Origin of the sequence: Cohnella hongkongensis (assembly GCF_042654645.1) — a bacterium.
Taxonomy (GTDB): domain Bacteria; phylum Bacillota; class Bacilli; order Paenibacillales; family Paenibacillaceae; genus Cohnella; species Cohnella hongkongensis.
Map to the genome: position 1 here is coordinate 1 of NZ_JBHSEP010000006.1, position 57,671 is coordinate 57,671.

49 protein-coding genes and 1 pseudogene (1 of these 50 running past the window's edge) are annotated in these 57,671 nt (G+C 59.0%); 4 read left to right on the forward strand and 46 right to left on the reverse strand.

Annotated elements, in window-relative coordinates; all coding sequences use genetic code 11:
• Nucleotides 1-159 precede the first annotated feature (159 nt).
• The 31 genes and pseudogenes from ACFO3S_RS10215 to ACFO3S_RS10365 all read right to left on the reverse strand — a co-directional run.
• Nucleotides 160-699: pseudogene (locus ACFO3S_RS10215) on the reverse strand (group II intron maturase-specific domain-containing protein); the annotation flags it as partial.
• 364 nt (nt 700-1,063) lie between these two features.
• On the reverse strand, nt 1,064-3,196 hold the full coding sequence (locus ACFO3S_RS10220) for an ADP-ribosylglycohydrolase family protein (protein WP_378095045.1): 2,133 nt from the start codon (nt 3,194-3,196) through the stop codon (nt 1,064-1,066).
• A 22-nt stretch (nt 3,197-3,218) separates the two neighbouring features.
• Complete coding sequence (locus ACFO3S_RS10225; protein ID WP_378095047.1) at nt 3,219-4,058, reverse strand: carbohydrate ABC transporter permease; 840 nt, start codon at nt 4,056-4,058, stop codon at nt 3,219-3,221.
• A gap of 14 nt (nt 4,059-4,072) precedes the next feature.
• Nucleotides 4,073-4,942, reverse strand: a complete 870-nt coding sequence (locus ACFO3S_RS10230; protein ID WP_378095049.1) for a carbohydrate ABC transporter permease — start codon at nt 4,940-4,942, stop codon at nt 4,073-4,075.
• An 86-nt stretch (nt 4,943-5,028) separates the two neighbouring features.
• Entirely contained in the window at nt 5,029-6,306 is a 1,278-nt protein-coding gene (locus ACFO3S_RS10235) for an ABC transporter substrate-binding protein (RefSeq protein WP_378095051.1), read from the reverse strand.
• A gap of 184 nt (nt 6,307-6,490) precedes the next feature.
• Nucleotides 6,491-7,192 (reverse strand): response regulator transcription factor, encoded by a 702-nt coding sequence (locus tag ACFO3S_RS10240; protein ID WP_378095053.1) that lies wholly within the window; start codon nt 7,190-7,192, stop codon nt 6,491-6,493.
• Nucleotides 7,189-8,958 (reverse strand): sensor histidine kinase, encoded by a 1,770-nt coding sequence (locus ACFO3S_RS10245; RefSeq protein WP_378095055.1) that lies wholly within the window; start codon nt 8,956-8,958, stop codon nt 7,189-7,191. Before ACFO3S_RS10245 ends, ACFO3S_RS10240 begins: the two co-directional genes overlap by 4 nt.
• A 208-nt stretch (nt 8,959-9,166) precedes the next feature.
• Nucleotides 9,167-9,931: a PHP domain-containing protein gene (locus ACFO3S_RS10250; RefSeq protein WP_378095057.1), complete on the reverse strand. Its 765-nt coding sequence runs from the start codon at nt 9,929-9,931 to the stop codon at nt 9,167-9,169.
• A gap of 41 nt (nt 9,932-9,972) precedes the next feature.
• A complete protein-coding gene (locus ACFO3S_RS10255) occupies nt 9,973-10,854 on the reverse strand; it encodes a carbohydrate ABC transporter permease (protein WP_378095059.1) in 882 nt (293 codons plus the stop codon).
• 13 nt (nt 10,855-10,867) lie between these two features.
• A complete protein-coding gene (locus tag ACFO3S_RS10260) occupies nt 10,868-11,722 on the reverse strand; it encodes an ABC transporter permease (RefSeq protein WP_378095413.1) in 855 nt (284 codons plus the stop codon).
• A 140-nt stretch (nt 11,723-11,862) separates the two neighbouring features.
• Nucleotides 11,863-13,575 carry an extracellular solute-binding protein gene (locus ACFO3S_RS10265; RefSeq protein WP_378095060.1) on the reverse strand — a complete coding sequence of 571 codons (1,713 nt, stop codon included), beginning with the start codon at nt 13,573-13,575 and terminating at the stop codon, nt 11,863-11,865.
• Between the two features lie 44 nt (nt 13,576-13,619).
• A complete protein-coding gene (locus ACFO3S_RS10270) occupies nt 13,620-14,591 on the reverse strand; it encodes an MBL fold metallo-hydrolase (protein WP_378095062.1) in 972 nt (323 codons plus the stop codon).
• A 69-nt stretch (nt 14,592-14,660) separates the two neighbouring features.
• On the reverse strand, nt 14,661-15,722 hold the full coding sequence (locus ACFO3S_RS10275) for a response regulator (protein ID WP_378095064.1): 1,062 nt from the start codon (nt 15,720-15,722) through the stop codon (nt 14,661-14,663).
• Nucleotides 15,723-15,747: 25 nt separating this feature from the next.
• Nucleotides 15,748-17,541 (reverse strand): sensor histidine kinase, encoded by a 1,794-nt coding sequence (locus ACFO3S_RS10280; RefSeq protein WP_378095067.1) that lies wholly within the window; start codon nt 17,539-17,541, stop codon nt 15,748-15,750.
• Nucleotides 17,542-17,977: 436 nt separating this feature from the next.
• Entirely contained in the window at nt 17,978-19,063 is a 1,086-nt protein-coding gene (locus tag ACFO3S_RS10285; RefSeq protein WP_378095069.1) for a M24 family metallopeptidase, read from the reverse strand.
• 28 nt (nt 19,064-19,091) lie between these two features.
• A complete protein-coding gene (locus tag ACFO3S_RS10290; RefSeq protein ID WP_378095071.1) occupies nt 19,092-21,062 on the reverse strand; it encodes a glycoside hydrolase family 127 protein in 1,971 nt (656 codons plus the stop codon).
• Entirely contained in the window at nt 21,010-22,296 is a 1,287-nt protein-coding gene (locus tag ACFO3S_RS10295) for an NAD(P)/FAD-dependent oxidoreductase (RefSeq protein ID WP_378095073.1), read from the reverse strand. The genes ACFO3S_RS10290 and ACFO3S_RS10295 overlap by 53 nt, the downstream gene beginning before the upstream one ends.
• Nucleotides 22,293-22,622 carry a (2Fe-2S)-binding protein gene (locus ACFO3S_RS10300; protein WP_378095075.1) on the reverse strand — a complete coding sequence of 110 codons (330 nt, stop codon included), beginning with the start codon at nt 22,620-22,622 and terminating at the stop codon, nt 22,293-22,295. Before ACFO3S_RS10300 ends, ACFO3S_RS10295 begins: the two co-directional genes overlap by 4 nt.
• The gene (locus ACFO3S_RS10305; RefSeq protein WP_378095077.1) at nt 22,610-22,894 is read right to left on the reverse strand and encodes a (2Fe-2S)-binding protein; all 285 of its coding nucleotides are present in this window, start codon (nt 22,892-22,894) and stop codon (nt 22,610-22,612) included. Before ACFO3S_RS10305 ends, ACFO3S_RS10300 begins: the two co-directional genes overlap by 13 nt.
• 13 nt (nt 22,895-22,907) lie before the next feature.
• Nucleotides 22,908-24,347 (reverse strand): aldehyde dehydrogenase family protein, encoded by a 1,440-nt coding sequence (locus ACFO3S_RS10310; protein WP_378095079.1) that lies wholly within the window; start codon nt 24,345-24,347, stop codon nt 22,908-22,910.
• A 52-nt stretch (nt 24,348-24,399) separates the two neighbouring features.
• The gene (locus ACFO3S_RS10315; protein WP_378095081.1) at nt 24,400-25,272 is read right to left on the reverse strand and encodes a dihydrodipicolinate synthase family protein; all 873 of its coding nucleotides are present in this window, start codon (nt 25,270-25,272) and stop codon (nt 24,400-24,402) included.
• A 77-nt stretch (nt 25,273-25,349) separates the two neighbouring features.
• Nucleotides 25,350-26,360, reverse strand: coding sequence for a proline racemase family protein (locus ACFO3S_RS10320; protein ID WP_378095083.1), 1,011 nt, complete (start codon nt 26,358-26,360; stop codon nt 25,350-25,352).
• 43 nt (nt 26,361-26,403) lie between these two features.
• Complete coding sequence (locus ACFO3S_RS10325; RefSeq protein WP_378095085.1) at nt 26,404-27,405, reverse strand: proline racemase family protein; 1,002 nt, start codon at nt 27,403-27,405, stop codon at nt 26,404-26,406.
• The gene (locus ACFO3S_RS10330; RefSeq protein WP_378095087.1) at nt 27,402-28,619 is read right to left on the reverse strand and encodes an NAD(P)/FAD-dependent oxidoreductase; all 1,218 of its coding nucleotides are present in this window, start codon (nt 28,617-28,619) and stop codon (nt 27,402-27,404) included. Before ACFO3S_RS10330 ends, ACFO3S_RS10325 begins: the two co-directional genes overlap by 4 nt.
• A complete protein-coding gene (locus tag ACFO3S_RS10335; RefSeq protein WP_378095089.1) occupies nt 28,619-29,689 on the reverse strand; it encodes a M24 family metallopeptidase in 1,071 nt (356 codons plus the stop codon). Before ACFO3S_RS10335 ends, ACFO3S_RS10330 begins: the two co-directional genes overlap by 1 nt.
• A gap of 16 nt (nt 29,690-29,705) precedes the next feature.
• Nucleotides 29,706-30,545, reverse strand: a complete 840-nt coding sequence (locus ACFO3S_RS10340; RefSeq protein WP_378095091.1) for a carbohydrate ABC transporter permease — start codon at nt 30,543-30,545, stop codon at nt 29,706-29,708.
• Nucleotides 30,545-31,447, reverse strand: coding sequence for a carbohydrate ABC transporter permease (locus tag ACFO3S_RS10345; RefSeq protein ID WP_378095093.1), 903 nt, complete (start codon nt 31,445-31,447; stop codon nt 30,545-30,547). The genes ACFO3S_RS10340 and ACFO3S_RS10345 overlap by 1 nt, the downstream gene beginning before the upstream one ends.
• Nucleotides 31,448-31,568: 121 nt before the next feature.
• Entirely contained in the window at nt 31,569-32,945 is a 1,377-nt protein-coding gene (locus tag ACFO3S_RS10350; protein ID WP_378095095.1) for an ABC transporter substrate-binding protein, read from the reverse strand.
• A gap of 122 nt (nt 32,946-33,067) precedes the next feature.
• Nucleotides 33,068-34,651 (reverse strand): helix-turn-helix domain-containing protein, encoded by a 1,584-nt coding sequence (locus tag ACFO3S_RS10355; protein WP_378095097.1) that lies wholly within the window; start codon nt 34,649-34,651, stop codon nt 33,068-33,070.
• Nucleotides 34,648-36,516 carry a cache domain-containing sensor histidine kinase gene (locus ACFO3S_RS10360; protein WP_378095099.1) on the reverse strand — a complete coding sequence of 623 codons (1,869 nt, stop codon included), beginning with the start codon at nt 36,514-36,516 and terminating at the stop codon, nt 34,648-34,650. The genes ACFO3S_RS10355 and ACFO3S_RS10360 overlap by 4 nt, the downstream gene beginning before the upstream one ends.
• 77 nt (nt 36,517-36,593) lie before the next feature.
• The gene (locus ACFO3S_RS10365) at nt 36,594-38,543 is read right to left on the reverse strand and encodes a glycoside hydrolase family 127 protein (protein ID WP_378095101.1); all 1,950 of its coding nucleotides are present in this window, start codon (nt 38,541-38,543) and stop codon (nt 36,594-36,596) included.
• A 199-nt stretch (nt 38,544-38,742) separates the two neighbouring features.
• Between ACFO3S_RS10365 and ACFO3S_RS10370 the strand changes: the two genes are divergently transcribed.
• On the forward strand, nt 38,743-39,633 hold the full coding sequence (locus ACFO3S_RS10370) for an AraC family transcriptional regulator (RefSeq protein WP_378095103.1): 891 nt from the start codon (nt 38,743-38,745) through the stop codon (nt 39,631-39,633).
• 32 nt (nt 39,634-39,665) lie between these two features.
• Here ACFO3S_RS10370 and ACFO3S_RS10375 read toward each other — a convergent pair whose 3' ends face one another.
• The 8 genes from ACFO3S_RS10375 to ACFO3S_RS10410 form a co-directional block, all read right to left on the reverse strand.
• Nucleotides 39,666-41,810, reverse strand: a complete 2,145-nt coding sequence (locus tag ACFO3S_RS10375; protein ID WP_465251402.1) for a LamG-like jellyroll fold domain-containing protein — start codon at nt 41,808-41,810, stop codon at nt 39,666-39,668.
• Nucleotides 41,811-42,515: 705 nt separating this feature from the next.
• A complete protein-coding gene (locus ACFO3S_RS10380) occupies nt 42,516-43,397 on the reverse strand; it encodes a hypothetical protein (RefSeq protein WP_378095107.1) in 882 nt (293 codons plus the stop codon).
• Nucleotides 43,387-43,938, reverse strand: a complete 552-nt coding sequence (locus ACFO3S_RS10385; protein WP_378095109.1) for an RNA polymerase sigma factor — start codon at nt 43,936-43,938, stop codon at nt 43,387-43,389. The genes ACFO3S_RS10380 and ACFO3S_RS10385 overlap by 11 nt, the downstream gene beginning before the upstream one ends.
• 259 nt (nt 43,939-44,197) lie before the next feature.
• Nucleotides 44,198-45,490, reverse strand: coding sequence for a hypothetical protein (locus ACFO3S_RS10390; RefSeq protein WP_378095111.1), 1,293 nt, complete (start codon nt 45,488-45,490; stop codon nt 44,198-44,200).
• A gap of 14 nt (nt 45,491-45,504) precedes the next feature.
• A complete protein-coding gene (locus tag ACFO3S_RS10395) occupies nt 45,505-46,590 on the reverse strand; it encodes an ABC transporter substrate-binding protein (RefSeq protein ID WP_378095113.1) in 1,086 nt (361 codons plus the stop codon).
• 96 nt (nt 46,591-46,686) lie between these two features.
• Nucleotides 46,687-47,433 carry an ABC transporter permease gene (locus ACFO3S_RS10400; RefSeq protein ID WP_378095115.1) on the reverse strand — a complete coding sequence of 249 codons (747 nt, stop codon included), beginning with the start codon at nt 47,431-47,433 and terminating at the stop codon, nt 46,687-46,689.
• Nucleotides 47,434-47,445: 12 nt separating this feature from the next.
• Entirely contained in the window at nt 47,446-48,195 is a 750-nt protein-coding gene (locus ACFO3S_RS10405; protein WP_378095117.1) for an ABC transporter ATP-binding protein, read from the reverse strand.
• Nucleotides 48,196-48,217: 22 nt separating this feature from the next.
• Nucleotides 48,218-49,417 carry an ROK family transcriptional regulator gene (locus ACFO3S_RS10410; protein ID WP_378095119.1) on the reverse strand — a complete coding sequence of 400 codons (1,200 nt, stop codon included), beginning with the start codon at nt 49,415-49,417 and terminating at the stop codon, nt 48,218-48,220.
• Nucleotides 49,418-49,667: 250 nt separating this feature from the next.
• Here ACFO3S_RS10410 and ACFO3S_RS10415 point away from each other — a divergent pair, with 250 nt between their 5' ends.
• Together ACFO3S_RS10415 and ACFO3S_RS10420 are read left to right on the forward strand one after the other, a co-directional pair.
• Nucleotides 49,668-50,108, forward strand: a complete 441-nt coding sequence (locus ACFO3S_RS10415) for a hypothetical protein (RefSeq protein WP_378095121.1) — start codon at nt 49,668-49,670, stop codon at nt 50,106-50,108.
• Complete coding sequence (locus ACFO3S_RS10420; protein ID WP_378095123.1) at nt 50,105-51,181, forward strand: phosphodiester glycosidase family protein; 1,077 nt, start codon at nt 50,105-50,107, stop codon at nt 51,179-51,181. The genes ACFO3S_RS10415 and ACFO3S_RS10420 overlap by 4 nt, the downstream gene beginning before the upstream one ends.
• Nucleotides 51,182-51,307: 126 nt before the next feature.
• Here ACFO3S_RS10420 and ACFO3S_RS10425 read toward each other — a convergent pair whose 3' ends face one another.
• On the reverse strand, nt 51,308-52,264 hold the full coding sequence (locus tag ACFO3S_RS10425) for an ROK family protein (protein ID WP_378095125.1): 957 nt from the start codon (nt 52,262-52,264) through the stop codon (nt 51,308-51,310).
• Complete coding sequence (locus tag ACFO3S_RS10430) at nt 52,261-53,466, reverse strand: ROK family transcriptional regulator (protein WP_378095127.1); 1,206 nt, start codon at nt 53,464-53,466, stop codon at nt 52,261-52,263. Before ACFO3S_RS10430 ends, ACFO3S_RS10425 begins: the two co-directional genes overlap by 4 nt.
• Before the next feature lie 189 nt (nt 53,467-53,655).
• Between ACFO3S_RS10430 and ACFO3S_RS10435 the strand changes: the two genes are divergently transcribed.
• A complete protein-coding gene (locus ACFO3S_RS10435; protein ID WP_378095129.1) occupies nt 53,656-54,510 on the forward strand; it encodes an aldo/keto reductase in 855 nt (284 codons plus the stop codon).
• Between the two features lie 65 nt (nt 54,511-54,575).
• On the opposite strand, the gene speD is transcribed toward ACFO3S_RS10435, so the two are convergent.
• From speD to ACFO3S_RS10460, 5 genes are all read right to left on the reverse strand, one after another.
• Nucleotides 54,576-55,382, reverse strand: a complete 807-nt coding sequence (gene speD, locus ACFO3S_RS10440; protein ID WP_378095131.1) for an adenosylmethionine decarboxylase — start codon at nt 55,380-55,382, stop codon at nt 54,576-54,578.
• Nucleotides 55,383-55,421: 39 nt separating this feature from the next.
• The gene (locus ACFO3S_RS10445) at nt 55,422-56,027 is read right to left on the reverse strand and encodes a YqaA family protein (RefSeq protein ID WP_378095133.1); all 606 of its coding nucleotides are present in this window, start codon (nt 56,025-56,027) and stop codon (nt 55,422-55,424) included.
• Between the two features lie 108 nt (nt 56,028-56,135).
• The gene (locus tag ACFO3S_RS10450) at nt 56,136-56,744 is read right to left on the reverse strand and encodes a P-loop nucleotide/nucleoside kinase family protein (RefSeq protein WP_378095135.1); all 609 of its coding nucleotides are present in this window, start codon (nt 56,742-56,744) and stop codon (nt 56,136-56,138) included.
• A gap of 117 nt (nt 56,745-56,861) precedes the next feature.
• Entirely contained in the window at nt 56,862-57,311 is a 450-nt protein-coding gene (locus ACFO3S_RS10455; protein ID WP_378095137.1) for a signal peptidase II, read from the reverse strand.
• 73 nt (nt 57,312-57,384) lie between these two features.
• Nucleotides 57,385-57,671: the 3' portion of an SLOG family protein gene (locus ACFO3S_RS10460; protein ID WP_378095139.1), read on the reverse strand. 271 nt of this gene lie beyond the right edge of the window; the window shows 287 of its 558 coding nt (coding positions 272-558); its start codon lies off the right edge, out of view; it ends in the stop codon at nt 57,385-57,387.

A 57,671-nucleotide genomic window follows, 5' to 3' on the forward strand; every position in this document is an offset into this window, starting at 1 on the left:
TAGACGCTCACTACCACAACTCTTTATTGCAGCAGCTTAGGGCTGTTTGACGGGTTCGCCTGACTCGATCCCCGTCGAGGGGCCTTCCCTCATCTCTGATGCAGCTTTCACAGCACACCACCACCGTACATGCGGGTCCGCATACGGCGGTTCCAAAAGGTTTGTGTTCCGGGACATTTCCCATGCGCCACGGCGTAAGTTGGCCATCATGAAGCTCGCCCAGTTGGGGACTCCGAGCGCCCGGAGCTCGCGGATGCGGGTTCTCACCCGTTTCCACTGTTTCCAAAGACACATGCGGAGTCTCCTGCGAATCCACTGGTCAAAGCTCTGACAGTGCGTCTTCGCTGAGGCTAGGAGGAAATAACCTACCCATCCCATGAGGTAACGGTTCAGGCAAAGGATTCGCTCTTCCATGGAGATCGACGGTGTCCGGTTGGTCAGCTCCCGAATCTTCTCTTTAATGCGCGAGATGGTTTTCGGCGCCAGCCGAATCGTTGCCTGTTTGTTCGACAGGAAGCTAAATCCGAGGAACTTACGGTTCCATGGCCTGTCTACTGCACTCTTGTCCCGGTTCACTTTCAGTTTCAGCTTTCCTTCTACAAAGTGCGTTACCGACTCCATCACACGCTCTCCGGCCCGTTTGCTCGCAACAAAGATGTTGCAGTCGTCCGCCTAGCGGACGAACCGCAGGCCTCCCCAGATAAGAACGTCATCTTTCCGCCCGCGCCTGACCAAGTCTACGGCTGCAGCCCCTGGCAGCTTTGGATTTCGGCATGTCTGGGTGACTCATCCGGCTGCAACCGCCTCTATTTGGATTCGTGTACCTCAGGCCGTGCTTTTGCCTCCAGCTTCCTTCAGATTCCGCCTCGCGACGGATACCCTTGCTCTTGGCTAATGGTAGGCGCTTGCCGGCCCCCATTCCGGACTTTCACCGTATAGATGACGCCCATGCTGGGCGTACCAGTAAAAAAAACGCCAGGGGAGTTTACCCTGACGGTTTTTTCCGTACCTCTTCGTTCGCAGCTCGGTTTTCGCAAACCTTTCATCCCGGCCTGCCTCGCGTTCAAGGGCTCACCGAAAATCGTTTATAATGCGTGCGGCTGCCGTTAAAATTGGCGAACCCGATCTGCCCGTTCAGATACGGTCGCTCCTCGTCCGTGTATGCGAGCCGTTCTTTCCCGTCGATGTACACGCGATAACGGTTGCCCTTGGCGCTTACCCGGATCAGATAGCTTTCTCCGGGCAGCCAGGCGCACGGCGTTTCCGCCAGGACGCGGTAGCCGTTGTCATTTTTGTAGAGCGCCAGGCGTCCGTTCGCCGCGAAGCCGGCCGCATAGCTGCGTATCCCGCCCTGTACCCGAAACTGGATCAGATGATCCTCTCCCAGCTGTGGGATAACCTCCGCCTCATAGCTGTAGTCCGTCCAGGCCAGATCGCCCGTATAGCATTCGGCCGACTCCCCGCTGTAGCTCCCGCTTAGCATCCCGTTCTCAAGCTGCCAGTGCCCCCGTAAATAGGTGCATTGGCTGACCTCGAGATGGACGGAGTTCCAATACTCCATTCTTTCCTTGCCGAAATCGATGGAATAGTCGGCTTGACCGCTGTAGTTCATCGAATCCACGTAAGCTGCCAGATTGCTGTTCCAGCCCGCTTCGGGAATCCATTCGATGCCGGCTTGCATTATGCAGACGTTGTCCATGCGCGGAATCCGGTAGGAAAGCTCCGTCCATTCCCCTTTGCGCAGCTTTGTTTTCTCGCCGTAAAAATAGTGCCCCCCGTTGCCGTCCCGGATGTACATCCGGGCTTGAATATCGAACGACACGAACTCCGGCACCATCACCTTGGCGCTGATCGTCTGGCCCGGATACAGCAGCGGCGAGAAAGCCGGATCGTAACGGCTGTCGTCGAAATCGTCCGGGCGGTAGTACGTTTGGTGATAGACGCGATAGCCGTATCCTCCCTTTACCCGATCGAACAGCACCTTAAGCGACCGGGAGCCTGTGGCGCGGCAGGCGTCGGTATTCTCCACGACCGCCGTGACGTTCCGGGACGGATCGTCGCTGTCCGTGCGGAGCGCATGCGTCGAGCCCGGATATTCGAAGTGAAACCGCGCCGCTTGCCCCCGCACGATGTCCGCCCAACGGTCCGGGGGCTCCACGCCGGCGATCAGGTAGCCGAACCTGGCAATGTAGGAGGCGCACCACGGCAAGTCCAGAATATTCAACGTTCCGATTACGCTGGAGCAGCACAGGAAATCCCCGATCGGCTTGCGCCACGAATCGTCGATGCCCGCCAGTCCGCCCAGCACGCCGACAATCGTGCCCACGTTGGCCACGTTGCAATCCGTATCCCAGCCGCACATGTTGCAGATGTTGATGGAGCGAGAGAAATCTCCGTTTCCGTACAGCAAAGACAGGACGATAACCGCAGCATTGGGGATGATGTGACAGTTGCCCGGATACAGATGATAGCCGTAACGATCGCGCACAAATTGAAACGCCTCGCGCCAATCCTCCGGATGCCGGGCATGGAAATCCATCACGGACCGCGTCATCGCGGCGAATTCACAGTCGTCGGGGATGACGCTCAGACCCGCCTTCAGCACCGCCGCAATCTCCTTCTCCGTGAAAGCCGCGGCAATGCAGGCCGCGATGAACATCCCGCCGTACTTCCCGTTGCCGTCATGCGACACGCTGGCCGCCTTCCCGGCGTATTCCGCCGCCAGCTCCGGATTGCCGGGCGCGATCAGTCCCCATACATCGATGAAAATCTGACCTCCGATTTGCTCCGCGACCGCAGCGCCGTTCTGCGCGATCGAGCCGGAACGCGGAGCCGTAATTCCGTTTTTCAAATTCAGGTATGCCGTATGCTCCGTGGACACGCCATAGCCGCCCCACCAATAGAAGCCGTGCCCGTCCGGCGCATAGTTGAGCCAGGTCAGCCCCATCTGCTCGGCGCCGATCTCCCGCGTATGCGTATAATCCTCGAGCGCCCGCAGGAAAAACATCGGTCCGTTCGTATCGTCGTCGGCGGCGAAATTTTTGAACTGATGCAGATAGGTTGTGATCTCCCCGAACGTTCTGGCAATCTGCTCGTAGGTCCATTGCTCGATATTGCCGCCGTGGCGGACGCCGATCACCTTGCCCAGCCACCCCGCATAGACCCTTTCCGGATAATCGTCCGGTATTCCAGTCATCATCGTTCCTTCCTTTCGCGGATTATTCCTTCAGACCGCTCATCACGATGCCCTCCACAAAATAACGCTGGGCAAACGCATAGACGAGCAGGATCGGCAGGGACACGATAAGCGAGCCCGCCATCATGTAATTCCATTGATTCGTATACGTGCCTTGAAAGGTAGCCAGCCCCAGGGTCAACGTCTTCAAACGGTCGGAGTTCAAATAAATCAGCGGACCCAGAAAATCGTTCCACGTCGACATAAAGGTGAAGATGGCCAGCGTCGTCAAAGCCGGCTTCGCGTTCGGCATAATGACATGAATAAAGATTCGGAAGTAGCCGCAGCCGTCGATCATCGCGGCCTGCTCCAGCTCCTTCGGAATCGTCAGGAAAAACTGGCGAAGCAGGAAAACGCCGAATGCCGCGAACAGCGCCGGAACGATGAGGGCATAATGCGTATCGAGCCACCCGAGCTTCCGCAAAATCTGGAACGTCGGAATCATCGTGACATGGTACGGAATCATCATCGTTCCGAGCAGCAGCAGGAACAAGGCGTCGCGTCCGGGAAACTTCAGGCGGGCGAAGCCGTACGCCGCCATGGAGCAGACGACCACCTGCCCCAATACGACAAAGAACGTAACTTTCGCCGTATTGTAGAAATAAAGCAGCCAAGGCGCGGATTCCAGCATATAAACGTAATTGCTCCACATGATTTCCGCCGGAATCCAGCTTGGCGGGATCAGGTACATCTCGTTGACGCTCTTCAGCGACGTGGAAATCATCCACAGAAAAGGGACGACCATCAGCAGCGACAAGACCAGCATTGCCGCATGCAGCAAGACGGATTTGACCGTTTCCAGACTCCTTGCAGGCTTGATCATAAGGGCGCCTCCTTTCATCCGTTGACGTCCTTGCTTCGGGCCAGGCGCGTCTGAACCAAGGTCACCGCAAATATAATAGCGAACAGCACATAGGCCATTGCCGACGCATAGCCTTGATTGAAATATTTAAACGCATTCTGATAAATATAGTAGACGACAACGGTCGTCGATTTGGCCGGACCGCCGTCCGTCATGACGAATACCTGATCGAACACCTGGAAAGAACCGATCACCGCCATAATGACGACAAACACGGTCGTATGGCGCAGCATGGGAACCGTGATATAGACAAACCGCTTGAAGGCGCCCGCGCCGTCGATCTTGGCCGATTCATACAGCGAAGGCGAAATCCCTTGCAGGCCTGCGAGAAAAATAACCATATTGAAGCCGATGTTTTTCCAGACGCTCATGAGGATGACCGAGAACAGCGCCCATCTTTCGCTGGCCAGCCATGGCGGCTGATACCAGCCCAGATTGCCCAGAACGCTGTTGATCAAGCCGTAATCCGTGTTGTAAAGCCACTTCCAGACCGTAGCAATCGCGACCGTCGAAGTAATGACGGGCAAAAAGAAAGCTGTCCGGTACAAGGTCGTAAATCTCATCTTCCTGTTGAGCAGCAGCGCCGCCAGCAAAGACAGCAGCGCCCCGACCGGAACCGTGCCGAGCGTGAAATACACGGTGACGCGCAGCGAGCGAAGAAACGTTTCATCCTGAAGCAGGTTCCGGTAATTGTTCAGGCCGACAAAGTCCGGGACGACAATGCCGTCCGACGATGTCAGGCTCAAGTAGAAGGAATACGCAAACGGATACAGCATAAAAACCAAAAACCCTATCATGATCGGGGCAATGAAGATATAGCCCCAGGCGGCCTCTTTCCTGGCCATCGGTTCGCCTCCTTTCCCAACGGCTCCCGGAATTGCGGGCGGCCCGCGAACTATGAGCCGCCCGCAGCTCCGCTTGGTCTATTTCGTTACGAGGACTTCTCCTTGATCTTCACGATCAGTTCCTGCCGCGCCTCCTCCGGCGTCAGCCGGCCGAGCAGCAGCTTATCCATCACTTCGGAGATCGCGTCGTTGATTTCCGAGTATTTGCCGTTCATGAACTCGGTCATGCGAACGTCGGACGCGCTGTCTACAAATGCCTTGACATTAGCCGGGAAGCCGGAGTCGAGAATGATCTGGTTCGCCTCCTTGTTCGCGGATGCCGGCAGCGCCATGTTATAGGAGGCCACCACCTTCATGCCTTCCTCTCCCACGAAAAACTTCAAAACCTCCCACGCCTCTTCCGGGTGCTTCGTATCCTTGGAGATCGACCAGCTTAAAGCGCCAACCTTGGTTTGCTGGTTTTGCTTGTACGGCATGCGCACGACATCCCAATTGAACGGCAGCGGATCCTGCTTAAACGGCGGCAAATACCACATGCCCGCGGAGAACATCGCGACCTGACGGTTGCGAAATTGCTCGGAGCTGCCCTGACCGGCCGCTTGCTGCTCGGCCGGGTTGGGCGTGATTTTCTCGTCGACCAGCATGCGAATGTTTGTCAGCGTTTCCAACGCTTCCGCGGAGTCGAGCCTGCTCTCCGCCGGGTCGGCATAAATTTCGACATTGTTGCGGGTCAGCATGCCGTCGAGCGGAGCGCCGTAATTTTCATACAGGAAACCGTATTGCTTCTTGGAAGGGTCCGTCAATTTTCTGGCGATCTCGAAAAACTGCTCTTCCGTCCAGTCATCCTTCGGATACGGAAGATTGGCCTCGTCAAACAGATCCTTGTTGTAATAAATGACATAAGGCGATATTTCCTGCGGCATGCCGTACAGCTTGCCGTTCACCCTGTAGGCGTCGATTACCGAGGGATAGAACTCGCTCAAATCAAAATCCGGATCGCCTTCGATCATCTCGTCTAGCGGCATCAGCACGCCTCTTTCGGCCAAAGGCACCGTCCATTCGTTCATGTACAGAATATCCGGCGCATTGCCGCCGGAAATGAGCGTCAGCGTTTTCTGGTAGCGCTCCGAGCCCAGGTCGACCCATTCGATCTTGATATTCGGATGGGCTTTCATGAAAAGCTCCGCCGTATCGTAACGCACCTGCTTCTCCTGCTCGCTGCCGCTGATCGCGACGCGGACGACCGTCTGCTCCCCGCCGCTTGCTTCTTGTCCAGGCTGCTCCTTGTTGCCGTTGCTCCCGCAGCCTGCCAGCAGTCCGGTCAACAGCAATGCCGCTATCGTCGACACCGTCGTTTTTTTCATCTTATCCCCTTCTCTGTGCTGTAATGAATGATGCCCGAAGCTCCGGAATCCAAGCGCTTTCAATGCCGGACAGCGCGCCATTGCCGGCGTTGGGGCCGCTGCAGCAACCCTTTTGTATAGCGCTTACATCAAGCATAACAAAGCCAATAAAGGCCAGTAAGAGAGAAAGAATTGATGTTTTTGTTTACTTTTTTGCTTCCCGATACTGCAGCGGCGTTTGTCCGAAATGCTTTTTGAACAAATGATAGAAGTAGTGCTGATCGTGGTAGCCGACAGCCTGTCCCACCTCGTATACCTTGAGCGGACTATGCTCCAGCAGCAAAGCCGCCTCGTTCAGCCGAAGCTGCGTCAAATGCTGAATAAACGATACGCCCCGCTCCTGCTTGAAGGTTCGGCTGAAATGCGCCGCGCTTAAATTCACGTGCTCCGCTACCTCGCCAAGTGAAAGCGAACTGTTCCGGTAATTTTCTTCGATGTACAGCATCGCCCGTTCGAGTGTGCCAAGCGCGCGTTCCGGCGCCAGCTCGCGCTCCAGCCGGTCCAGCAAAGCAATGATGCTCTGGTACTCGATCGGCTTCAGCAAATATTCGATAACGCCATGCTTGATAGCCGTCCGGGCGTATTCAAATTCCGCGTACCCCGTCAGGATGACCGACTTGACTGCGGGATACAGCTCCGCCGTGTGCTTAATCAAGGCCAGACCGTCCATGTCCGGCATGCGAATATCGGTAATGACCACGTCAACGGGATGATCCCGCAAATACGCCAGCGCTTCGCCGCCGCTGGCGAACAAACCGCCGATTTCCCAATGCGGCCGATATTTCCGAAGCTGACTGGACAGCCCCGTCGTCACCAGACGCTCATCGTCCACCAAAATCAGTCTCAATTCCCAGTCTCCCCTTCGACGCGAACCGGATAAGGCAATCTTAACGTCACTTTCGTTCCTTCCCCATGCACGCTGTCAATTTGCATGCTCCCCTTGCCGCCGTAATACAATCTCATGCGCTGGTAGATATTTTCCAACGCCAGCCCGTCCTCGGATTGCACGGACAACGCCGGTTGGCTCTGCAGCGCGGCGCGAATTTCGTCCAGCCTGTTCGGCGGAATGCCCGCTCCGTTGTCCTGAACGGTCAACAGCACAGCATTGTCTTCGGCCAACTCGGCGCTAATGGTCACCTTGCCTCCGTCATGGCGCTTCTCCAGTCCGTGATAGATCGCATTCTCGACCAGCGGCTGAATCATCAGCTTCAGCACCGGCCTCGATTCTGTGCCTTCGGCAATGCGGAACTCCACGGCGATCTTGTCGAAGCGCACCTGCTGAACGTACATGTAGTTCTTAATGTGCTCCAGCTCCTCGCGAAGCGTGACGATATCTTGCCGGGTTCCAGTCGAATAGCGGAACAGCCGGGACAAAGCGACCACGATGCCGGCCGCCTCCTCCTGCTCCTTCAGGATCAGCAGCCAATAGACCGAATCCAGAGTGTTGAACAAAAAATGCGGATTGATCTGGGCTTGCAATTCCCGCAGCTCGGATTTCTGCCTGCGTATTTCAGCCGCGTACACTTGGTGAAACAACGTATGAATTTCTTTGGACATGCGGTTGAAGGAGCGGCTCAGCTCGTCGATTTCCTTCACCTTGGTTTCCCGCAGCAATGGCGGAAGATCGCCCCGCTTCACCTGCTCTACTTGCTCCATGGCCCGTTGCATCCGCCGGATTGGCAAGGTGATGCGCAAGGAGAGCAGCCAGGAGCTGGCGATAATGATCAGCACCGCCGCCACGGATACCCATAACCAGGCCGATTGGATATAACCGATCTTCTCCGTCAAGGCCGACACCGGAATGACGACTACCGTATGCCATTCGCCGTTATTCAACCGGTTATGCACGACCAGACTTTCCCCATGCGACGAATCGTCCACCAGATAATCGCCGGCTTCGAGCCGATGCGTCCGCTGGAAATAATAATCGGCCGCCTCGTCGTCCAACTTCTCGCTTCCCGCTATAACATTCCCCGAATTGTCGTAAAGCAGCAGCTCGCCTTGCAGCGCCATATCCGAGCGGCTGTAAGCCTCAAGCAGAAAATCGGCGTTCAGCAGCACGAGGGCATAGCCGAGCGGCTCCTGCCCGATAAAGTTGGTCATTCTCCGAATGCCGTAAATATAAGGCTGTTCCCGAAGCTTCTCCTCGGACACGAGCCACAGGATCCGCTCGAAAGGCGCTTCGCCGCCGGAGGTCATATCGAAGAGCAAATTTTTCATTTCGTAAGGCTGAAGCGGGCTGTTGTTAAAGCCGAGATATCCGTATTGAGGGGAGTAAATCTGTACGGCCGACAAATATTCGCTGGCGCTGGAGGCATCCCTGATCACCGACTTGATCTGCTCCCTCTGGCGGTAATAAAGCGCCGGGGATTGCTCGTTAAGAATCGATTGCAGGCTCCAGTTGCTGATGATCGTATTGACGCTTTTCTCTGCCATCCCCAAGCTCTCGTCCATGCTTTGGCTGACTTGTCGGGAGGTCAACTGCATAAATTCGATGGTCGTATCCTGGAGCGTCGATTTGGTTTTCTGGAACAGGTACCAACCTGCAAGACAAAGACAAACCAAGAACAGGATAGAGAATCGAATCGCCATTCGGGCTTTAATGGAATTCATCGGGGAAGCACTTCCTCGTCTGAAGTTGGATACTCATGCAGTAAAGCGTATTTTATATCAATGACAGACGAATTAACAGACTCTGTACAAGTCCATCCGAATTTCAAACGGCATGCAAATAAGAAAAGGCTGTCCCTCAGGTCCATTTTATGACCTTCCGGGACAGCCCCGCAGGCTGTCGTCTTCTTATCTCGTCATCCGGGTTGTATTATTCGCGATCAATAGCCGCCAGCAAGCTCAGCAGCTTGTCCTCCGTCTCGTTGGCGATCAGCTCGCGCGGAAAGCGAATGTCCTGCAGCATAGCCAGCGCATGGCCGAAATCACCAATGCCATACCCCGAATGGGCATCGCTGCTAACGGTAATATACACGCCGTGCTCCGCGCATTTCTTCGCCACTTGGCGGCAAGTATCCACAATCTCGCTGCCCAGCTTCAGGGAATGGCTGTTGATCTCGATCATCTTGCCCGTCTCCCGGGCGACCGCGCATAGGCGATCCAGATCGACAGGCCGTCGCGATCGGCCGATATGTCCGAGAATGTGCACTTTAGGATGACGGAGCACCCGGGTATACATCGCGGTATTTTGCTCCACGGTTCCCTTGTCCTCCCCGAACGACATATGCACGCTGGCGATGACGACTTCCCGGGATTGCAGCAGAAAATCGCAGGCGCTTTGCGACCGGTCGAACGGACTGACCTGATCGTGGAAAGCCAGGTGCCCGTCATAATCGACGATATCGATCTCCACTCCGCGCAGCACCGTCACTCCGTGCATAACGCGCGGGAGACAGGTGGTGGCATGAATCGCCTCAATCGATTTCTCGCGCTGGGAGAAATCCTCCGTGCAGTGATCCGTAATGGCAATACAGGTCAAGCCTTTGGCGCTCGCATGCCTGGCACATTCCTCGATCGTGCTGTAAGCATGGACGCTAGTTAACGAGTGCACATGAGTATCCGCCTTGATCTGATACATAACGTCCTCCCTCGCCGTTGTCCGACGAATCGCTTTTTTGACTATTCCTTGACCGCCCCGATGACGATCCCTTTGACAAAATAACGCTGCAAAAACGGATAAACCAGCAAAATGGGAATCATCGACACCATCACCTTCGCCGAATTGAAGGTCAGACTGGACATCTTCATCTGCTCCTCCAGCTGCTCCGGCGTCATGCTGGCCATCTGCTGCGGATTCAGATCGACCACAAGCGACTGGATATAGGTTTGCAGCGGCAGATTCTCCGGCGTATTGATATAAATCTTCCCGTCAAAGAAGGCGTTCCAATGCATCACCACCGCGAACAGCGCCACCGTGGCGATCGCCGCCTTGGACAGCGGAATGTAGACGCGCCACAGCAAATACCAGGGCGTCGCCCCGTCCACCATCGCGGCTTCCTCCAGCGATTCCGGCACGCTCTTGAAGAAGTTCATCAGCAGAATCACGCTGAACACCGGAACCGCCCCGGGCAGCACGAGCGCCCAGATGGTGTCCATCAATTGCAAATTTTTGACGACCAGAAAAGTAGGCACCAGACCGCCGTTAAACAGCATCGTGAACACGATGACCCATATATAGTAGCGTTTGGCCCTGAACACGGCCGGCGCCTTGCTGAGCGGATACGCCATCAGAACGATCAGAATCAGATTGATGGATACGCCTATCGCTACGCGCTTCGCCGAATTCATGAACGACACCAGAAACTGCTTCTCCTCGAGAATCGCCTGATAGGACGACAGAGTGAAATTGACCGGCCAGACGTACACCTTGCCCATGGCCGCGCTCGTCTTGTCGCTTAGCGAGATGGCGATCGTGTTCAGAATCGGGACAAGGCTCGTTAGCGCGACCAGCCCGAGGATCGCCGCCACGACCGCGTCGGTGGCCGTCCATCGCTTCAGCATAGTACCCCTCCCGTCAAAAAATTCGATAGCCCGCAAACCGGATGGCCAAACGATAGGAAACGACCAGCAGCGCAAAGCTGATCACAGATTTGAACAGGCCGACCGCCGTTCCGAAGCTGTACTGCATGTTGATCAGCCCGACCCGGTACACGTAGGTATCGATAATATCTCCGGTCTCGTAGACGAGCGGGCTGTACAGGTTGTAGATCTGATCGAAGCCGGCGTCCAGTACCTTGCCCATGTTCAAGGTCGTCATCAAAATAATGGTCGGCAGAATCGACGGAAGCGTAATGCTCACGATTTTATGCCAGCGGTTCGCCCCGTCCATGGAGGCCGCTTCGTACAAGTCCGGATTGATGGCGGTCATGGCCGCCACGTAGACGATGGCGCTGTACCCGAACTCCTTCCACACGTCACTCAGGATGACAATGGGCCTGAACCAGTCGTTGCTGACCAAGTACATGACCGGCTCTCCGCCCAGCGCCGCCACGATTTGATTGACCGGTCCCGAATAGGACAGCAGATTGCTGAACATGACCGCCAGAATGACCCAGGAAAGAAAATGCGGCAAATACACGATCGTCTGTACCGAACGCTTGAACCAAGTGGTTCTGCACTCGTTAAGCAGCACGGCGAACGCCACCGCGACGAGCATACCCAAAGCCAGCTTCGATACGGCGATCGCAACGGTATTGAACATAATCTGCCTGGAATCCGGCAGCAGCAGAATGCGCCTGAAGTTGTCGAGACCGATAAACTCGGAGCCCCATATCCCCTTAGGGGCCTGAAAATTTTGAAAGGCCATCACGATGCCGCCCATCGGGACAAGGCTGAAAATAATCAGCATGATCATGCCCGGCAGCAGCATCAAATGGTAATAGCGGTTGTTCGTCCTGTTAAACAAGCTTGTCCCTCCCGATTCCGGCGCTCGGACCGCATGGCAAAGGGATGGCATAGGCATGCATCCTTACGCCATCCCCGATTTCTTTCATCCGGTTGCCGCCGTCTTTACTGCGCCAAAATTTCCTGCACCTCGCGGGTCAGCACGTCGCCGCCCAGCTTGTTCCATTGGGAGGCGAATTCGTCAAAGTAATCCAGAGGCTTTTCCCCGATAATGATTTGCAAATACATCTGCTCCTCCAGCTTGTCCAAGGTAGGCTTCAGATTCACGCTGGATTCCGTCGTATAGCTGTAAGCCGCGCTAACCGGATTATTCTCCTCCGTGTCCAATATATTGGAGCCCACATAGCGGCCGTAGTAATCGCGAAAATCGTTGACGGCCGAAGTGGCCGAGCTATCCTGGCCTTTGGCATGTCGATGAGCCCCTTCCGCCTTCCATCGGTCATAATCGGTTGTCGTCTCGTCGCCGCCCATCACGCCCGTCTCGACCAACTGCTTGACCAGCTTGCCCAGCTTGGGAACGACATCGTAATAGTCCAGATTGAAGCCGCCTGTCGGGAACAGCGCTTCGCGGGAGACGCCCTGATCGAAGATCGGCTGGATGGCGGCCAGCCCCTCCTTATTGATGCCGCGGTACATGTCGTATTCCAGGTTGATGATTTTCAGCAGCGCTTCCGGATTTTTGAAATTTTTGTTGACCGCCACCAAGTCTCCGGTAGGCATCGGAGTCAGATGGTTGAACTTGCCGTTGTTGTCCAGAGGCGCGTTAACGGCTACGAATTTCACTTCGGGGTTGTTGATGAACACATCCGCGCTCACTCCCCACCAAGGGGCGAAGAAGGCTCCGCTCAAGCCGGAATCGACGACCGCATCCGTCTCGCCCGAGCCGATGCGCGCCAGAAACTGCGGATCGATCAGCTTCTCCTCGTACATCGAGCGCGCGATGGCCAGCGCTTCTTTCATCTCGGGCGCCGTAGAGCCGTAGAACACCTTGCCGCTTTCGTCCTTCATCCACTGGCCCGGATAGGCTCCGACGCTGTGGAAGATCGGCTCCAGTCCGAACTTGTTGCCGTATCCGCCTACCGGCTTGGTCGCATGCACGGTCAGGCCGACGGTATTGCCGGGGCCGTTGCCGCCCGGGTCCTTCTCTACGAACTCCTTAAGAACATGCTTCAGCTCGTCGATCGTCTTCGGGACCTTCAGGTTCAGCTTGTCCAGCCAGTCGCTGCGCAGCCACAGCACATTGTGTCCGTAGCCGATGTTGGCCGAAGACAGCGCGTACAGCTTGCCGTCCACCGTGACGGGCTCCAGGTTTTTGCCTTCGAAGGTGGCGTACGTCGCTTTGAGGTAGTTGCCCGCCGCCTTCTCATACGCTTCGCTCAGATCGGCCAGCATGCCGTTGTCGACCATCTGGCGGAAGGTCAAGTAGCTGCTGGAGGGGATATAGATGATATCCGGCAGCGCCTCGGATACGACATTCAGCGCGAGCTTGTTGCCGTATTCGCTGGAAAGCGCCTGCCAGGCGATCTTCACGTCGATGTTGAGCTGATCGCGAATCCAGTCCAGCATAATATTGTCCTCGGGCGTCTGCCCCTCGATCAGATGGGGATTGGTCTGCATGACCTTGGAAATGGTGACCGTCAGCGGCTCGGGATATTTGCCCAGAGGCGTCATCAGCGCCTCATTTGAATCGGCCGGTTTGGCTGTTCCTTCACCGGAAACGGAATTCTGATTATTCAAACTATTGTTTACAGGCGAACACGACGCCAGCAGCAGCATCGACGCCAGCGCGCAGGTCACGAGCTTCGCTTTGCCTTTCAAGTTGAAAGCCTCCTTGTGTGGTTGGAATTTGGCCGGGGCGGAGCTTATTCTAGGTCCAGCGCCTCTTCAAGCACCATCCCGTCGTATGCGACCCGGATCGGATAAGGCGTCCGGGAGCGGCTGTACAGGTCCTCCATCTGCTCGTGGGTATAGTTCTGCTCCTGATTGATGTGGCTCAAATAGACCCGCGTGCCGTCCCGAAGCGTCCCTTGCTCGTACAGCACATTCAGCATGTAGTTGACGCTGCGCGCGTCCAGATGCGAGTACGGCGTATCTCCCCGGTCCGCGCTTCCGAATGTCGCTTCGATAATCAGCAGGTTCAGGCGATGCCCCTTCAGAAAATCCAGCGTCTCCTGGCTGTAAAATCCGGTGTCCAGCGCATACAGCAGCTTGCGTCCGTCCGGCAGCTCCAGCAAATAGTTGGCGGAGTTTTGCTCGAAGTGCGCGCGATGCGAGCCTTTCACCGGCGTCACGCCGTACGCGCCCGCCTGCGTCCTTTCCCAGAAGGTCAACGTATGCACGACGGCATGCCGGCTCAGGTGCTCCGCAAAGAAACCCTCCTTGCCGTCATAGCCCATCTTGTCGGCCGCGCTCAGAATGCGCGCCGAGTCTCCCGTGAAGTACAAATGCAGCTTTTCGCCATTCGACCTCGTAATCATCGGCTTCAAGAACAGATTGGAGATGTCGAAATGATCGGAATGCGTGTGCGTGACCAAAATATGCTTGACCTCGTACAGATCCGTTCCCAGATGAGCGCAGGAAGCCAGTATGTCCGGTCCGAAGTCGATCAGCAGCTGCTCCGACAGCCTGAAGCAGGAACGCAGCCGAATTTCCTTGCCCTTCTTGCGCCTGGCATTCTCGCATACGGCGCAGCGGCAAAACGGCGTCGGTACGCCTTCGCCCGCTCCCGTACCCAGAAATTGCATCACCAGCTTGTCCATTTCCGTGTCCATCGCCTCCCGTTGCTTGTCGGCGCCCGCATCCTCCAGCGCTTGGCACGCGCGCCACACATTCATTATTGCGGAATCGGACGGCGGAAAGAAGCAACAAAAGAGACTCTTTTTGTGCACAAAGACGACTAACGCCTATCCTTTCAGATGCTTGTATTCCTTGGGCGTATAGCCGGTATGCTTCTTGAAAAGCTTGCTGAAGTAGCGGGGATTGTGGCCCAGACCGACCTGCTCCGCGACCGAATAGATTTTCTCCTCGCCCAGCCGGCTGATCAGAAACTTCGCCCGTTCCAGCCGCTTGTTGGTCAAATAAGCGTTAAAGGTTTCGCCGACCTGCCTGGCGAACGTGCGGGCAACGTAGTCCTCGTTCCGGAACACCAGCTCCTTCGCCACCCACTTCAGCCGCAGACGCTCGTCGTCCAGATGCTCGTCAATATAGCGCAAAATATCGTCCACGAAGCTCTCTTCCGTCCGCTGTCCGCCGCCCAGCTCCTCCAGACTGTCCGCAATGCGCGACACCAGCTCGGCGTTCCCTTTCGTCTCGTAGATGCCGTTGAACAGACGGGTCAGCTCCGATGTGCTCAGCGTTCCGCGATGGAGCCGCTTCAGCAGCAGCTGGGAAGCGGCGAAGATGACGAAGCCGCGGCCCCGGGTATCCGCCATATGCTCCAACGAGCGCAGCAAGGCGGTACGCTCCCGCCGTTCCGCGGCTTCCGCCAATAGGGCGACGGCGCGCTTCATCTCCTCTTCTTCATAAGCTTGCTCGGGCAGCAGGCTCTGAAGCGCCTGCTTGTCCCGTGTAATGCCGCCCAGCGCCTTTCGGCTCTCTAAGTCCGAGATCGCCTTGACCAGCGAAGAAGAAATCTCGTCCTCGCTGCATGGCTTGAGCAAATAATGCTTTACGCCCTGACCCATGGCGTTGCGGGCCAGCTCAAACTCGTCGTACCCCGAAAGTATGATGAATTCGGCCTCGTGTCCCGCCTGCCTGACGCGCCGAATCAACTCGATGCCGTCCATACACGGCATTTTAATATCCGTAATGACAACGTCGGGCTTTTCCCGTTCCACCAGCTCCATCGCCTGCAACCCATTGTCGCAAATGCTTATCCGTTCGATTCCGTACTTGTCCCAGGAAACCAGCTTCCGGATATTTTCCGCAACGGCCCGTTCATCGTCCACCAGCAAAGCTCCGTACATCGGATTTCCTCCTTGGCGTTTGAGTTTAGGCGCGGGGCGTCCCGCCGTCCTGCTTGGTCAAAACCATTTCGACAATCGTTCCATGACCGGTATTGCGGAACCGCAATCCGCATTCCGGGGAAAACAGCAGTTGAATGCGCTGCTGAATATTGTTCAGGCCGATCCCGAGCCCCGACGAAGCCGCCTCTTTGCGGGCCGGCTTGTCCAAAACGCTTTCGTCGATCCCGGGACCGTTATCCTCTACGAACAGGCTGAACGACCGCTCGTCCTGCCGGGCGTACAGGCGAATCGCGCAAGGCTCCAGCCTCATCTCCAACGTATGCTTGATGGCGTTCTCGACGATATTTTGCAGAGCCAGCTTCGGCACCATCATGCCGTACAGGTCTTCCGGGATGTCGATGCCGACCGACAGCCGCTCCCGGTAACGATAGATCTGCAGCGCGACGTAGCTCCGCGTCGCTTCCAGCTCCCGTTCCAGCGGCACTAACTCGGCCTCCTCGCCGACCGTATAGCGCAGCAGCTTGCCCAACGATTCCAGCATCGTGGATATCGTCGTTTGCCGATTGGCCTTCGCCTCCCAATTGACCGACTGCAGCACATTAAACAGAAAATGCGGATGCAGCTGCTGCTGCAGCGCCCTGATCCGCGCATCCTTGATCAGCAGTTGCTTGACGTAATTGTCCTCGACCAGGCGGCGAATATCCTCCGCCATCCGATGAAAGCTTTGATGAAGAAAGCCCATCTCGTCTTTCCGATTCATATAGTCGCGATCGGCCGCAAGCGCGAACTGCCCGTTCTTGAACGTCTGCATCTTCTGCACCAGCGCGTCAAAATGCCGCGTCATGCGCGACACCCATCTGGCGGCCAGCATCATCGACAGGACAATCGTCAGGATGCCGATCAGCAGCGCGATCCATCTGAGCCGGGTCAGCGACCCGATCACCTTGTCGAACGGAACGATCGTCATATACCGCCAATCGAACCGCGACTGGCTCGCGTATGTGGCAAAATATTTGCCTCCCTCCAGAGAAAGGACCCGGTAGCCCGCCTCGCCCTCGAAATCCCCGGCAATGTCCATCGGAATATCGCTGTAGATTTGCCCGTCTTCCGACATCAGGCTGAGCTGCGGCGGATAGGCCAGATTGGCGCTTTGCTGCAGATGCCTGTCGACAATTCGCCGCAGATCGACGCGAACGACCAACGTGGCGAGCGTTTCCAGGGTCAGAGGGTGCATCCCTTTGATTTCCCGAATGCACACGACGCTGTAATCGTCGAAGCCGCTGGACAGCCATACGGGCCGGCCGCTCGCTTCCCCGGCCGCCGCGAAAGCCGCTGACAAGCGCTCCGTCCGTATATCCTCTCTGCTCGAGCCCGCGTACATGCGCTGATCCTCGAAATACAGGGACACGGTCAGAATGTCGGGATTATCGTTCAGCTCCGCGGACAGCACATTAAAAATATTGCTGGCGGCCACGTTGTACACCAACGTCGCCTCTTTCTTGCGGGCGTTGGGCTCGGCGTCCATCGCCGCATTCATCGTCTGCTTCCGCAGCGCGCTCTGGATCAGCGGGTGGGTCGCGATCTCGTCGCTGCTCTTCTCCGCGCGCATTAGGTCGTTCTCGATATTGTTGACCGACATGTTCAGCAGCTGCGAGGTGTTCTGATACAGCACGGCGTCATAATTTCGGAATACCAAATACGCATACGCCAAAATGACGGTACACGAAACCAGCGACAGCGAGACGATAATGAGCCAAAACTTCGGTTTCAGCCCCAAATTCATCAGCAGGTAATGAAGCGCGTGCAGCAAACGTCTCATCCGATTATGCCCCCATGATCCAATGCGTTCGTATAAGCCTGCCATTCATCGTAACATCCGCAGGTTATTGGAGTATCAACCGCTCGTCAAAATCGTTCTTCCTCTCCTTTCTAATAGAAACCGCTTTCTTTTTTTTGTTGACGCAACCATAAACGCCTTCGGCGTCCTCTAGACGCAGAATCGCGTTTTTGTCGCAGGGGATATCAGATCAGGACAGCGAATTTTTATACTTGCTGAATCACAAAAAACCGACCGCCGTCCCGTTTAGTGCTCCAGCAGAGCTTTTTCGGAATGGCAATCGGTTTTCGGGCATGGCGGATCTGTCCTGTTCATCAGCGCGACCGCCTGATTGTGCCGTTCCGTTCGTCCCTGGCGGCGTACATCACATGTTCATAGACCCGATCTTGGACAGCGGCCTTAAGTGCCGTCGCCCGAGCTAACCGATGACCGTCAGCCCCTTCGGAAAAGACGTGAGCGCTTCCGCTCCCGCCGCCGTCACGAGCAAGTCGTCCTCGATGCGCACGCCGCCTTCTCCCGGCAGGTAGACGCCAGGCTCGATCGTGATCGCCATGCCCTCGCGCAGCAAATCCCGGTTGTCTCCGTGAACGGAAGGATACTCGTGCACCTCGATCCCGAGTCCGTGGCCGGTCCGGTGCGTAAAATAACGGCCATAGCCGCGTTCTTCGATAAGCTGCCTGGCCGCCCGGTCTACGTCGGCAATCGGAGAGCCCGTGCGAACGGCGGCAATGGCTCGCAAGTTCGCTTCGAGCACCGCTGCGTATACGTCCTTCAGCTTCGCGCCGATCTCTCCCACCGCGAACGTCCGGGTCATATCGGACAGATAACCGTCGCAGGCGACGCCGATATCGAACAACAGCAGATCGCCGGCCTGAATGCGCCGACGGCCCGTCGCCCCGTGCGGCAGCGCAGACTTCTCGCCGGACAGCACCGTGGACGCGAAAGCGGGAGCCGCCCCCAGCTTCTTCATCGCGTACTCCAGCTCGGCGGTGACGTCCAGCTCCGTAACGCCGGTCCGCACATGCTTCAGCGCTTCTCGCAGCGCCTGCTCGGCAAGACGGGCGGCCTCCTTCATCCGGGCGATCTCTTCGGCCGATTTGATCGCTCGCATATCCGTCAATGTCTGTTCCACGTCAACGAAGCGTGCCCCGCCCAGCGCTTCCGACAGCGCTTCGCTTCTGCGCAAGGTCAGATGGCCCTTCTCCACCCCGACCCGGGAAACCGGAAAAGGCAGCCCCCGCTTCATCGCTTCGTACGGATTGTCCGTATCGGCATGCGTCACGATGCGGGAAACCGACGATTCGGCTTGCGCCGCCTCCGCGTCCAAAGCCGGCACGAACAAAAACGGCTCCTCCCCGTGCGGCAGCACGAGCCCCATGAGCCGCTCGTGCGGCTCGGAGGCGAAGCCCGTCAAATAATAAACGTGCTTCGGCAGCGTGATCAGAACGGCATCCAGCCGCAGATCGTCCATGACCTTGTACAGCTTTCTCAGCCTATCGTTCATGTTTTCCGTTCCTCCGCTTCCGCTAACGCTAACGCTCCCTGATCCATACGAGCATTTCGCCCTCGCCTCGATTGGCCCAAGCGAAATAGGGAACGGCCCTGAAAGGAACGGCCGCCTCCGCCCGTTTCTTCTTCCCGTACAACGGCGCGTCCGGATCCGGCGCATCGCCCCGGAGCGCTTCCCCGGCGACGACCGTCACTCCTCCCAGCAAATTCGGCTCGTACCGCGCGACGAGCTCCGCCTCCCCGGGCAAAGCAAGCTCCTGAAGCCTCTCGCCGTTATCGGCCTGCTCCAGGCAATAGACGACGGGCCCCCGCTGCAGGGCGACCCTGCCCGCGTTCGCGCGCACGTTCGGGTTCGCGTAGACGCGCTCGACCGGCATCGGCAGATCGATCGTCACGACGTCTCCGGCCCGCCACTCTCGCGTCACAATCAGGTAGCCTTTCTCGGAACGGGCTTCCGCTAGCTCTTGCCCGTTGACGCGAACGCTGGCCCCCTCGCACCAGCCCGGAATGCGGACCGCGACCGAGAACGCCCCTGGACGGTCTGGATTCACGGTCAAACTGCTGCGGCCCTCCCACGGGTAATTCGTTTCCAGGGACAGCCGGACTTGCCGTCCGGCAAGCGCCAACGACGTCTCGCTGCCGATATATTGGTGCACGTAGACGATATCGTCTCCCCGGGAGTAGATGTACTGCCCCAAGGAAGCGATCAGCCTGGCGAGATTCGGAGGACAGCAGGCGCAGCCGAACCACTTCTGTCGGACGGGCTTGACGTGGCGTTTGTCCGGACGCTCGCACGCCTTCGGCCACACCTCCAGCGGATTGACGTAGAAGAAGCTGCGGCCGTCCAGCGACATGCCGCTGATCGTGCCGTTGTAGAGCGCCCGCTCGATGACGTCGGCATAGCGGCCGTCCGGATCGAGCCGCAGCATTCTGTGCGCCCAGAAGACGAGTCCGATGGAAGCGCAGGTTTCCGCGTAGACCGTATCGTTCGGCAGATCGTAATCGAACGAAAACGCTTCTCCGTTATGGTTGGAGCCGATGCCTCCCGTAACGTACATTTGCCTCCGGGTGACATTGTCCCAGAGCCGCTTGCACGCCTCCAGCAAGGACCGGTCGCCCGTCACGGCTGCCACGTCGGCCATGCCGGCGTACATGTATACCGCCCGCACGGCGTGGCCGACGGCATGCTCCTGCTCCCTGACCGGCACATGCGACTGGTTGTATTCGTAGTTGATCTTGTAGAGAGAATAATAGCCCTCCGCCTTCAGCGATTCCGGGCCGAACCGCTTCGCCCTCTGGTCCGCCTCCCATTTGAAGTAATGCGGCTCCCGTCCGCGCTCGTCGACGAAAAATCGGCTCAGCTTCAAGTAGCGCGGCTCGCCCGTCGCTTCGTACAGCCTCACTAACGCCAGCTCGATTTCCTGATGGCCGGGATAGCCTCTTCGCTTCCCTTCCTCTTCTCCGAACACCGAATCGATATGGTCGGCCAGCTTGCAGGCGATATCGAGCAGCCTCGTTTTGCCCGTCGTCTCGTAATAGGCGACCGCGGCTTCGATCAGATGCCCGGCGCAGTAGGTTTCGTGATGGTCCCGCTCGTTCGTCCAGCGGCGGTCGGGGGATTTGATCGTGAAATGCGTATTCAAATAACCGTCCGGCTGCTGCGCTCTGCCGAGCAGCTTGATCGTATCGTCGGCGAGCCTCTCCAGCACGGGATCGGGATGCGACGCGAGACTGTAGGCGACCGCTTCCAGCCACTTCGCCACGTCGCTGTCCTGGAAAATGCGGCCGTAGAAATCCCCTTCATCTTCCCCGGCGGCAATGCGCAGATTGCGGATCGCTCCGCTCGGAGCCGCATCCTCGATCCGGTCGTTCAAGGCGTCCCATTGGTAGGGAATGACCTCTTCCCTCACCAGATTTCTGTATTTCGACCAGAACGGATCGTTAACGGATACGTTCTTGTACGACAAGCTCGTCAGCGTCTTTCTCGTTTCCATCGTCTCGTTCCTCCCTGTAGGCCGACTGCCATAGCCGGTAAATATTCTCCCGGGCTTCCGGGATGCCCGGTCGGAATTGAATCGGCGCCTCCGCGCGCGCGCGGCGAACCTCTTCGACCGCTTCCGCCACATGCCGCTCCCCGTCCCGCCCGTACGCGCCGGCTTCGGCGCTGATCGCCGCGCCCGCCAGCCGGCCTTGAGCCATCGCGACGAGGGCGCTTTCCACGCCCGTGATGTTGCCCGCCACGAACAATCCTTCGACAGGGGTTTGCATCCTCTCGCTATGAAACGGGAGATGCCCGCCGAGCTCGGGCGTGTAGACGAACGGGCAGCCGGCGACCGCAGCCAGCTCGGCCAGCGGATACAGCCCTCCCGCCAGCGCGACGAAGTCGACCGGCAGCTCCCGCTCGCTTCCCGCGATCGGTCTGCCCGCCCCGTCCACGTCGGCGAGCGTCGCCGATTCGACTCGTTCGGTTCCGTTAATCGCGATGACGGCCGTTCGCAGCATCAGGGGAATATTCCAGATTCGGATGCCCTTGCGCGGCATCAGCCTGGATACGATGCCCGCCATTCCGAACGAACGGGCCATTTTCCCGCCGAGGCGAAACAACGGCGACGGAGCCAGATGCGACAGGCCCAGCAGCACCCGGAGGCACTCTCCGGGTTGGGCGGACGGACCTGCGAACGGCCCTGCGGGAGGCAGAACAATGCCGGCCAGCGATACGCCGCCGACCGACAATTCGCGGGCGATCGCCATCCCCAGCGCGTTCACCCCGACGACAAGCCCCCGCCGTCCCGGCTTCACGTATTGCACGTTGGCCAGCACCTGCGCCGCGCCGATCGACATCACGCCCGGGAGCGTCCATCCGTCCGCGGGCACGGGCGCCTCCGCTGCTCCGGTTGCCAGCAGCACGCGCGGAGCCGTCAGCCGGCCCTCCGAGGTCGCGACCTCCCACAGGCCGTCTTCCCTCAGCAGCCCGTACGCCGCGACGCCGCAGCGGATCGATACGCCTTGCTTCCCGCACGTCTCGATCAATTGCTCGGCGACGCGTCTGCCGACCCACCAGCGGCCGCGCTCCTCGTGAAATTGTCCGAGCATGCGTCCGCCGGGCTCCGGGTATTCGTCGATTACCGTCACCTTCAGACCGTTGCCGGAGGCGAAGATCGCCGCCGACAGGCCGGCCGGGCCGGCTCCGACCACAATCAGGTCCGAATGCCGACGGCGACCGCTCATGGCAGCGTCCTCCCGGTAATCTCGTTAGGAAGCCGCTGTCCTTCCAGCACGGTCATGCCGTCTTCAAGCGGCGTCAGACACGCGCGCACGATGCCCTTGCCCGCCACGAACAGCCGGCACTCCATGCAGTGACCGATCGCGCAATACAGCCCGCGCGGCCGGCCCGATTCCTCATGCCTCCGAAGCGTTCGGACGCCCGAGGCAAGCAGCGCCGCGGCGATGGCTTCGCCGCGGAAGCCGGTCATCGGACGCCCGTTGAACGTGAATCCTGCCGGCTCCCGCCTCGTTTTCCTTCCCAGAATGGGGTGTTCGTCTATCCGTTCCATCGGTCTTCCCCTTTCGCCAGCTGCCCGAACGTCACCGGTCGGATCGGGGGACGGACGGACAGCTGCTCCGCGTCCCGCGGAGCGTCCGGCCGCCGGCCGTGCACCCAATCCTCCACCAACCGCCTGCATACGCGGCCTTGACAGGCCCCCATCGAGGCGCGCGTTTTCATTTTCAGTTGGCGCGCGGTACGGGAGCCCGACTCGTAGGCTTCCTCCAATTGCTCCAGCGTCACTTCCTCGCAGCGACAGATCGTCATCGAACGGGCGTTCATCGGTTTCGATCCTCTAGGCGTAACGGATGGCGCACGTTTTCGTTGCGGTGTAGAAATCGAGCGCCGCCTGCCCCTGCTCCCGAGAATGGGAGCTGGACATTTTCATGCCGCCGAAGGGAGCCTGATACTCGACGCCCGCGGATTCCTGGTTGACCCGGACCATCCCCGCCTGAGCCTCGTCCAGAAAGCGGTGCGCATAGGCAAGATCGCGCGTGAACAAGGAAGCGCTCAGCCCGAACGCCGTACGGTTGCACAGCGAGACCGCCTCGTCGAACCCGTCCGCCGTCAGCACCGCCGCCACCGGACCGAAAATCTCCTCCTGAACGAGCGGATGCCCGGCATCGACGCCCGCCGCGACGATCGGCCGGATGTAATATCCGTCGCTCCCGGTCTCCTGCGCGGGTCCCTCGGCCACGATCGTCGCCTGCTCCCGGGCCATCTCCACGTACGACATCACGCTCTTGAACTGGCCGGCGGATGCCACCGGCCCGAGGTAAGCGTCCGGATCGAGCGCGGGCGCCAGCCGGAGCGCCGACACCGCGCGGGTCAGCGCTCCGACGAACGGCTCGTAGATGCCCTTCTCCACAATAATGCGGCTCGTCGCCGTGCATTTCTGCCCGGCGGAGCGGAAAGCTCCGCTTACGATCAGGGATGCCGCTTGCTCGAGATCGGCGTCGCCGAGCACGACCGCCGCGTTTTTGCCGCCCATCTCGGTCTGATATTTGATATTGCGGCGGGCGCAGGCTTCGGCGATGCGCAGTCCGGTCGAAGTCGAACCGGTGAAGCTTACGGCGTCCAATCGCGCCTGCTCCAGCAGCGCGTCGCCGATCCGGCTGCCCTTGCCGACGACGAGGTTGAGCGTTCCCGGCGGCAAGCCGGCGGCGGCGAAAATCTCGGCCAGCCGCGATGCGGTCAGCGAAGCGATCTCCGCCGACTTCCAGACGACGGTATTGCCGCAGATGAGCGCGGGCGCGATCTTCCAGATCGGAATCGCGACCGGGAAATTCCACGGCGTAATGACGCCAATGACGCCAAGCGGCACCCGCTTCGCGTATTGCAGGACGTCGCGCTCGCTCGACGGAATGACGGTCCCGTTCGCGCGCACGCCCTCGGCGGCGTAATAGCGGAGCAGATGGACGGCGCGTGTCGTTTCCCCGCGCATCTCCGCGATCGGCTTGCCCATCTCCCGGCTCGCCAGCGTCGCGACTTCGTCCAGGCCGGCCTCCAGCGCCGCGGCCATTTTGTACAGGCATTCCGCTCTGGCCGCTCCGGTCAGACGGGACCAGGAAGCGAACGCCTCGCGCGCCGCCTGCCCCGCCTGAACGATATGGGAAGCGTCCGACAGATGCAGTACGCCGACCTCCTCCTTCGCGTCGGAAGGATTGCGGACGACGATCTCGCCCGCGTTCGGCACGATCCATTCCCCGCCGATCCAGTTTTTGCTGTTGTTCACGCCTTATGCCTCCTTCTCGGGTTTCCTGGCGACGGGAAGCCCGCGGGTAAGATTAACGGTTGACGGCATACTCGAACGCTTCCCTGATCGCCACGTAATCCGCCTCCGGCAGCGGCAATCTCGGCGGACGCGCGGGACCTACCGGAAATCCGGCAAGTTCCATCATATATTTGATCGATTGCACGAGCTGAGCGTTGGCGTCGAAGCGGAAGAGCGGAAGCAGATGCCTGTAGAGCTTCATCGCCTCCTCCAGCTTGCCTTGCCTGGACAGTCTGAACAGCTCGGCTCCTTCCTTGGGCAGCGCGTTGGAGACGCCCGAGATCCACCCTGTCGCTCCGAACAACGGCCCCTCCATCGCGAGATTGTCGACCCCGATCATTACTTCCAGGTTCGTTTTCTCCAGAATCTCGTGAACGCGGCGAATGTCTCCGGAAAATTCCTTGACGGCGACGAACCGGTCGAGCTTCTCCAGCCTGGCCAGAAAGTCCGGCGTCAGGTCGACCTTGTAGTCGTGCGGATTGTTGTACCCGACGATCGGCAGTCCGACTTCGTTGATCGCCGCGTAATGGGCCTCGACTTCATGCTCCAGCGGACGGTAGTTGATCGGCGGCAGCGCCATGACGCCCGCCGCTCCGTTCTCCTTCGCGTGGCGCACCCAGGCGACGGCCTGCTTTGTGGAAGGCGCGGCGGAACCGACGACGACCGGCACCTTGCCCTTGGCCGCTTCGATGACCGTCTCGACGACCTTCGCCCTTTCCTCGCTCGACATCGTCGCGTATTCGCCGAGAGAGCCGGCCGGAACGAGCCCGTTCGCCCCATGCGCGATCTGCCACTCGCACAGCTCGGCCAGCCTCTTGTAATCCACCTCGTAATCGTCCGTGAACGGCGTAACCAACGCCACGTATACACCCTCGAATCTCGCCATGAATGAAGTCCCCTCTCGAATTGTGATCGCACAAAAAATGAGTCGCATAGACAGGGAGCCGAACGCCGCTTGGACGTTCAGCGCAGCACGAACCCCTCGGCCAGCGGGTCGGCCGGATCGACGACGAAGTTCATCAGCCCGGTGACGAAGGCGCTGCCCGTCATGCGCAAGACGACCCCTTCGCGCTTGCCGCAAGGAAGCAGCTGCTGCGCCCGGACGACGGCACGAGCCCCCGCGATTCCTTCGTACGTCGTCTCGTCCCCGATCCGAAGCTTGCCCCGCGCGAACCGGGCAGCCATATGGGCGCATGCGCCCGCCCCGCCCGGCGAACGGTCGATCTGCCCGCCCGCGAACACCGTTACGCAGCGGTAATCCGGACCCGTCGGGAGCTCGGTCCGACCCGCGATAACGACGCCGTGAACGGCCGCCCGCTCTCCCGTCAGGGGATCGCTCAGATTCAGCTCCGCCTCGACGGCCCGCTTGATGCCCTCTCCCCGGCTCTGCAAGTCGGGCAGCGCGCTCGCTTCAAGCGGCACGGCCCCGAGCGAACGCGCTTCGGCGACCGCGAAGAAGGCTCCGCTATAGACGACGTCCACGGTGAAGGAAAGGCCGTTCAACTCGACCGGAACGTCCGGCGCATGTACAAAGCTCGGCACGTGATCGAACGACACCGACAGAACTTCGGCGCCATCGCACTCCGCGTAAGCGGTCACCGTGCCCGCCGGCGTATCGATGCGAACGCCCCGCGCGGCCGCTTCGGGCCGCAATTGCCCCGTCTCGATCCAGGCGGTCACGGCGGCGATGACGCCGTGACCGCTGACGTCGGCCATGCCTTCGTTGTTCATGAACAGCAGCCCGAGCTGCGAGCCTTCGTTCGCGGGGGAAGTGACGACGGCTCCCGTCATGCCGTAATGCCCGCGCGGCTCGGCCATCAGCTTCCTGCGGACGGCATCGCAGCGGCGGCGAAAATCGTCCGCCTTCTCCCGCTGCGTCGTTCCCGACAGGGGCGGTAGACCGCCGGTCAGGAGCCGAAGCGGCTGCCCCCCGGCGTGAACGTCGATCGCGGCGTACCATTCGCTGAATTCCATCGTTGCCAGCCCCCCATTTTCGGATTTCGGTTCCGCGACGGCGTCACAGCAGAAAAAAGCCCTCGTTCAACGCGTCCCGCTCCCGCAGAAAAAACTGATGGAGTCCGGTCAGCCAGGCCGACCCGGAGATTTGCGGCACGACCGCCGGGTAGTCGCCGACCCGGGTTTCCGCCAGCACCTTCGCGTAAAACAGGGAGCCGACGATGCTTTCGTGCACGAACGGCTCGCCGGCGGCGAGCTCCCCCTTCGCGTAGAGCGCCGCCACCTTGGCCGAGGTTCCCGTTCCGCACGGCGAGCGGTCGATGCCTCCCGGGGGAACGACGACCGCGTTGCGGCAGTCCGCCTCCGGAGCCGCGGCATCGCCGTAGAACTCGATGTGCGTCAGCCCGCGGATGACCGGAATTTCCGGATGGACGATCTCGACCTGCGCGTTGACGGCTTCCCGGATGCGAACGGCCAGCCGGACGATCTCCGACGCGCGGCCCGGTACCAGCGGCAAGTTCAGCGTTCTGGCGTCGACCAGGCCGTAGAAGTTGCCTCCGTAGGCGATGTCGAGCGTCACCTCTCCCAGTCCGGCCACCGTCACGCTTACGTTCTCCCGGTACAGGAAGGACGGAACGTTCGCGAACGCCACCCGCTTCACCTTGCCGTTCTCGACGCTGAGCGTCGCCTCTACGAGCCCGGCCGGCGTATCGAGCCGCAGCGACGTTGTGTCCGGCGGATACAGCCCCCCTTCGATCAGCGCCGTGCAAACCCCGATCGTGTCGTGGCCGCACATCGGCAAGTAGCCGCCCGTCTCGATGAAGACGACGCCGATGTCGGCGGTCGGATCGCACGGCTCGGTCAGAATGCAGCCGGACATGACCTCGTGTCCCCTCGGCTCGTACATTAAAGCGCGCCTGAAGCCGTCATGACGGCGCGACATGTCCACCATCTTGTCAGCCATCGTCTCGCCGAACAGTGCGGGCGCGCCGCTCGTGACCGTGCGGGTCGGGTTGCCCCCCGTATGGGTGTCGATCGTCGTAACGATTTTGGACAGCTTCATGACACGTCCCCCTCTTGGCGATTGCCGCTCCGGAAACGGTCGTAACGAAGCGGCTCCGCCGGAATGCACGTCGGCGCGCCGCTGATCATCTCGCTGATCAGCTTGCCCGTGACGGCCGCCAGGCTGATGCCGTCCCCTTCGTGTCCGGCCGCCGTATACAAGCCGGGGATTTCGTCGATCCCGGACACGATCGGGAGATGGTCCGGCGTCCACGGTCTCAGCCCGGCATAAGCGCGCAGCAGCGGAACGTGTTCGATAGCCGGGAAAAAACGGATTGCGCGTTCCGCGATCAGCCGGATGACCCGCTGGTCGACGCGCGCGTCCATGCCGACGAACTGCCGGCTGGAGCCGATCAGAAAATTTTGCGAAGCCGTCGGCTCGAACACGAGCGCGATGCCGTATGGCTCGAATCTCGGATCGATCTTGCGCTCTCCCCCGAACTTGCTGATCAGGTAGCCGAACTCCATCACTTTCCGCGTTCCGATGCTCGCCGTTCTGGACGCCACGAGAATATGGCCTTTGCGCGGCTCGATCGGCAGGTCGACGCCGGCCATCCGTCCGACGCTCTTCGCCCATACGCCTGCGGCGTTGACGACGACGTTCGTCCGGATCTCGCCCTTATCGGTATCCACCCCGCGTATTCTCTTCCGCTCGTCCAGCAGAATCGCGTTCACCGGCGCATGCGTCCAAATGCGGGCGCCGCACCGGCGAGCCGCGGCCGCCAGCGCATAGGTCATCAGCGCCGGATTGACGGTCGAGTCGGCGGCACATTCCAGTCCCCCGAGCAAATCGTCGGCCATATAAGGCCATTCCTGCCGTAAATCCTGACGGTCGAGCATGCGGAACGGCAGTCCCGCTTCTTTCTGCCGGGCGACCCAGCGTTCGGCGGCGACCATCTCCTCCTCGCTCTCGCAGACGAGGATGCTGCCCGGCGCGCGATACTCGAATTCCTCGTCCAGCTCGGTCGCCAGCTCGGCGACAAGCTCCTGCGACTTCAGCGACATTCGGCTGTCGAAGCCGGGCTCCTTGTCGATGGCGAGAATGTTGCCATCGCATTTCGAAGACGTTCCTCCGGCGATCTCTCCCCGCTCCGCGACAACGACCTCGATGCCGAGCTTCGCGGCGTAATAGGCGATCGCCATCCCGATAATGCCGCCGCCCACGATGACGGCCTCTGCCGTGCCGGACCTCATGGCGCTCACCTTATCTTTCATTACAGAACAATGAGTTCCTTATTCGCTTTCGTCAGCACTTCGATACCCGTCTCGGTCACGACGATGTCGTCTTCGATCCGGACGCCGCCGAACCCCGGCACGTAGATGCCGGGCTCGACCGTCAACGCCATGCCCGGCCGCAAAATATCGTCGCTTTGCTGCGACAGGCGTACGGGCTCGTGAATTTCCAGCCCGAAGGCATGGCCGAGTCCGTGGCCGAAGTTCGGACCGTAGCCGCGCTCGGCGATCACCGTTCGCGCCAGCGAATCGCCGTCCTTGCCCGACATGCCCGGCTTCAGCCCCTCCAGTGCCGCGCGGTTGGCCTCCAGCACGATGCCGTACAGCTCCTTCTGCTTCTCCGAGGGCGTTCCGAGGCAGACGGTACGGGTCAAATCCGCGCAATAGCCTTCGCAGCTCGCGCCGAAGTCGAGCGTGACGAGTTCGCCTCTCGCCAGCCGCTTGCCGCTGGCCAGCCCGTGCGGCAGCGCTCCCCGCTCGCCGGAAGCGACGATCGTCGCATAGGCCGAGGACGGCGCCCCGGCCCGGCGTATCGCGTATTCCAGCTCCGCGGACACGTTCAACTCGGACATGCCCGGCTTCAGCACGCCGAGAATGTGCTCGAACGCCAGCTCCGTCAGCTCGACCGCCTTCCGGATACAGCCGATTTCCCGCTCGTCCTTGATCGCGCGCAGCTCCTCGACGATCCCCCCGGCCGGCGCGAGCTCGACGCCGGCGAATTGCTCCCGGTACGCTTCATAGGAAGCGTACGTCACGTGGTTGTGCTCGAAGCCGAGCCTGCGCACGCCGGCCGTCCGCAAGGCCGCTGCAATCGTATCCGCCGGCCGGGCAGCGTGCTTAACGACCTCGTAGGCCTTCGCCTGCTCCGCCGCCTGGTCCGTATAGCGGAAGTCCGTGAGCAGCAGCGCCTGATCCTGCGTGACGAGCACGTAACCGGCGGACCCCGAAAACCCGGTCATATACTTGCGGTTGTGCGGATTCGTGACGAGCAGCCCATCCAGGTTCGACGCCGCCAGCCTTTGTCGGACGAGCTCCAGCCTTCGCGCCTCCATCCTTTCTCATCCCTCCTCACCCTTTGATTCCCGTCAAGGTAATTCCCTCGATGAAATACCGCTGCGCAACGAAGAAGAGCAGCAGAATCGGCGCGACGATCGCCGCCGAAGCCGCCATCAAATAACCCCATTGCGCATTGTACAGCCCTTTGAACGTCGCCAGCCCGAGCGCGAGCGTAAACTTGTCGTCGCTGTTCAGGTAGATGATCGGGCCGAGAAAATCGTTCCATACGTCGATGAAGGAGAAGATGCCTACCACGATCAGCGCGGGCTTGGCCAGCGGCACGATAACCGTCCACAGCACCTTGAACGGCGTAGCTCCGTCCATGTACGCCGCTTCGTCCAGCTCCTTCGGAATGGTGAGGAAAAATTGCCGCAGCAGAAAAATGTTGAACGCTCCGCCTCCGAACCAGGCCGGAACCGTAAGCGGCAAAAACGTGTTGATCGCGTCCAGGCTTCTCCACAGCATAAAGGTCGGGATAAGCGTCACTGCATACGGAAGCATCATCGAGCTGAGCAGCACGGCGAACACGATATTTCTTCCCGGCCAGTTCAGCCGGGCGAAGCTGAATGCCGCCATCACGCTCGTCAACAGCACGCCGCATACGACGAACAGTTCGATCGTCATCGTGTTTCTGAAATAGCGCGCGAAAGGCACGGAGGTCAGCGCTTCCCGGAAATTGCTCCACATGAACGGCCTGGGAATCCACTCGGGAGGGAAAATAAAAATTTGGCTATTGTCCATGAGAGAGCTGCGAACGAGCCAAATGAACGGAAAGAGCATGATCAGGCTGCCGACGACGAGCGTCGCGTACAGCATGGCGCGAAGCGGATTCGATTTCGTTCCGGCGATCATCACTTCCCCCCTCCTTCGTAATGAACCCATTTCTTCGAAGTCTTGAAGACGATGAAGGTGAGCGTCATGATGATCACGAACAACACCCAGGCGAGAGCCGACGCGTAGCCGATCTTCGATTCGGCGAACGCCTTGCGGTACAGGTAGTACACGTAGAACAGCGTCGAGTTGTTGGGCCCGCCTTCGGTCATGACGTAGGCCTGGTTGAACGCCTGGAACGTGCCGATCAGCGCCATGATCAGATTGAAGAAGATCGTCGGCGTCATGTACGGAATCGTAATATGCCGGAACTTGTGCCAGCGGCTGCCGCCGTCTACGTCGACCGCTTCGTACAGATGGGAGGGAACCCCCTGCAGGCCGGCCAGAAAGATCAGAATCGTGTTGCCCACGCCCCACGTGCTCATCATGATCAGCGAAGGGATCGCCGTCGCTTCGCCGTACACCCATTGCGAGGTCGGCAGCCCGACCGATTTCAATCCGGAATTGAGCAGGCCGAAGTCCGGATTGAAAATCCATAGCCATAGAATCGTATTCGCAATGCTCGGAACGATCGTCGGCAAGTAGAAGATCGTCCGGAAGACGGACAAGCCTTTGACCTTCTGGTTCAGCAGCATCGCGACCGCGAAGGCCGCCGCGAGGCCGATCGGCACGCTTCCGAGCGCGTAGTAGGTCGTTGCGTACAACGCCTTGCCGAACAACGGGTCGGCGGTAAAAACCGTCTTGTAATTGCCGAAGCCTACCATCTCCCAATCGCTTCCGATCGTCCAATTCGTCAGGCTGTAGAAGAAGGAAGCGGTAACGGGATACAGCGTAAAGCCTAACAGCCCCAGGATGGGCGGCATGGCGAAGATGATCCCCCATCTCCGTTCCATGCGGGCGATGCCCGACGATTTTTTGCGCATGCGCCGTCTTGTCCCCTTTCTGCCGCTCTGCCGCGTTGGCTCTATGCTTCATCTTGGACGGGCGTCGGCGACAAAGAGCCCCGAACGGATTCGGGGCTCTTCCGCCTGACGCATCGGCCGCCTACCGGTCGGCGTATTTCCCCTGAAGCAGCGGCTGCACCTGCGCCTCCAGCTCGTCGAGCGCTTCCTTGGCCGACTTCTTGTTCGTCCAGATCATCTCAAGGGCGGGCGTAATCTTCGTGTTCAGCTCCGGCCAATTTTTCAGACTGGCCGAAGGCGATTTCACGGAGTAGTTCAAGGCGTAATCGATCGCGGCCGTCTTCCATTCGGGCGGATGCACTTCTTTCGTCCACAGGTCGATCGCCGCCTGATCGGTATAATATTTCGTCTCGACGGGCATCCACAGACCGGTTCTGTACAGATCGACCTGCTCCGGATTGTTGTGGAATTTGTAGAACTCCATCGCCTCATCCGGATGCTCCGTATCGGCGAACACGACGCTCGCGCCGGCGATATAGGTCGTCTTCGGTTCCTTGAATACGGGCAAGACGCCGATTCCGTAGTTGAGCTTCGCTTTGGAGATGTCGAGCTGCGCCCAGGTTCCGTCGAGCACCATCGCCACCTTGCGGGTCTGCAGCCGGACATAATTGTCGGGCATGTTTTTCTGCTGAATCAAATCCGGGGAAACCCGGTACTTGAAGAGCAGGTCCTGCAGCGCCTGGAACACCTCGACCGATTCCGGACTGTTCATCGCGTAATTCATTCCGGACTCGTCCGTGATGCTCGCGCCGTTGCTCGCCATGAGCGGCGCCCAGGTCGAACGGTCGGCGCCGAAGGAGAAGCCGTACTGATCGACGTTTTTCGGATCGAAATCCGGGTCGGCAGCCGTTCTGCCGTTCTTGTCCTTGGTCAGCTTCTTGGCGACCTCGACGAATTGCTCCCATGTCCACGCCTTCTCCGCTTCCACGGGAGGAAGCTCGAGGCCCGCTTCCGTAAACAAATCCTTATTGTAATAGATGACCATGACCTCCGCCGCGGTGGCGTATCCGACGACCTTGCCCGGCTCGCTGTAGTAGAAAGACGCCGGCAGACGATTTTGCAGCTCCTCGGACTTTTCCACGAACGGCGTAAAATCGAGCAGCCTCCCTTCCGATCCCCATTTCGAAGCAAGCGAATCCGGCAAGTAGGCGACATCCGGAAGCTCGTTGGACGCCATCAGCGTGTTGATCTTCGTGTTGTAATCGCCGGGCACGTGCTCCGCGGTCACCTGAATGTGCGGGTGGCTGTCGTTAAACGACTTGACCATGCCTTCCACCGCTTTCTTCTCCTCGTTGCTGCCCCAGAACATGAATTTCAGATTTACGGGCTCTTGCGGGGTCGCCTTGCTCCCGGAGGAAGAAGGCGCCGCGCTTTCCTTGGCATCGCCGCCTCCGCAGGCGGCAAGCGCCAAGACCAGCGCCAACGCCGGGATGAAACCGCTCCATCTTTTCATTCCCATCAGACATGCTCCCCTCTTATCGGTTTCGAAAGCTCGTTTTCATTATGCGGGGAAGCCGGGAGCCGAACAATCGAATATGTCCATACGCTCTTTGTTTTGGTATGGACTTTTTGAACACGCACTTAAAGAAACTTCCTGCGGTATTCGGTCGGCGTCATGCCGAACTGCTTTTTGAACGCCATGCTGAAATAATTCGTGTCCGTGAAACCGACCTTCCGCGCGACGTCCAGTATTTTCAGATCAAGATCGGAGAGCAGCGTCTTGGCCCGCTCGAAGCGAACTTGCGTCGTGAATTCCGCGAAGGTCTCGTTCGTCGCCTGCTTGAACCTGCTGCTCAAGTATTTCGGACTGATGTTCAAGTGCTCCGCCAGATTGACCAGACTCACGTCCTCCGCGATATGCTCGCGAATCCACGTCTTCGCCTGCTCGATAATCCGATGGGAAGGCACTTCCCTGGACATGCGGATCACGCGCCCGACCTCGGTAAAGTAAGCGGTCAGAAACCGGACGAGTTCGTCCGCCGTACGGCAATCGGACAATTCGACCAACGGATTGGAGCGAACGACGGTTTGGTTCGCGACCCGGGCTTCCTTGAACAGACGGATGACGAACATGACGAGCTGGGAGGCGACGAGCTTCATCTCGTCCCAGCCCAGCGACCGCAAGTCGTCCGACCATTCCCGCAAAATCCGGACGACGTTCTCCTCATGGCCGGCGCGGATTTCGCTCAGCAGATAAAGCTCTTTGTCCAGCATGCGGTTGTTCCGGGACATCGTCTTCGCCGTGGACGAATAAGGAATAATCTGGCCTCCGCCGACGATCGCCCGGTATTCCATCGCTCGCGCCGCCTCGTGATAAGCGTTGAATGTCCTCTGCAAGCCTTGCGCCGGATTGCTGATTCCGATGCTGACCGACAGCTTCAAATATTCCGCAAAGACGGAACGCAGCCGTTCGGCGATGTCCCGAGGCTCCGGCTGTCCCGGGGCAAGGCCGGTCAGCACGCCGACCCTTCCGGCGTTCTCGCCGAACGCGTACGCCCGGGCGAACGGCTCCAGCGCTTCCTCCGTCAGCTTGCGGTAGGCGTATTGATAGAGCTGGCGCTCTCCGGTCGAGCATCTTTCGTACATTTGGAAATAATCGTCGATGACGCAGACCAGTACGGCGTATTGCCCTTCCGGGTCCAACCGGACGCCGCTCGATGCGAGCAGCTCCAGGCTCTGCTCCAGAGGACGCCGCTGCTGAACGAGATCGATCAGCCATTGCTCGTGAGCCGCCTTGCTGAATTCGTACACCTGCTTTTGCAGAAGGCCGACATGCAGATTGAGATCTTCCGCGATCTGCATCCGATGCTTCGCCTTCTCGAGCGCTTTGCCGAGCTCCTCCCGCGCGACCGGCTTCAGCAAATAATCCGAGGCCTGCAGAGACACGGCTTCCTTCACCCACTGGAATTCGTCGTATCCGGTCAGAAATATAATTTGCGCATTCTCGTTATCACCGCGGATCAGCCGGGCCAGCTCGATGCCGTTGAGCTCGGGGATGTTAATATCCAGAAGCAGAATATCCGGACGACAATCCTGGTACTTGCGCCATGCCGATACGCCGTCCTCCGCTTCGCCCGCCACCTCGATGGCCAGCTCGTCCCATAGCCCCGACTTCATCAACCCTTCGCGAATGTAATATTCGTCGTCGACGATCATCGCTTTCATCCCGCGATATCCTCCTTTTTCGTGCGATTGCGAGTTTCCCAGTCAATGACTCGGCCCTGGCTGTCCAGAAGGGGAATCGTAATCGATACCGTCGTATACTTCTCGGGCTCGCTGGCCAATTCCAGGCCGTAGCCCGGCCCGAACCTCAGGTTGATCCGATCGTGCACGTTTTTCAGTCCGTAGATTTCTCCCTGCTCCCCCGAGCCGAGCGCGCGGACAATCTCAGCCATCCGTTCCGCCGAAATGCCGTGCCCGTCGTCGCTGATTCGGAACTTGAGCGCATTGCCGGCCAACTCGCCGGACAGCATGATCATGCCCGCTCTCGCGCCGCCCTTTAACCCGTGGTAGATGGCATTCTCGACGAGCGGCTGCAGAAGCAGCTTGGGGACCCAATAAGGCGTCATCTCGTCCTCGACCTCGCAGATCCAATCCAGCTTGTCCTTGAATCGGAACTGCTGCACTTTGACGTACGAGGACACGTGTTCCAGCTCTTCCGCCACCGGAATGAGATCGTTCCCGCGGCTGAGCGTCGTTCGGAAAAATTTGCCCAATGCTCCGATGACCTCGCTCATCTCGGGCTGATTGCGCAAGACGGCGAAGCCGTTGAGGCTTTCCAGCGTGTTGTACAGGAAATGCGGATTAATCTGCGCCTGCAGAACTTGGATTTCCGCTTCCTTGCGCTTGAGCATCGCATCGTACACTTGGGCGTTCAGCTCGCGGTTCTCTTCCATCATCCGGATAAACTTCTCCCCGATCTGACTGACCTCGTCATGCGCCTTGAAGCGGTACTGCGGCAGCATGTCCGAGCGCGGGCCGACGACCATCATGGAGCGAAGCCGGCTAAGCGGTCTGCTGATGGAATTGCTGAATGCGAAAGCGATCGCCCACCCGATAATCAGTACGAGCAAGAAGGTCTGGATCGTAAACGAACCCAGCTTGTTGGCGTCCCGAAGCAGCATCGAATCCTCGATGACCGTCGTCATGGTCCAGCCGGTTCTCTCGTTGACGACAGAAGCCCCGTAGAACTTGCTGCCCTCCAGCTCGAAATGAGGCTTGCCGAACGCGGCCGGAAACGCCGACTCGCGCAGCTTGTCCGCGAGCGCCTGCTCCCGGAGCGGATCGGACGCTTGGGGCAATTGGTACATCACCCTTCCCGCGTCGTCCCGAACGAACACCTGCGATTGCTCGGTCGGATTCAGAAACTGCAGTCCTTTGAAAAAATAGTCCTTGTCGATCTCCAGCATCAGAAAACCGAGCGTATCGTAGTCGCCCTCCGTCTTCTTCAGCAGCTTGCCGACGACCATCCTCGGCGCATAGGCTGCGTCCTCTGCCGTATCGAACGGATTGCTATTGATCCACATGATTCGATTGTTCGCTTTCAGCTCTTGAAAATAGCCCTCGGCGATGTCCGGGCTCATCGTATTCTGATGGGAAAAGATGATGGAATCCGTGCCGCGGAACAGCCGCTTTACGCCGGTCCCTCTGGCGGAGTAAATCAGGTAGGAGGAGATGAAGGGCTTGGATTGGGTGTAGACGTTCATCATCTTGGAGATTTTGTTCCCGTTGCGGAGATAGGCGTAGTCGTCCATGTTCCCGTCGAGCAGGATCGCTTGGAGCTCTTGATTGCCCATAATGACGTTCGTAAGATCGTTGACGTCCTTAATCACTTGATCCAAATACAGATTCGCCATATTCAAGGAGGAGAACGCATGCTTCTTGGCGTTGTTGCCCAGATTGGTCGCGGTAATGTTGTAAAAAATCGTGCTCAAAATCATCATCGGAACGATGACGATCGTCGTCGCCAGCCAAAAAAACTTGCCCCGGATCGTATTGATGTTCATGTACTCGCGGAATTTCCGGATCATGCAAGCACCTCCGTTCGGACAATATCAAGCGATCCCCGGCGAGCCGGCCCGCCGGGGATGTTCGGGACTTGAAGATCCTAGGAGCGCTGTTCCTGAAGCCATACGAGCATCTCGCCCGGCTCCCGGTTCGCCCAGGCATAATACGGAACGGCCGTAACCTTCGCCGGCTCCGCCGGGCGCGGCGACATCGCGTACAAATCGTCCTCGCCCGGCGTCTCCTTCGCGCGCAGCGCGTCGCCTCGCAAGACGACGACGCCTTCCAACAGATGCTCTTCGAATCGGGCCGCAAACTCGGAAGCGTCCGGGATTCGAATGTCGTGCAGTCCCCCGCCGTTGTCCGTCTCCTCCAGGCAGTAGACGATCGGCCCCCGCTGCAGCGCCAGCTTGCCGGCGTTGGCTCTTACCTTCGGATTCGCGCGAACCTTCTCGACCGCCATCGGCAGGATCAGCTCGATCTCGTCGCCGGCTGTCCAGATCCGCCTGATGCGAAGGTAGCCTTTGACCTTGTGGCGAGGCAGATCGACGCTTTCTCCGTTCACTTTGCACATCGCGCCCCGGCACCAGCCCGGCACGCGCAAAGCGATCGTAAAATCCGCGGGCGATTCCGTGTCGACGCTCAGCCGGATATGACCGTCCCACGGGTAGGCGGACCGCTGCGTCAAGCGCGCCCGACGGTTGTCGATCGTCTGCCGCGCCTCGCCCCCGATGTAGAGATGGACGAACCATTGACGGCCGTCCTCGTCGTACGAGTAGATATACTGCCCGAGCGAGGCGATGAGGCGGGCGATATTCGGCGGACAGCAGGCGCAGCCGAACCACGCTTGCCTGGTCGTAGCCACAGACCGCAGATCTTCGCGGATGCGGCAAGCCTCGGGCCACACCTCCAGCGGGTTCACGTAGAAGTAGCGCTTGCCGTCGAGAGACATGCCGCTTAAGATGCCATTGTATAGCGCGCGCTCCATAACGTCGGCATACTCTCCGTCCGCTTCGAGCTGCAGCAGCCGGCTGGCCCAGAACATCAGGCTGATCGCCGCGCACGTTTCGGCGTACGCCCGGTCGTTCGGCAAGTCGTAATCGATCGTGAAGGATTCCCAATATTCGTTGGACCCGACTCCGCCGGTAATGTACATCCGCTTGCGGGTCACGTTCCTCCACAGCTCCCTGGACGTTTCCAGCAGTTCGCCGTCCCCGTACTCCGCCGCCAGATCGGTCAAGGCGCTGAACAGATACAGCGCCCGGACGGAATGGCCCTCCGCGGTCTTCTGCTCGCGAACCGGCAGATGAGCCTGAAAATAGTCGGGCTGCCTCCGGGCCACGCGATGCTCCGTTCTCTGCGCTTCCTCTTGATCGAAGAACGAGGGCTGCCGCCCGCGCTCCTCGACGAAGAAACGGCTAAGCTTCAAGTACCGCTCGTCGCCGGTCGCCCGGTACAGCCTGACGAGGGCGAGCTCGATTTCCGGATGTCCGTCGTAGCCCCGGATCTGCCCGGGCTCCGTTCCGAACGTCGCGACGATATGATCGGCGTACCGCGTCATGATGTCGAGCGCTTTGCGCTTGCCCGTGGCTTCGTAGTAGGACACCCCCGCTTCGATCAGATGCCCCGCGCAATATAGCTCATGGTCGTCGCGCAGATTCGTCCACTTCCGGCCGGGCTTCGCCACGGTAAAATACGTATTCAAATACCCGTCGGGCCGCTGCGCCCGACCGAGAAGGTCGACGACGCCGTCCGCGATCCGTTCGAGCTCCTCGTCGCGCTTGACGGACAAGGCGTAACCGACGGCCTCCAGCCATTTGGCCAGATCGCTGTCCTGGAACACCTGCCCGTAATATTCGTCCTGCGATTCCCCGGCTGCGATGCGAAAGTTTTCTACCGTACGGCTCGGCTCGGCGCCGCGGATCTCGTCGTTCATGGCCTGCCATTGGTACGGAATGACCGTGTCGCGAACGAGCGCCTGTCTCGGTCCCCAGAAGCCGTCGTCTATCGTCACGTCGCGGATCGGGAGCGGCTGCATACGTCGAAGCGTCATCACGTTGTCCTCCATTCGATTGGCTTCGTTTGCTCCATCATAGCACCGTCCCCTCCGCGCTGTCGGTATCCCAAGATCGACATTGGGTGGACAAAACCGACTTCTCGCCTGAACGAACCGAGGATACCCGCCGGAGCCCGGTTTCGCTATAATAAGATCACAGCATCTATTCCGGATCGTTCCAAGGGAGTCATGCGATGTGCGATTCCTGAAAACAGAAATTCGCCAGCCGCTGGAGTTCGTTTCCATGGGCCAGTTCCATTCGCTTCGTCCCTGGACGCATACCCGTCGTATGATCGACAGCTACGAGATTATCATCGGCGTCCGGGGGACGCTGTACATCCAACAGGAAAACGACCGCTACGCCGTGGAGCCCGGATGCGCGCTGCTGCTGCTTCCGGGCGAAACGCATGCCGGCTATCGGCCGAGCGAGGAAGAATTGTCCTTCTACTGGGTGCATTTCCTGTGCCCCGAGAACGCCCGGATCGTCGGCGGCGAAGAATGGCTGCACGACAGCAACCGCCGGCACTCCGAGAAGTATCCGGCGGCGAAATCCCATTGCGTCTATTTTCCTCTGTTTTTTCAATGCGGCAACCCCGACAAAATCGATATTCTTTTTCACCAGCTGCAGCATCTGGCCAATTCCAGGCTCGTCTACCCTTCGGCTTTGCACTACCAATTGACTTCTTTGTTTCTCGAGTTGGCCGCCCAAGCGGATTCCGGGCACGTGGCGGAAGTTTCCTTCTCTCCCGATCCGCTGGTCGCGGAAATCGCCGAATGGATTCGCATTCATACGGCAGAGCCGCTCACCGCCTCCGGCATCGCCGACAAATACGGATACAACCGGGACTATCTGTCCCGGTTGTTCAAAAGAAATACGGGCATGAACCTGCACGAGTACATTTTGGCGCAAAAGCTTTTCAAGGCCAAGTCGCTGCTGGCCGGAACGAACCGAACCGTCAAACAGATTGCGCGCGACGTAGGCATTGCGGACGAGAAATATTTCATCCGATTATTCCGCAAATACGAGCACCTGACTCCGACGGGCTACCGCAACGCCTACTACCTCAAGCATATGAACATCGAATAAGCCGCCTCCGCCGTCAGGCAAGTTAGGCTGGATCAGCCGTTGAAAAGTTCGGCGATCTCCGCCGCGCCGAGCGCCCGGTTGTAGATGCGGAAATCGTCCAAGCTGCCGTTCAAGTAGGCGTCGCCGGCGTACTGCGAACGGCCGAGGTAATTCTGGTTTGTGCTGCCGAGACTGGACGGCTTCAGCGTCATGTTCGCATTCGTCGCTACGGATACGCCGTCGACGTAAAGCGTGCCGGTCGTCCCGTTCAACGTCACCGCGACGTGCTTCCATACGCCCGTCGGGAACGCCGCCGTCGTCGATATCCGCTGCTCCGCGCCGCTTCCGCCCGTCGTGATCGCGAAGCGGAGCCCCGCTCCGCCCGGCCTCGGGGTCAGGAACATGTTCGTCGTCGTTCCCGTGCCGAAATCGAAAATACGCGTCCAGTTCGACGTGTCGTTCACCTTGACCCAGGTTGCGATCGTGAAGTCGTTCAGCCCGCTGACGATGCCGCTCGGCAGGCTTCCGTAGCCGTTCGTGCCGTTGAAGGTCACGGCGTTCGCCGCATGGCCCGCAGCCCACGACGCGTCTCCGCTTAGCGTCGCCGTCCGGCCGTTGCCCGAAGCGTCGGCCGCCGCCGTGCCGCCCGTCTCGTCGAACAAGTAATGGGCGACCAGATCGGTCGGCGGCGTCGTGCCGTCCAGACCGATCGTGAACGTCTTCGATACCGGCGCGCTCATCTCGTCGTAATCCCGCAATTGCACCGTGAACGTATAGCTGTTCTGCGGCGCGTTGCTCGGGATCGTGCCGCTGATCGTCCCCGTGAACCGATCCAGCGCCAATCCCGGGGGCAGCGACCCGCTCGTCACGAGCCAATCGTAGAACGGCACGCCGCCGCTTGCCGTCAGCGTCTGCGAATACGGCGCGCCCTTCGCGCCGCCCGGAAGCGCTGTCGTCACGATTGCCGGCGCGAGGAACGGCGTCAGATTCTTGTTCAGCTTCCAGCCCGCGTTCTCCGCGATAAGCAGCGAAAGCTTCGTCAGCATCCATCTTTTCGGATGGAACAGATGGTTGCGCCCGCCGCTTTGGCCGCTGAGCCGATCCCAGTATTGCGGATCGGAATCCGGAATGTGGTAGCTGTTGTCGAGCGGCACCGCGCGGCCCTGATAAGCGATGACCTCGGCATCGTTGGCGCCGCCGCTGTTGACGTAGGCTCTCATTCCGCTCCAGTTGCTGTGATAGGCGACCGCATGCCCGAACTCGTGGGAGATCAGGCCGAGCACGTCCGTCTGGCAGTTCGAGGTGCACGAGGCGCCGGGCATTTGCGTCAAATAATAGTCTTCGTCGTTTAAGGAAGTAAAGGGGGTGAAGCCGGGATAGAAATGAAGAATCGTCGCGAGCGATCGCGGAATCGGTCCCGGTGCCTGGACGCCGTTTCGCTTGTGATAATTGCCGTTGGTCGCGGGGAACCCGGTCGAATAGGGCTCGTTGATTCCGCGCAGAAACACCCACATGCCGTTGTACGCGGCGTTGTTCGTCACCGAGATCGAATTTTGCCAGTTGTCCCCGGGCAGCGATATCCTTTCCGCGCCGACCGGCACCGTATCGTAAGGCGTCTCGTCGAAAAAGTAGAACCAGTCCTTGATTGCCTGCTCCGTCGCGGCTTTCACGCCGGGGTTGCCGAAGATGTCCGTAATCGTATCGAACCGGTAGTCGAATACGAGCGGCATCGACGGCTCGGCGTCGTCGTCCTGGTCGAGCACGCGAATCGGGATCGTCTGCGTGCTCGATGCGTTGTTGCTTTGCACCACCTGCAAAGTCAGCGTATAGTGCTCGATCTCGCCGTTGCCTCCGACCCGGTCGGGATGGATGGCCAGATAGAACTCCTGCGTCGACGAAGCGTTGGCGAACGTCAGCGTCTTCGCCGCGCCGGCCGCCGACATCGTGCTCGGCCTGTTCATCATGAGCCGCGAGGTGCCTTGCGTCGTCAAGTTGATGGTCACGGGGAATGCCGCATTGGTCGGCGGCTTGACCGTCAGCTTGACGAACGGATTGGCGAGGTATCCTTGCCAGTCTACCAGCTCGATGCCGTTGTCGTTCACCGTTCGGCCGAAAATATCGACGACTTCGGCATAGTTCGCCGCCGCATGCGCCGGCTTGGGCGGTCCGGATACGAACATGGCGGCTGCCAGCGCCATGATCAGAATGACGGACACGGCCGATCTGTACGAAATCGCCGACTTGCCGGGAATGCCTTGCGCTGCATGTTGTCTCATTACTTAAGCCTCCTCTTTTTTTGAAAGTTTTGCTCGCTCTCCCGCTGCCCGCTCTCCCTTCGCTACATGGAAACCACCCCCTTCGCAGAATGGCTCGCGTTATTATGCAAGCGCTTCCGGCGGCGGCGAGACGAAACCGCCTCCCCGCATAATCTTTGGCTTGCATGCCTGTCCCTTCCAAATTAACACGCGCCGAAGAACGCTGTCAGTCCGTCAAAACGATACAAATGGTAGATAAAACCGACTATTCTCGCAGATCGTGACGAAGGGTATTTCGTACAACTAATTCAGGTCCGACTCGTCCAATCCGATTCGATATTTGCATAACGGTTACTTCATAACAATTAGCGAAAGGAGTGTGGGGGCGTAGGGTAAGGTACGAAGTTGCGAAGGTACGAGGTTGCGAACGCATGGAGTGCGAGGGTATGAGAATACAAAACAAAAGCATAGAGTGCGAAGGTGCGAGGTTGCGGAAGGCGAGTGCGGAGTTACGGGGTTGCGGAAGCGCCGAGGAACAGCTTACGGGCGAAGGGCAAATTTCTCCGCCTATCGCCCGCCGCCATGCCTTGCACTGCCGCATCGCCTGCTTCAGGCCCGTTGGGCTCGCTTCTCCGTCGAACGTGACGATTACGGTAACAGCAATTCCAACAACGACACCATATGAGACTCGGAACCGGTTGATTGCCCGTTCGCCGTGATCCTGTAGAAGACATCCCCTTGTTCCTTATCGGATTTCCAGATGAGCTCCCGTTTGCCTTCCTTCATCAGAAGAAGGGCCTCCGATTGCCCGACCGGGATGTGACGCGAACCTTCGATCTCGCTCATGTCCGTATACATCGTATGCCACACGCTGCCCTCGTACATCGCAGCCGTATATTCGTTGCCCTCCAGGGCGAACTGTAAAGTGACGCCCTGCACCTGATGCTGATAAACGGGAACCTTTTCCGATACCGCTTCTCCGCCGTTCGCTTCGCTCTGACGGATTAACCGGTCGATATCCGGATGTCCGAGCAGATGATGGACGACTCCGCTCTTGAACAAGACGTTATCCGGAAGATCGCTCGGCAGATGAAAGGAATGCTGCGGAACTCGCCGTTTCAATTCCTCGTACTCGTAAATTTCAATCGGCTTCTCCTGCACCGATACGTGACGATCGGGGTTCCCCGCAGGGGAGTAAATCGCAATCGCTTCGCCCGGCTGTATGGATTGCAGGAAACGTTCGACAATTTCCTCCGGAAGAGAGTAGGCCCGGTTGTTGTCGTCATATCCTTTCAGAGAAAAGATAAGCTGCCCGTTTTGGTTATGCAGACCAATAAATGCGGCCGAAGCAAACCCCGACAAAATCATGATCAGGAGAGCAGCGGCCGTCAGCATCGTCGGTTTGCTCTTCCATGCTCGCGTACGACTTTTGTTGTCCGTCATCAACTGTTTCCTTACCCGCTCGCGAATATCGATTTCGGGAATACGAATGCTTTTGATTTGCCTTTCGAATGGCTCGTTAGTGCTCATAGGTGATCCCCCGTTTCATTTGATTCGGATGTTCGCGTTGCAGCTTCCTGCGCGTCCGCTCAAATTGTTTACGCAAATTAATCGCGGGAACGCCGACGATTTCGCTTATTTCTTCGTAACTCATCTCATGCAGCACTTTCAGGACGATCAATTCGCGTTGTTTCGGTTGCAGCGAGGCAAGCAACGAAAGGCCTTCCTCTTCGGCCGGCTCGACATTGCCGCTCCGCTCCGCCTCTTCATTCGCAGCTTTGGCCAGAAGCATGCGCCATCTGCTCCTTTTCTTAAGCCTGTTCAAGCAGAGGCGATGAGCGATCGTAAACAGCCAACCGGTAAAATTTCTGTTTTCCCTGTACTTGTGCAGATTCGCATAAGCCCGCACGAACACCTCCTGCACGGTATCTTCGGCGTCTTGCCGATTGCCGAGCATGGGAAAACAATAGCGGAACAATGGCTGCTGCATGCGCGCCACGATTTCGGAAAACGCCTCCAGGTCGCCTTTTTGCGCCGCATCCGCGAGTTCATGCAAGCTCTCATCCGTCATGCCTTGCTCCCTCCTTTCATGAAGAATAACAACGGATATCGCTCTCGATGTGACATAAGCATACAACACGATTTAGGGCCAGCGACTAACGCTCCCTTCTTCGCCGTCACCGAAGGAGGCCTTTCTATCGCGCTTAACGCCCTAGCCCATACGGGCAAAAGGATCCGTTATTCGGCTCCGGGTTGGCGGTTGCGGCTCGTCTTCATCGACGGCAAAAACCGGACGAGGAATTCCCCGTCCGGATCTTTACAACCTATCGTCAGCGGATGCGATGATCCTGCCCGCCGTCGGTTTCTCCGACCGCGTCGAACAGCTCCTCGTCCGCCCAGCCGTAGCAATAATAGAGCAAATCGTCGGCCTCGCTCGTTCGCGCCGCCTGAATCGCCAGCTTCAATTCGTCGGAGCTCAGGTTCCACATCTGCACGCCGCTGAAGATCGTGGTGCCGGGCGCGGACAGCTTCCGCGCCTTGTCGTTCTCGTTGCGGACGAATTCGATCGGGTAACCCTTCTGCCGAAACTCCGAATAGGACAACTCGTAATCCAGAGCAAAAAATTTCAGGAACGCCCGGAACGCCTCCTCCTGCTTCTCGGGCTTCCGCGCGAAGTAGTCGATAAAGCCCTGCACGTCCGCCCCGCCCCCCAGCTTATGGTACGGGAAGTGCTTCAGGGCGTCCGAAGACCGGGTAAGCCTCGCGTAATCCTGGCCCAGCAGCCAGGAATACGAAGGCGGCCACAGATCGAGCCAGAGACGAATCGACGGATCCAGAGCGGCGGTGGACGCGGCCAGCCTTTCCACGAAGCCCGATACGCTGTCTTGCCGGAACCGCACCCATTGGCGAATCCGTTCCGACTGCTCCATCAGATCGACCGCACTCATGAAGCTTTCCTCGCGAAGCAGCGCCGCGACCTGCTGCATCTCTTCGAGCAGCCGGATCGTCGCAATGCCTTCGGCTGCCATTTTGTCCACGCAGTTCGGACAGAAGCAGCTGAACAGGCCGGACGGCCTCACTTCCAGCCCCGCCCAGTCGGGATAGCGAATGCGGTCGATCAGATACGTCTTGTAGCCGTAACGCTTGGCGATCTCCGCCAGCATGGCCGACCACATCGGCACGACGTCGGGCCCGTTAGGGCACAGCCAGTGCTCGACTGGCCGTCCCCGGAAATCGACGACCCCGTTGTCGGCGATGTTGCCCTCGAAATGCCCGTTCAGCAGATTGACCCACGGAATCGTCCGGTAGTCCGTTCCTTCCACCGCTTCCTTCAGCTGGGCCAAAGGATCGGCGTCCCCCGACAGCATCGTCTCGTCCACGCGCTGGCGCAAGGCGGGGTACACCGATTCCGGGTTCGCCCGGACGTGGAGCGTTCCGTATCCTTGGACGAACTCCCGCACCGGATTGTGAGGAAGCCGGCCGCTCGGGTACGGGTTGCGTTCGAAAATGGTGTTCACCTCGGGGAACAGATAATCCACTTTCCCCATCCGGCCGATCCGCTGCAGAATGCGGCCGGGACCTTCGTCGGTAATGTCGTGCGGATGCAGATGAATGCCGGCCACGACTACGCCCCTCCCTACTTCTTGAATTGCTCGAACACGGATTCGGCCATGATCAGCTCGTCCAGCTTGACGGAATCCTTTTTGATCTCGCCCGACTCCTCATGATACTTCACCAAGTATTCGTAGCGCTTCTCCCAATTGGTCGAAGAGCCTTCATCGTAGAACAGGCTTTGGGCCTCTTCCGGAGACTTGGCGAAGATGACGTAGGACTCGATGAACGTCTTGACGTCCTCTCCCGTGCTCGTGCCGCCGTTCTGCAGATTCGACCATTCGGCCAAGTACGCGTAAGCGTCGTCCGGGTTGGACTTCATGTAATCCATCGTCTTGAACCATACCTTCTGCATGCTCTTGATCGTGTCCGGATTGGCGTCGGCGTATTTCTTCGTTGTCGCAAGCCCTGCGAGCATGACCGCTCCGGGTCCGATTTCCTCCCCGCTGATCAAAGCCGAATAGCCCTCGCTCTGCAGCTTCTCGCGCTGCGGCAGACCGCCCAGGTAGAAGTCCCCGGTGCCCGAGATGAACGCCGATACGCCGACGTCCGGCTCCATATCGATGAGCTTGACGTCCTTCATCGTCAATCCGGCGTTCAGCAGCGCCTGCTCCAGCACCATATAGAAAGCCGCGCCGGAGGTCGTTACGATGGACTTGCCTTCAAGCTGCTTGCCGGCTTCGATCGCCGCCTGCTTCGGATCGTTGGTCTCCTGCAGCAGCTCCTCGTACGTTTTGAAGCCGCCGTCTTTGTTCGCCATGATAGCGAAGCCTTTGAAAATGTTCAGGAAGCTGATCATGCGGAGGTTGCCGAACTGCGAAGCCAGCGTGATGGAGGGCGTGTCCGAAAAGCCGCCCATGTCGATCGAGCCGTTGACGAGCGCGGGAGCGACGTTGCCCTCTACCGGGAACATTCTGGAGATCAGCTTGATCCCTTCCTCCTCGAAGAAGCCCATCTTCTCGGCCAACGCCCAAGGCGCGTAGTCGTAATACGGCATCAGACCGAGCCGGACCTCCTTCAACTGCTTGTTGCCGCCGCCGTTGCCGGAGCATGCGGTCAATCCAAGAGCCATTACGACAAATGCCAGCAGCAAAACTCTACTTTTTTTCATTGCGACACTCTCCCCTTGTCAGTTGATATTGCTGTATTAGGAACTGCCGGCTGGCAGCAGGGCCAAGCCGAACGGCAGATATCCTTTCCTTTGCGCTCATTGATGCCTTTCGGTCCAGCGGGTCATGCGTCTCTCGACCTTGCGAACCGCTTGATCGACCAGCCAGGCCACGGCGCTGATCAGCACGATGCTGACGAGAATCATGTCGGTGCGCAAGTAGCGCTGGGCGATGATCATGTAGTAGCCGATGCCCTCCTGAGCGCCCATGAACTCCGCGGCGACGACGAGGCCGAACGAAGCGGCCGCGGCCACGCGGATCGAACCGACCAGCGACGGCACGATCGCCGGCAAAATCACGGTTCGGTAAATATAGAACCAGGAGGCTCCCAGCGTCCTCGCCGCGTTCGTGTAGATCTTCGGAACGTTCTTGACCGCTTCGACCGTATTGACGACGAGAATGACGAAGCAGCCGAAAATGACCAGCAAAATTTGCGGAACGGGACCGATGCCAAGCCATAAAATCAGCATCGGAATGACCGCCAGCGGGGGCACCGGACGCAAAATTTCGATAATCGGGTCCATCAGCGCCTGCACGTATTTGCTGGAAGCGATCAGCAGACCGACGACGATTCCGAGCGCCGAGCCGATGAAGAAGCCGGCGAATTGCCGCATTAACGTATAGCCCATATGCTTGGCCAAATCCTCGTAGGAGGTGGACAGCACCTCGTAAAGCTGCGCCGGTCCCGGGAGGAACAGCGGCTCCACGAACCCGCCGAGCGTCAGCAGCAGCCATAGGCCCAGAAGGAGCAAGATTGAGACGTAACCCAGCAGTTTAACCTTCATATCCCGCACCCCCTATCCCATAATTTTCCTAAGCTGATTGCGAATTTCATAGAACAGCTTCGACTCCCGCAGCTCCTGGGTTCTCGGCCTTTCGAACGGAAGCTCGATAATCTGCTTGATGCGTCCCGGACGGGGACTGAGCAGAACGATCCGGTCGGACAGAAACATCGCTTCCTCCAGATCATGAGTGACGAACACGACCGTTTTCTTTTTCTCCGACCAGATTCGCAGCAGCTCCGATTGCATCGCTTCTCTTGTCACGACGTCCAGTGCGCCGAACGGCTCGTCCATCAGCAGAATTTGCGGTTCTACCGCATAGGCGCGGCCGATGTCGATTCTTTTGCGCATGCCCCCGGACAATTCCCGGGGATAGGCGTCGCGAAACTTCTCCAGCTCGAGCAGCTTCAGCAGCTCGTCCGTCTTGTCCCGTCTCGTCTGCGCGTCGACTTTTTTGACCTTTAAGCCGTATTCGATATTTTCCCGTACCGTCAGCCAAGGGAAGGTCGCGTCCGACTGAAAGACGACCGCCCTGTCCGGGCCGGGCCCGGAAACCGGCCTTCCGTCGACGAGTATATCCCCCGAAGTATGCTGTCCAAGTCCCGCGATCATGCTCAGCAGCGTCGACTTCCCGCAGCCGGAAGTGCCGACGATGGAGACGAATTCCCCTTGCTTGACGGCAAAATCGATGTTCTGAAGCGCCACGACCTCGCCGGATATGCCGGAAAACACCTTGCTGAGCTGCTTGATTTCCAACGCCTGCACGGCGACTCCCCCTTTAGCCTTTCTAGACTAGCTTGATATCCTTCAAAAACCGGACGGTCGGCTGAACTTCCCCGAGAGCTAAAATCGCGATGCCGTACAGCGGGGCAAGCTCCTTCATCTCGGAAACGGTTACCCGGACTTGCGTTCTGGAGAAGGTGTGCTTGTTGATTTTCTCGTTCAGCAGCTCCAGATAATCGTCCGAGGAGTTCGAAAGCCCTCCCATGAGCAGCACCTTCTCCGGATTCACGACCGCGATCATATTCAAGATGGCGATAGCCAAATAATCGATATATTCCTCGACCAGGCGCCGGCTCTCCGGATCCCCCTCCCGGGCCGTGCGGAAAATTTCCTCGGCCGTAAGCGGCAGTCCGCCCTCGCGATCGACCGGCAGCTCCGCTCTCCGGCTCGCGAGGCCGGAGCCGGAGGCGAGAGATTCGAAGCACCCCTTGTTGCGCCACTCCCGGTACAGATGATCCTTCTCGAACATCATGTAGCCGATTTCACCCGCCGCGTTGCCGAAGCCGCGAATAATGTTGCCGTCCATCAGCAGGGCGGAACCGATTCCCGTACCCACCGCGACCAGAATCGCGCTTTGCACGTCCTGAAGCTGTCCTTTCCATACTTCTCCGATCAGCGCTGCCCGAACGTCGTTCTCCAGAACGGCCGGCACGCCCATCCGCTCCGATATTTGGGCGCTCAGCTCCAGGTTCTCCCATCCGGGCAAGTTCGGCGATCCCTCGACCACGATGCCCTTCTTGTAATCGACGATGCCCGGCGTCGAGATTCCGACGACCTGCAGCGCGGAAAGCTCTCTCCCGTGCTCGGCGATAAACCGCTTGATCGACGCGACGAGCAGCTCGATAAACTCCTCGTTGCTGTCCACCTGGTAGGTTGCGATTCTCTTCCGGGCCAGCAGCTCCGCATTGACGTCGAAGAGCGCAAGCCCGATTTTCGTGCCGCCGATGTCGACCCCTACCCCGAACCCGAGAGCGGCGTTGTACTTCAGCAATATCCCTTTGCGGCCTACGGAGGAGTTGTCCTCCCCTTCCTCGAAGATCGCCCCCTCCTGAATCAGGTCGTTCACAATATCGGATACGGTCGCCCTCGTAATATTCGTTCTTTTGGCGATTTGCGCGCGGGAAATCGGTCCTTCCTGCCGTACCACGTTCAGCACCAGCGACTTGTTCATCGCCCGAATCGTACTGGGCAAGCTTGATTTCATTAGTAACCTCTCCTTACGGGCAGTTCGAATTCTACTGCGACTCGAATGGATGACGCTTTCAAATCTATTTGTTTGTATTCTATACAAACAAATGAAATCTGTCAATTGTCGAACCTTCACGAAAATCGAAGCATGTTACAATCCCATGACGGGAGCAACTTTACAGCTTGTCATGCGTCCATTATTCGACAGGATCTTCGGATGTCCTGTCCTATCGACCGACAACAAGAGAGGTGCAGGAAAAAGAGAGATGAGAGAAACTGGAGCAGAGGCAAACCCAACCGTACCCCCCGACATTTACCCGGAGAGACCGCCCAGACGCAAACGCAGGGGCGCCGCCCTCTTCTTCGTCATATTGTGGCTCGCCCTGATCGCCGGGGGCGTCTACGGAACGAAATGGTATTCCGACCGCATCCAAAGGCAGGTCAGCATCGATCTGGAACGCCAGACGGCCGGGCAGATTGCGGCGATGCAGCAAGATTACGAAACCCGAATCGCCAAGCTGGAAACCGACTTTCAGGAGCAGATGACTCAGTTGGAGAGCAAGGTCGACACGCTGAACGAGCTGCTCACCTTTGCCAAGGACAACGCCGATACGAAAACCGACAACAGCAACAAGCTGTATACGCAGCTGGCGGAAGTGAAAAAGCAGCTTAACGAGCTGAAAAAGAGTCTGGATGTGCTGAAATGAACACCGCATCCATTCGCTCGATGAACCGGACGCTGCTCCTGGCGACCGCTCCTTTTCTCGGCCTGCTGGCTTGGCTGCTCGCCTCGAACGTCGAGCTTACGCTCTCCGAAGCGGCGTACCCGCCGCACTCCGCGCCATCGCCCGACCTGAGCGCCGGCTCCGTCCAGGTTCTGGACGGCCTGAACCAGGCGGAGGCTCTCGCGCAAGGAACGGGACAATCGATCCGCAAGCAGGTGGAGCTCTACAATAAGACGAACGCCAATATGAACGAGATTGCCGCCATCGCCTCGAAGCAGGCGGCCCGGCCTTATCAAATCTACGACAAGCGCATTACAAGCAAGCTGGGAAAGCCTTCAGCTACGATGAATTCGGACAAGCTGACAGCGCAGCTGTTCTACTTGAACACGCAAAATTTTCGCGCCTACGCTCTGAAAGTCAAGCTGAAGAAGGACGACGCCATGAAGCTCGTACTGGGCAAGGACGTGGAGGGCGGCTCGGAGACGACGCTGGAGGCGGTCAAGCGGTACAACGCCGCCATCGGGGTCAACGGCGGCGGCTTCGCGGACGGCGGCGGCAAGCGCTACCCGCTCAGCACGACGATCGTCGACGGCGAGTACGTGGGCGGATTCCAGCCGACTTACAAAGATCTGTTCTTCGTCGGCATAAGCGAAAGCAACAAGCTGATCGGAGGCAAATTTACGACGAAGTCGCAGCTCGACGCGAAAAACCCGAAATTCGGCGCCTCCTTCGTGCCGATTCTGCTGCAGAACGGACGAGCTGCGGAAATTCCGGCCAAGTGGCAGACAAGCCCCAAGCGGGCGCCCCGAACCGTCATCGCCAACTACAAGGACGACCAGCTGCTGTTCCTCGTCGTCGACGGCTATAACGAAAAAGGCAGCTCCGGCGCGACGCTGGCCGAGCTCCAGATTTTGCTGAAGCGCTTCGGCGCGATTAACGGCTACAACCTGGACGGCGGCGGCTCGAGCTCCCTCGTCTGGAACGGCCGCGTCATCAACAACCCGTCCGACGGGAAGCTTCGCAAGCTGCCGACGAACTTTTTGTTTTTTACCTGAGCGGCGGCAACGCCTTCGAATCCCCGGTACCAAGCATAAACGGTTTACGCCGTCCTTGGGATCGGCGGGATAACGTCTATGTCGGAGAGGTGATTCAGGCCGGACGGAACGATGCCGCCTTCCCCGCTAGCCGTCCTCTCCCGACCGGTACAGCAGCGCCGCGCCGATCGCGCCCGCTTCCTTGCCCAGAGTCGGGCCGACGAACCGTACGCCGGACGTCATCGAAGAGAGGCCGCGGTCGGCAATCGCTTCCTTCATCGGTTCCAGCAGCGGGGCGCCGATGCCCGCCGCGCCACCGCCAATGACGATGACCTCGGGGTTCATGACGTGGATGATGCTGACCATCCCGTTGCCGAGGGCAAATCCGGCTTCGCGCAGCACTCGCACGGCCAGCTCATCCCCTTCGGCGGCCGCCTGCGCCACATGGCGCGAGGTCAGCGCTTCTCCCCCGGCCTTGCCGAGCAGCGAAGCGGCCTTGTCCGGGAATTCCGCCGCCAGCTCGCCGGCTCTACGGGCGATCGCCGTTCCGGAAGCGTACAGCTCCAGGCAGCCGACGTTGCCGCATGCGCAGCGCGGGCCGTTCATGTCGACGGTGATATGGCCCAGCTCGCCGGCGCTGGAGTCGCGACCGCGAATCAGCCGCCCTCCGCTGACGATGCCGGCTCCGATGCCGGTCGAGACGGTCACGTAGACGCAGTTTTTCGTGCCTTTCCCCGCGCCGGCCGCCCATTCCCCGTACGCGGCCGCATTGGCGTCGTTCTCCAGATTAACGGGCACTCCGAACTCTCGCTCCAAACGCCGGCCGAGAGGGACGTCGTTCCAACCCAGATTCGCGGCGTATGCGACGACGCCCTCCCGGGCATTTAACGTGCCGGCCGTGGCGACCCCGATGCTGGCCAGCTTCCGGGAGGAAGACAGGCCGTCCCGAATCAGGCCGATCATTCGTCCGATAACGGCATCGGCGCCTTCCTGAGCCAAAGTAGCGGTCTCCGAGCGATAGAGGACGTCTCCCTGCTCGTTCAGCAGAACCGACAGAATTTTCGTGCCGCCCAGATCGATGCCGGCATAGACGTTGTCGTTCATAATCGATGACCTCCCGAATGATTCCATAGAGTTGAATGAAACATTTGCTCCAGCATTAACGTCGCCGAGCCGTACAAAGCTCCCTTTTCTCCGAAGGAGGAGGCGAGCAGCCGGTCCGGCGTAAAAGGGAGCGGCAGGGCCGTACGCATCAGCTCCGCGCGCAGCTTCGACGACACCTTCGGCGAACGGTTCGTCCAGCCTTCGATGACGACGACTTCCGGACTGATCAGCTGCACGACGCCCGCAATCGTCAGCCTCGCCGCTTCGACGGCCTGGTCGAAGATCGGGTCCAGCCACGCCTCTCCGGATTCGTACCTGGCCAACGCCTCGTCGAACGTGTCGGGCGGCGCCAGCCCTCGCTCCAAAGCGGCGGTTCGGCACTGGCTCAGCACGAAGGGACTGGCCAGGAGCGTCTCCACGCAGCCGCGCTGTCCGCAGTTGCACACCTGGCCATCCCGGCGGACGGAGAGGTGCCCGATCTCCCCGGCTCCGCCTCCGAAGCCGGCATGAATACGGGAATCGAGAACGATGCCGGCTCCAATCGCTTCGTTAATCGTCACATAGACGAGGCTGCCCCTCCCCTTGCCGGCTCCGGAATAATGCTCCGCGAACGCCGCCGCGTTGCAGTCGTTGACGATTCGGATCGGAACGTCTGGGAAAAAGGCCGAAACTTGCTTTCTTAGATTAAAATCGTTCAGCTTGAGCAGACTGGAATAAAGGACGCTCTCCGTCCTCTCGTCGATGATGCCCGGCGCGGCGATCCCGACGCCCATGACCGAGCCGGCGTTCAATTCTTGGACCTGGTTCGCGCAGTCGGCTAGAGCCTGATGGATCTGCTCGGCCATGGAATCGTTGCCGACGGCGATCCGCGATTCGAATTCCGCGACGCACTGTCCGTGCAAATTCAGCACCGCGCAGATCAACTGGCTGTTGCCGATCGAGATGCCGATCACGTACCCGCCGTCCTTGTTGATCTGCAGGGAGATCGCCTTGCGTCCCGCTCCGGCGGACGGCTTCGCGCCGATCTCCTCGACCAGGTCTTGCCCGATCAGCTCCTCGATCAGTGCGGATACGGTGGCCGAGCTCAGCTTCGTCGCTCTCGCCAGCTCGGCGCGGGTCAATCTGCCTTCGCGATGCAGCCAATTCAGAATCGAAGCCGTATTGATTTCCTTCATCAGCTTGAGATTGGCTTTCACGTGCACGCCGGAACTGCCTCCTCTCCGTCTTCGTTAACGAACTTCATCCGTCGACTTGGGATTCTAATCTCCAGTTTAGCATACTCCCCCAATTAATTCATTCACTAAACGAATAAATCGATTTTTGAATTTGCGGCCGATTTGACGTATACTCAAAATAGTAGATATTCCCATACGAATTGGAGGAGTTTATTCATGAGCCATACGACCGCCAAACATCTGCAGGACACGGTCACGCTGAACAACGGCGTCCGTATGCCGTGGTTCGGCCTGGGCGTTTTCAAGGTAAAGGAAGGCAGCGAGGTAATCGACTCCGTCAAAACCGCCATTCGGAGCGGTTACCGGAGCATCGATACGGCAGCGGTCTACAAGAACGAAGAGGGGGTCGGACAAGCCATTGCCGAAGCGATGCGCGAAAACTCGGTTCCGCGCGAGGAGTTGTTCGTCACCTCCAAAGTATGGAACTCCGATCAAGGTTATTCGTCGACGCTGGACGCTTTCGAGGTCAGCCTGAAGAAGCTGGGACTGGATTACTTGGACCTCTACCTCGTTCACTGGCCGGTTAAGGGAAAATACAAGGAAACGTGGAAGGCGCTCGAGCACCTCTACCAGTCGGGCAAGGTCCGCGCCATCGGGGTGAGCAACTTCCATATTCATCATCTGGAGGATGTGCTGGCCGAAGCGAAAGTCGTCCCGGCCGTCAATCAGGTGGAGCTTCATCCGTATTTGACTCAAGTCGAGCTTCGCGAATATAACCGTTCCAAGGGCATCCAGATCGAAGCGTGGTCTCCGCTGGCCCAAGGTCTGGTGCTGAAGGACCCGGTTATCGAGGCGCTCGCCGCCAAATACGGCAAGTCCGCCGCGCAGATCGTGCTGCGGTGGAATCTGCAGAGCGGCATCGTCACCATCCCCAAGTCGATTCAGCCGGAGCGGATTGCCGCCAATGCCGACGTGTTCGATTTCGAGCTGAGCGCCGAAGACGTCGCGTCGATCGACGCGCTGAACCGGAACCAGAGAGTCGGTTCGGATCCGGACAACTTTAGCTTCTAGGCTATGACGAAGGCTTTGCCCTCTTGCGTTCTTGCGTCGCGGGGGGCAAAGCCTTCTTTGGGGGGTCAAGCTCTATTTTTCCCGTAAAAAATATCGTCCATCTCCGCCTTTAGCTGCCTCGTAATCGCCTCTTGCTCTTCCGGACTCAGCTGCTCTTTGCCGTAACCGAACAAATAGTTGTTCAGATCGAACTCGCGCAGCCTGCACTTCGTATGAAAGATGTGTTCCTGGTAGACGTTCACGTCGATCATGTCGTACTGCCGCACAATTTCTTCGGGAATGTAGTTTTGGATCGAGTTAATGTCGTGGTCGATGAACAGCTTCTCCCCGTTAATGTCTCTGGTAAAGCCCCTGACGCGGTAATCGATCGTCATAATATCGGTATCGAACGAGCGAATGAGATAATTCAGCGCCTTGAGCGGGGAGATTTCGCCGCAAGTGGATACGTCGATATCGGCCCGGAACGTGCTAATTCCTTCGCTCGGATGGTATTCGGGATAAGTGTGAACCGTGACATGGCTTTTGTCCAACTGCATGACGACGTTGCCCGGCAGCGGCCCCGGCGACTCCTCGTAGGACGCTTCCGGCACTTCCACGACCGGCCCTTCCGATACGAGAAGCGTGACGCTGGCCCCCTGCGGCACGTAGTCCTGCTTCGCCGTATTCAGAACGTGCGCCCCGATCAAGCCGGAGACGGCGCTCAGAATGCTCGTCAGCCGATCCGAGTTGTACTGCTCGTCGATATAGGCAATGTACGCTTCCCGTTCTTCCTTCGTCTTCGTATAGCAAATGTCGTACATATTGAAGCTGAGCGTTTTCGTCAAATTGTTAAAACCGTGCAGCGTAATCCTGTTGTCCTCGGCTGTCGGCACAAGCATCCCCCCGTTCCTTTACAGGTTGCCCTTGATCCGTTACTCCGATTCGCTTTGAACCGACGGGGGTTGTTGTTGGGAAGCTCTTTTCTTGGCGATTCTCTTCTTGATCAGGAGAAAAATGACGATAAGCGGAATGGCAATCGCGGCGATATAGAGGGAAATATCCTTCACCATGCCTTCGGCAGCCCGGCCGTAGCTGTAGAATAACAAGCCAACGGCGTAGAACTTGACGGCGCGTCCTAACGCGGCGTAAAGAATCAGCCGCCACAGAGGGTAATTCAGGCACCCGGACAAGATCGTGAACACCTTGAACGGGATCGGGGTGAACGAGCCGATCATAATCGCGGCTTCTCCGTTCTTCTGAAACATCCGAGTCGCTCCGTCGACCCAAGATTTCTTCATAAGTTTATTCAGGACGGAATGGCCCAGCAGCTTCCCGATCATATAGCCTAACGGGGTTCCGAGCATACAGGCCGCATAGCCGGCCGTTGCCAGCCACAGCGCATTGGAAGGCTGCATCAAGCTCAGAGGCACTTGCAGAAAAAAGGCGGGAATCGGGAAAAAGATCGCGTCGGCGAAAGAGTGTATAAATAATCCCCAGATGCCAAACTGCATAAGTGTGTCAATCAAATTTTGAAACATAGCCGGCTCCTATCCGAACGATCTCTGGTTATTGGTCGATGCCCTGTCGATCCTCCTCATTAATACTATACCTATACTATTATATACTCAATTTGTTAAGGTCGAGTTTCAAATCCGACTATAGACTAGTTTTTTTTTCGTAAATAAGGTTTCCAGCCGGAATAGCCCTTTCTCGTCGATCGGAGCCGTGTTATCGTACTCGAGCAGGCTGCCTCCGGGAAGACGCCAGCTTGGCGTTCTCTTCGTCAGAGACCGGCTGAATTCAGTCCAGTTCTCCAGCTTCCAACGGTCCAGTTCCGTCGCCCGGGCTTCGATCCGCCGTCGGTAAACGGCCAAATCCGCCAAATAAACGACGACGACCTTCACTTCGACCTTCTCCGCGGCATCTCCGATTCTCGCCAGCTGCCCGCGAACCCAGTCCGGATCCTCCGCCTCTCGCGTGAACGGACCGACCACGTAGGCGTCATTGCCCAGCCCGACGTTCTCCAGCGCGGCGTCCATCGTGATCTGGTAGCCCAGATCCCGGCACAGCCGCTTGTACTCGGCGGAATCCCGGTCGTTCGGGTCGAGCCCCGCCAGCGTCATTATCGCCTCCGCCGCCGGACGAAGAAGGGTGTCCATGTCCAGCAGGACCGCTCGTCTTCTGGCTGCGAGCTTCTTCGCCAGCGTCGTCTTCCCCGATCCCGCCCCGCCGATAAAAAACACGAGTTTGGCCAATCTATTCGCTCCTCTCGCCGTATCTTGCTATGCGCGCCGTCACAACGAAGCCGGCGTCAGGAATCCCTGCGCCGTCTTCCTCCGTTTCGTCCGGCCTGGACTGCGCTCGCGTCTGCGCTACTGCCTGGCCGACCATTTGCGTCTCGCCCACTGAACGAGCAGTGTCAGCGCCATCAGAACCACGCCGAGCTCGATCGCATGATCCGCGACGTTCAAGATACCGCCGCCCGAGCGCACGATAAAGTCCGTCACCTGGCCGAACAGCAGACGATCGATGCCGTTGCCGACGGCGCCTCCGACAAGAAATCCGAGCGCGCAATCGACCGGAAGCCCTCTCGGCTCCTTTTTTCGATAAAGCAGCACGCCTGCCACGAACAGAACGGCGAGCGCTCCGAACAGTCTCCCGTAGCCCTGCAGCAGGCCTCCCGCCATTCCGCTATTTTCGTATCGGGTCCATTCTCTGCCCCACAGAATCAGCGTTTCGCCGACTTCCAGATGCATTCGAACCCAGACCTTGGTCAGTTGATCGGCGGCAGCGACGACAATGGCGATGAGGTAAAACGACATACTCCGACTTCTCCCCGCTCCCGGTTCGTCCGGTTTTCTCCATTATAGCCGATCTCCGTCGCGTCCGCGTCCCTTAGTCGTAATCGCCGTACGCCTGCTCGTTGGCCAAGCTTTGGATTTCCTCGGCGCCGATCGAGAGGTAGCGGTAGCCCTCCTCCGCATTTTTGCGCAGCGCCTTCGCCTTCATGAACTTCGGACTCCCTTCTCCCGCCTCGTCGTCGTAGACGAGCAGGATGCCGTCGGTCTTGCGAAGCAGCAGGTCGTCGCGCGCCTGGAACTGCCACGGTCCGCTATAGGGCTGCTTGCTGACGGAGCCGACATAATCCATCCGGCGGAGAATACCGCGATAATACTCCTGCT

What these genes read in the sequence shown, in the direction of transcription:
- ACFO3S_RS10350 (WP_378095095.1), bottom strand. Translation starts at nt 32,945, where the DNA reads ATGGGAATGAAAAGATGGAGCGGTTTCATCCCGGCGTTGGCGCTGGTC.
- ACFO3S_RS10250 (WP_378095057.1), bottom strand. Translation starts at nt 9,931, where the DNA reads ATGTATCAGATCAAGGCGGATACTCATGTGCACTCGTTAACTAGCGTC.
- ACFO3S_RS10345 (WP_378095093.1), bottom strand. Translation starts at nt 31,447, where the DNA reads ATGCGCAAAAAATCGTCGGGCATCGCCCGCATGGAACGGAGATGGGGG.
- ACFO3S_RS10245 (WP_378095055.1), bottom strand. Translation starts at nt 8,958, where the DNA reads ATGAATTCCATTAAAGCCCGAATGGCGATTCGATTCTCTATCCTGTTC.
- ACFO3S_RS10445 (WP_378095133.1), bottom strand. Translation starts at nt 56,027, where the DNA reads ATGTTTCAAAATTTGATTGACACACTTATGCAGTTTGGCATCTGGGGA.
- ACFO3S_RS10230 (WP_378095049.1), bottom strand. Translation starts at nt 4,942, where the DNA reads ATGGCCAGGAAAGAGGCCGCCTGGGGCTATATCTTCATTGCCCCGATC.
- ACFO3S_RS10335 (WP_378095089.1), bottom strand. Translation starts at nt 29,689, where the DNA reads ATGGAGGCGCGAAGGCTGGAGCTCGTCCGACAAAGGCTGGCGGCGTCG.
- ACFO3S_RS10285 (WP_378095069.1), bottom strand. Translation starts at nt 19,063, where the DNA reads ATGAACGATAGGCTGAGAAAGCTGTACAAGGTCATGGACGATCTGCGG.
- ACFO3S_RS10340 (WP_378095091.1), bottom strand. Translation starts at nt 30,545, where the DNA reads ATGATCGCCGGAACGAAATCGAATCCGCTTCGCGCCATGCTGTACGCG.
- ACFO3S_RS10315 (WP_378095081.1), bottom strand. Translation starts at nt 25,272, where the DNA reads ATGGCGAGATTCGAGGGTGTATACGTGGCGTTGGTTACGCCGTTCACG.
- ACFO3S_RS10295 (WP_378095073.1), bottom strand. Translation starts at nt 22,296, where the DNA reads ATGAGCGGTCGCCGTCGGCATTCGGACCTGATTGTGGTCGGAGCCGGC.
- ACFO3S_RS10380 (WP_378095107.1), bottom strand. Translation starts at nt 43,397, where the DNA reads ATGAGCACTAACGAGCCATTCGAAAGGCAAATCAAAAGCATTCGTATT.
- ACFO3S_RS10365 (WP_378095101.1), bottom strand. Translation starts at nt 38,543, where the DNA reads ATGACGCTTCGACGTATGCAGCCGCTCCCGATCCGCGACGTGACGATA.
- ACFO3S_RS10420 (WP_378095123.1), top strand. Translation starts at nt 50,105, where the DNA reads ATGAACACCGCATCCATTCGCTCGATGAACCGGACGCTGCTCCTGGCG.
- ACFO3S_RS10330 (WP_378095087.1), bottom strand. Translation starts at nt 28,619, where the DNA reads ATGAAAGATAAGGTGAGCGCCATGAGGTCCGGCACGGCAGAGGCCGTC.
- ACFO3S_RS10400 (WP_378095115.1), bottom strand. Translation starts at nt 47,433, where the DNA reads ATGAAGGTTAAACTGCTGGGTTACGTCTCAATCTTGCTCCTTCTGGGC.
- ACFO3S_RS10305 (WP_378095077.1), bottom strand. Translation starts at nt 22,894, where the DNA reads ATGAACGCCCGTTCGATGACGATCTGTCGCTGCGAGGAAGTGACGCTG.
- ACFO3S_RS10290 (WP_378095071.1), bottom strand. Translation starts at nt 21,062, where the DNA reads ATGGAAACGAGAAAGACGCTGACGAGCTTGTCGTACAAGAACGTATCC.
- ACFO3S_RS10280 (WP_378095067.1), bottom strand. Translation starts at nt 17,541, where the DNA reads ATGAGACGTTTGCTGCACGCGCTTCATTACCTGCTGATGAATTTGGGG.
- ACFO3S_RS10360 (WP_378095099.1), bottom strand. Translation starts at nt 36,516, where the DNA reads ATGATCCGGAAATTCCGCGAGTACATGAACATCAATACGATCCGGGGC.
- ACFO3S_RS10275 (WP_378095064.1), bottom strand. Translation starts at nt 15,722, where the DNA reads ATGTACGGAGCTTTGCTGGTGGACGATGAACGGGCCGTTGCGGAAAAT.
- ACFO3S_RS10320 (WP_378095083.1), bottom strand. Translation starts at nt 26,360, where the DNA reads ATGGAATTCAGCGAATGGTACGCCGCGATCGACGTTCACGCCGGGGGG.
- ACFO3S_RS10425 (WP_378095125.1), bottom strand. Translation starts at nt 52,264, where the DNA reads ATGAACGACAACGTCTATGCCGGCATCGATCTGGGCGGCACGAAAATT.
- ACFO3S_RS10355 (WP_378095097.1), bottom strand. Translation starts at nt 34,651, where the DNA reads ATGAAAGCGATGATCGTCGACGACGAATATTACATTCGCGAAGGGTTG.
- ACFO3S_RS10455 (WP_378095137.1), bottom strand. Translation starts at nt 57,311, where the DNA reads ATGTCGTTTTACCTCATCGCCATTGTCGTCGCTGCCGCCGATCAACTG.
- ACFO3S_RS10415 (WP_378095121.1), top strand. Translation starts at nt 49,668, where the DNA reads ATGAGAGAAACTGGAGCAGAGGCAAACCCAACCGTACCCCCCGACATT.
- ACFO3S_RS10375 (WP_465251402.1), bottom strand. Translation starts at nt 41,810, where the DNA reads ATGGCGCTGGCAGCCGCCATGTTCGTATCCGGACCGCCCAAGCCGGCG.
- ACFO3S_RS10410 (WP_378095119.1), bottom strand. Translation starts at nt 49,417, where the DNA reads ATGAAATCAAGCTTGCCCAGTACGATTCGGGCGATGAACAAGTCGCTG.
- ACFO3S_RS10225 (WP_378095047.1), bottom strand. Translation starts at nt 4,058, where the DNA reads ATGATCAAGCCTGCAAGGAGTCTGGAAACGGTCAAATCCGTCTTGCTG.
- ACFO3S_RS10385 (WP_378095109.1), bottom strand. Translation starts at nt 43,938, where the DNA reads ATGACGGATGAGAGCTTGCATGAACTCGCGGATGCGGCGCAAAAAGGC.
- ACFO3S_RS10300 (WP_378095075.1), bottom strand. Translation starts at nt 22,622, where the DNA reads ATGGAACGGATAGACGAACACCCCATTCTGGGAAGGAAAACGAGGCGG.
- ACFO3S_RS10220 (WP_378095045.1), bottom strand. Translation starts at nt 3,196, where the DNA reads ATGACTGGAATACCGGACGATTATCCGGAAAGGGTCTATGCGGGGTGG.
- ACFO3S_RS10235 (WP_378095051.1), bottom strand. Translation starts at nt 6,306, where the DNA reads ATGAAAAAAACGACGGTGTCGACGATAGCGGCATTGCTGTTGACCGGA.
- ACFO3S_RS10255 (WP_378095059.1), bottom strand. Translation starts at nt 10,854, where the DNA reads ATGCTGAAGCGATGGACGGCCACCGACGCGGTCGTGGCGGCGATCCTC.
- ACFO3S_RS10260 (WP_378095413.1), bottom strand. Translation starts at nt 11,722, where the DNA reads ATGCTGCTGCCGGGCATGATCATGCTGATTATTTTCAGCCTTGTCCCG.
- ACFO3S_RS10395 (WP_378095113.1), bottom strand. Translation starts at nt 46,590, where the DNA reads ATGAAAAAAAGTAGAGTTTTGCTGCTGGCATTTGTCGTAATGGCTCTT.
- ACFO3S_RS10270 (WP_378095062.1), bottom strand. Translation starts at nt 14,591, where the DNA reads ATGAATGTGTGGCGCGCGTGCCAAGCGCTGGAGGATGCGGGCGCCGAC.
- ACFO3S_RS10435 (WP_378095129.1), top strand. Translation starts at nt 53,656, where the DNA reads ATGAGCCATACGACCGCCAAACATCTGCAGGACACGGTCACGCTGAAC.
- ACFO3S_RS10325 (WP_378095085.1), bottom strand. Translation starts at nt 27,405, where the DNA reads ATGAAGCTGTCCAAAATCGTTACGACGATCGACACCCATACGGGGGGC.